We start from the raw sequence: 43,660 nt of genomic DNA on the forward strand, positions 1-43,660 counted from the left end.
ACCCACCAAATTACACATATCCCGGGTTGTTAGCTCAGTTGGGAGAGCATCGCCCTTACAAGGCGAGGGTCACTGGTTCAAGTCCAGTACAACCCACCATTCACTTTCTATTCTTTCTGTTATGTCAAAGTTGTCTCCAAACTTCTTATTTTAACTTCTATCTCAGACTGTTTTAAAAGTTTGAAGAAACGACTAGACTAAAATTATTGCTAGCAACACCTTAATATCGATATGGCCGTTCAACCATTTGTTAATTCAAAAATTTTAATTGTGGAAGAACAACCTCTGGCACTTAGCTATCTAAAACAGTCGCTAGAACGTTTAGCCTATCGGAATATTTTCATTGCTGAGTCCGCCGCGGTTGCCAAAGAAAGCTGTGAAGTCAATAAGTTCGATCTGATCATATGTTCTTTTGATTTGAGTAAACGGCAAAATGGCTATCAACTTTACGAAGAGCTATTAAAAAAGCGTTTAATAAAACGCTGTACCGGATTTATTTTTACTTCTGCAGAAACAAGCCCTGAACTAGTCCATAGTGTTGTTGAGCTTCAACCCGATGATTTTTTAGTTAAGCCTTTCACCATCAAAGATTTACAGTCCAGAATTGAGCGCGTGCTAAAAAGGAAGCAAAGCCTTAAAAAGTTATATACGCTCATTGATGATGAAAACTATTCTAAAGCGCTCAAGTTTATAAATGCCGAACTAGATAGCCAGCAAACTAGCTACTCAGTTATGCTACTTAAGCTCAAAGGTGAAATGTTGCTTAAACTAAAGCGCTATGAAGAGGCGAAGCAGTTTTATAAGTCGGCACTAGAGTTACAAAAATTCACTTGGGCCAAACTCGGTTTAGTTGAAGCGTTAATCGCAAATAATGAAGATCTCACTGCACAAAAGCTATTAAAAGGCTTAATTGAAAAAAGCGAAACCCGACTTGCCGCACTTGATCTGCTCGGTCGTTTAGAAATTAAATTAAATCAGTTTGAACATGCCCAAAAAGCACTCCATGAAGCCTCGCAAATAGCACCACGCAATCTATCACGGCAAAAATCGCTAAGTACCGTTGCAATGATTAATCACGACTACGAGTGCAGCTACAATGCCCAAAAAGAGATTGCCAGTTTCGCTCGATACTCTATTCATGATAGCCCAGAGGTGTACCTAAATGCCGCTCGAGCTGGTATCGACTTTGCATTGGCTACCGATCAGCACGAACAAATAAATAAGATCACTAGACAAACACAACAATATTTGAACGATCTTAAAAAGCAGTTTCCACATGCCATTAATCAAACTCAAATGGATGTGCTTCATGCGCGGTTACATTATCTGAAAGATGAGCATAAAAAAGCACGTCAGCTCATGGAACAATTAGATGATGAACCCCAGATCCGTTCAGTGGATGCAGCACTCGATAAAGCCAAAGCATTTCATGAGTTAGGCTTTCAACATAAAGCCCAAGCACTCTTTGGCCAGATCATTGAACATTGTGAACGTCATCAAAGCCATGAAGATCCTGTCATGATGCGCTATTTGCAGCAGCAACATGATGAACGAAAAGACATTACCATGGGTCCTAAGGAGTTAAATAACCACGCTGTTAAACAGTTCAATAAAGGCGAACTTGACGTTGCATTAGAGGCTTTTTCTCAGGCATTTAGAGTCATGCCTAAAAATGCCAGTATTGCGCTTAACTTGTTACAGTGCTTAGCGGATGCGACTGGGAAAAAAGGTATTACGTTCAACACCAACCTTGCCAAAAAATGCCTCAAAGTGCTACAAAGTGCTGATCTTGATTCAGAGCAACTAACCCGCTTCGATAAACTGTTAGCGCAAATGAAGGAGATGGGGCTTGCGCAATAGGCGTCTGATGTATCAGAGCACCTATTACATTTCAGGGTGTTTAACTCACCGTTTCATGTTTAACCATCGCAAGTGCATTGACGCAATAACGCAACCCACTCGGTTTAGGCCCATCGGGAAAAACATGTCCTAGGTGTGCATCACATACATTACAGACTATTTCTACTCGATCCATACCATGCGTACTATCTAAGTGATAGGCGACTGCATTGGGCTTTGCTGGCTGCGTAAACGAGGGCCATCCAGAACCACTTTCAAACTTTTCTTGTGCGTCAAACAGTAATTCGCCACAACAAGCACACTCGTATTGTCCTGGTTCAAATAGACTGCAAGATTCAGAACTGAACGGCCTCTCAGTCCCTTTATTGCGAGTAATATGGAATACCGAAGGTTCAAGTAAAGCCTGCCATTGCATGATGCTTTTCTCCACTTTTCGCGGTGGTGTTGGGTTACCTTCTTTCGCCCAAGTCAGTATATCTTGCCAAAGTAACATGTTGATCTTCCCAATATTCATTTGATTTTTATTATTTGCCGCCAATAATAACTATCTTATCTATCTCAGCGCAGTAGCTTTTGAGCATATATCCAATTCATGACACAACTAGGACAATGTGCGCCACAGCGCTAATAAAATGAACCTGGAGCTACGCACCTTGTTAGGCACAGTGCATGACAAATTAACCATTCATAAGGTTTGAGCAGATAGACAAAATACCTCAGTATCATTTAGGCTTTTGCGGGCATTCACGTCAAGCTATTTTGGGTCTGGTTCAGGCCAGTCACCAAAAAAACACGTTAAATAACGGCTATTAATTAGGTACAAAATTACCCATGAAACCAATACAATTTGCGCGGCAAGATAAAATGAAAACTGGAAATGGTTGCTCGCCGCCTGTGAGATCAGCCACGCCAAATCTAGGACCGCGGTAAGCAATAGAGGCCACCGCATGTAGCGCCACGCCCTACCCCATTTTTGTGCACTACTGGGCCGCCGCATTGAATATAAAACGGTCGGTACTAATGCGATAGCAGCAATAGAAATAGCAACCAAAAAGTCGTTTTTTGAAGGAAAAAACAAACTCATAATATCTAAATCAGGGCGCCAAGTAAGTGCTGACATCAGCCACACAAGAAAGGGGCGAAGCAATACAAATAAAGTTAAATTGAACCCTAGTGGCGTGCGATACACACCATATTTATCCCAATATTCAGGCCCAAACCGCCCTATCAATTTACTCACTTTGCCCCCAAATAAAAACTGCGTTTAGCTACCTCTTTGAGGCAGGCCAAACTATTATGCTTGGTACTGCTCAAAGAGTGCGATTAAGGCCGCTTCATCCATAATCTCGATGCCCAGATCCTGCGCTTTAGTTAGCTTTGAACCTGCTTTCTCACCCGCAACCAAAGCATGTGTATTTTTCGAGACACTACCTGCAACCTTTGCTCCGAGTGCTTGCAATCGCGCTTTTGCATCATTGCGATTGAGTTCATTCAAGGTCCCGGTCAAAACATAGGTCAATCCAGCTAACGGCTGAGCCTGTTCTGATGGCGCTTCAATATCTGACCAATACACCCCAACTTCTAATAGTTCGGATACAACTTGCTGGTTGTGTTGCTCACCAAAAAAGGCATGAATATGCTGCGCAACAATCACACCGACATCACTCACTTCTTGTAAACTCTCAATGGAGGCATTCATGACTTTTTCAAGGGTTAAGTAATGGTTTGCTAAATTTTGTGCGGTCGCTTCACCGACCTCTCTGATCCCTAACGCATATAAGAATTTAGCTAACGTAGTCTGTTTACCTGCTTCTAGTGCATTCACCAAGTTTTTGGCAGACTTAGGCCCCATACGCTCTAGGGATTCAAAGTGCCCTTGGCGTAATTTAAATAGCTCAGCGGGAGTTTTGATCAGCTCCCTATCCACCAGCTGCTCAACGATTTTGTCTCCTAACCCGTCAATATCGAGGGCTTTTCTGGATGAAAAGTGCTTTATCGCCTCTTTTCTTTGCGCTTGGCATACCAACCCACCAGTACAGCGCGCAACAGCCTCCCCTTCAACGCGATCTACATGCGAGTCACACACCGGACAAGTGTTTGGAAATTCGATATCAAACGCATCACTCGGACGCTTGTCTAACACCACTTGCGTAATTTGTGGAATGACGTCACCTGCGCGTCGGATAATCACGTGATCTTTTACTTTAATGCCTAAGCGGTCAATTTCATCTTGATTATGCAGTGTTGCATTCGATACTGTGACACCTCCAACAAATATAGGTTCTAGCCTTGCAACGGGTGTTATCGCGCCGGTACGCCCGACTTGGAATTCAACATCGAGCAATTGAGTGATCTCTTCTTGTGCTGGAAACTTAAATGCAATCGCCCAGCGAGGTGCCCGCGCCACAAAACCTAATTGAGATTGCTGTTGTTTGTTATCCACCTTAATAACAACGCCATCAATTTCATAACTTAGTGCATCGCGACGGTTAAGAATATCTTGATAATATGCCAGCGCCTGCGCAACGCCATTAACACGTTTGGTTTCAGGGCACATAGGCAGGCCCCAAAGCTTAAGCTGCTCTAGTTGGCCATAGTGCGTCTCTGCCAGTTGTGCCCCTTCAACCGTTCCCATTGAATAGGCATAAAACATCAAGGGTCGCTTGGCGGTAATTTTTGAATCAAGCTGACGCAAGCTACCCGCTGCCGCATTTCTTGGATTAGCAAAGGTTTTCTCGTCTTTGGCCAAAGCGGTTTCATTGAGGCGCTCAAAACCCGCTTTGTCCATAAACACTTCACCACGTACTTCAACTTCCGCAGGGATGTTGTCGCCCCTCAAACGCAATGGAATATTACGGATCGTTTTCACATTTTCAGTGATATTCTCGCCAACTTGTCCGTCTCCACGTGTAGCCGCTTGCACTAATACACCGTCACGATACAAAATTGACACCGCGAGACCATCTAATTTGGGTTCACAACAAAATGTTAGCTCACCAGATTCTAGCAGGCGCTCTTTGATACGACGGTTGAATGCATTAAATTCTGCGTCATCAAACGCGTTGTCCAACGACAGCATTGGGACCTTGTGAGTTACTTGATCAAACTTACTCAATGCTGCGCCACCCACTTTTTGTGAAGGGGAGTCAGCCGTAAGTAGCTCCGGGTGCCCTGTTTCTAAATCAATCAGCTCTCGCATTAACCTATCATATTCGGCATCTGGCACGGTGGGCATATCCTGCACATAATATTTGTAATTGTGCTCTTCCACTTGTGCTTTTAATTCATTGATTCTATTGCTGATAGATTCGGACATTTCAACCTCTTAATAAAACAAAAGCCACCGGCCTGTGCCAGTGGCTTACTCTATCTTTTACCATTTCATTCGAAATACGATGCAGTTTACACCATAGAACTAGGCTGCGAACTCACGTACTTTTTCAACGTACGTTCTAATGGTATCTACCGTCAGTGGCTCGCGCTTACTGTCTAGAACTTGTGCACCGAACTCATCCGATAATTTTTTCGCTGCTCCGTGCAACATATTGAATGCAGCCATACTGTCGCCTTCACAAGGCAATGTCATAAATAAACTGACGCCAGCTGTGCTAAATTGCTCCATATTATCGATATCGAACGTACCTGGGTTATACATATTCACAAGTCTAAATAACACAGGTCCATTACCTGATGACTCTAAGTGGCGATTAAAAAAGCCCTCTTCAGAGAATTTAAAGCCCAAACTGAGTACACTCGGCAATAATTTTGAGCCTTCCATTGCTAAGCCTTCCGGCATTTGTATGTGCAGAATTATAAAATCCTGAGGCTCCACAGCGGGCTCTGCGCTCTGAGCTGTTTGTGCTTGTTCTTCTTGCAGAGAAGGCTGTGGATCAGCTTGTACTTCAGATGCATCCGTGGAGTGCGAATGCTGCTCCTCTTCTACAGCCGTAAAGCTCATATCATTTAGTTCAGGTTCTGAGGGTTTGCTATGCTCATTTGCAGTTGGCAAATTTTGTCTACGATCCTCTTTATCTTCTTTTTTTCTTACAGACCATAGCCCATGTATCAGTAGTCCACCTATGATCAACGCGCTGATCACGATTAATGCCCATCTTAATTCTGTGGCCATTGTTCACCTTTACTTTTATTATGTATGTGCCATCTGCACTGCTTGTTCTATATCTACGGCAACTACGCGAGAAACACCCGGTTCTGCCATAGTTACCCCCGTCAGCCTTGCGGCCATTTCCATAGCCACTTTGTTGTGGCTAATATAAATAAATTGCACCGTTTGAGACATCTCTTCAACGAGACGACAAAAACGTCCAACATTGGCATCGTCTAACGGTGCATCTACTTCGTCCAGCATACAAAACGGTGCCGGATTTAACCTGAAGATAGAAAATACCAATGATAATGCGGTCAACGCTTTTTCTCCACCACTTAACAGATGAATTGTCGAGTTTTTCTTGCCTGGTGGCCTTGCCATTATAGTAACACCACTTTCTAACAAATCATCACTGGTGAGCTCTAAATACGCATTCCCGCCACCAAACACCTTTGGAAACAACTCTGCAAGATCTCGATTGACCTGATCAAAAGTGGCTCTAAAGCGCGTTTTCGTCTCTCTATCTATTTTTTTAATCGCATTCTCAAGGGTTTCAAGCGCCGCAGTTAAGTCGTTAAGCTGCTCATCCAAGTACGTTTTACGCGACTGGGCTTCATCAAACTCTTCAATTGCAGCTAAATTAACAGCGCCTAATACCGACAGTTTTTGTGCGGTTGCTGTCAATTGGCTTTGATATACTCCGGTACTCACTTTTTCATCCAGAGTCTCAAGCACTCCTTTTAAGGTTTGCTTTAGCTCAATTAACGGTTCCAGCGCAGCTTGTGCTTTTACCAGCAAACTTTGCTCTTGTAATTGTAGCTGCTGTTTTTGCTCTTTGAGTTTAAGACTGTGCGATTGCGCATCCTGCACGCTATTTTGCTTTTCAGCAAGCTGTTGTTTTGCTTCTGAAACTTGCTGCTCCAAATGGGCCAATTTTTGTTGCTGTTCGCGGTCAGTATTCAGCAATGTCGAAATTTGAGATTGCGTCTCTGATAACGGTGCTTCTAGTAAAACCTGTTGTTCGGTATTTGCCTCCAATGCAGCCACACACAGTTGCAAACTTTCGCTTAAATGTACTGATTTTGTTGCGCTTATTTGCTGGTCACTCTGCGCTTGCTGCAACGCCATTTTCGCAAGATGCACTTGCTCTTGCGCTTGGCTTTTTCCTGTCAGCGCATTTTGTATCTGATGCCTTTGCGCTTCAACCTGCTCACGCTTCTCTTCTAAATTGTGCTGGGTCACTTCTAACTGCTGAGTACAGTGCAAATGATTTAATTCACGCTGCTCAACCAACTCTTGTGTCGTTGTCATTTCTTGACGAGTTTTAGTTATCTCAGCGGCCAATTTATCCGCTTGACTCTGCCACCCTTGCTGCTGTAACTCTAGCACTTCAAGGCGACTTTTATTTGCTGCAACTTGCTGAGCAACCGTGTGAACAGTTTGTTTATTCTGCTCTATCACATTTTCAAGCTCAGCATATTTGGTCGCGTTTGTGCTTAACTGTCGCTGTGCTTCTTCTAGCGCTTTTTGCTGGGCTGGCAAACTCGTATTTAAGTTATCAAGCTTTTGATAATTCACCAGTTGATTCGAGCCGCCTTCTGACGTCGGCATTTTGAAATTTTCGCCATACAAACAGCCTTTATCATCAACGGCAAAAATATAATGGGAAGTCACAGTAAATTGTCGATGTTTTCCTAACCACTTAACATGGTTTAAAAAGCTTGGGAAAACACCAGACTCTATAAACTGTGCAACACTGTCAGAGTCACTTGTTTGTGTATGCGCCCATAAACCCGCTCCATTGGGGACTTCGCTAATCGACAGAGAGTTCAGCCCAAGTAGCGCGCACTCTACAATTTGTGCATAGCCTTCTCGGACTTTTAACTGAGCTAAAAACGACGGAGCCTGTGACTCTTCATGCACATCAAGCAGGGAAATTAAGGTATCTCGCTCGGCTGTGGATTGTAACAGCTGCTGCTGCGCGTCTTGCACCACCTCTTCACTTTGGTGCAACTGCGCCTCGCTCTTTAGTCGCTGCTCTACCAGCTTTTGAGCCTGACTTTGCAAACTCGCCATCTCTTTAAGCAGCTCGTGCTGTTTGGCCCGCTCCTCACTCAATAACTCACTGTTATTTTGTGTCGTGAGCGCCTGTTCATCTGCTACCAAACCTGTGAGGTTATCTTGTAAATGAAGGTGTGTTTGTTTTGCCTGCTGCAAAGTAATATTGCTTGATGCATGTTGCTCTTTTGCCATAGTAACGCGCTCGGTCAATTCTTTGAGAAGACCTTCAATTTCACTATTGGCTTGATGCTGCTGTTCGTAAAGCGTTTCCCGCTCTTCCAATAGCGCCTCTTGGAGTGTTAGGCGCTCAGCAGCCTCTTCACTCTTTTGTTTATGTAACTCGCAAGTGGCTTGCTGCTGTGTCAAGAGCAACTGTGCATTGGCATGTTCAGCCTGACACTTAACTTGAGCTTCGCTGAGTTCAATGCGCTTTTCAGTGAGGTGGATCTTTTGCTGCTCAGCACGAGTCAGTGCTGTATGGGTTTTATGTTTTTCCTGCTGCAATACACTCAGTGCATCGTTTAAATGCACTACTTTGTGTTCGAAGCTAGCAATCACATCTCTTTGTCCACCGTGAGCCTGCTCTAAAAACTGTAGCTGCTCATCAAGCTTTGCTATTTGTTGTACTTTTTGCTTCAGCTTGTCATTAAAGTCCTGCCATTTAATAACGGCAAGTTGTCCTTTGAGAGTTCGCTCCTTCGCTTTGAGATCTTTGTATTTTTTTGCTGCTTCGGCTTGTTGTGCCAGTCGGTCAAGCTGTGATTGCAACTCTTTACGCATGTCGAGCAAGCGTTCTAAATTATCCCGCGTGCTTTTAATACGTGTTTGAGTTTCACGCCTGCGCTCCTTATATTTAGAGACACCTGCGGCTTCTTCTAAAAAGACTCTTAATTCATGAGGCTTACTCTCTATTAGACGAGAAATCATGCCCTGTTCAATAATTGCATAACTGCGAGGCCCCAAGCCCGTCCCTAGAAAGATATCGGTAATATCGCGACGACGACATTTGCTACCATTTAAAAAGTATAGTGACTGTCCATCTCGAGTCACGAGACGTTTAATGGCGATTTGGTTGCGATCAGCCAGTGACCCTGGCAACGTGCCCTTCGTATTGTCAAACATTAGCTCAACGGATGCTTGAGAAATCGCTTTTCGCTGAGTCGAACCATTAAAAATGACATCCGTCATTGCGTCGCCACGCAAGTTTTTTGCAGAGCTTTCACCCAATACCCAGCGCACAGCATCAATGACATTAGATTTGCCACATCCATTAGGCCCAACCACACATGTCATTTGATCAGGAAAAGGGATTTTAGTGGGCTCAACAAAAGACTTGAAACCTGCTAGTTTTATGTGACTTAAGCGCATAGAGAAAGCTGTATATTTTGATTAATGCCGCAACAATCGTACATTAAATTGAGCGGCGAAAATTATCAAGAATGATGCCCGTCGCCATAGCCACATTGAGAGACTCTGCTTGACCATATGCCGGAATAGTTATGGGCTGATTGATGTACTGACTGGCTTTTTCGCGGATCCCATGAGACTCGCTGCCCATAACAAGTAGCCCACGCTCGGTAAATGGAGTTTGATGAACACTTTGCCCTTCAAGGTATGCACCATATATGGGTCCGTTGTAATGGCTTAATAGTTGCTCTAGATCCGTTCTGATCACATCTACCCGCACAAACGATCCCATTGTTGCACTGATCACTTTTGGATTTAAATGGTCTGCACAGTCTTCACTGACCACCACCTGCTTCAACCCATACCAATCTGCAAGTCGAATGATCGTGCCTAAGTTACCTGGATCAGATACACCGTCAAGCGCCAATACGAAGCCACTTTTATCTATTTCTTTCGGCTCGGCAATTGGCACAATCGCAATGGCCGCATTATTGCTCACTAACGTACTGACTTTACTGAGAGCCTGTTCATCACATTCCGTAACTTGGCAATGCTTCAAGGTGTTTTTATGGCTAAGAATAAATTGAGGTGTGGCGAAAACCTGCTGTACTTCCACTTTTGCTTGCAGTAACTCCAAGATATTCTTTTCGCCTTGAACTAAGTACAGACCGTGTTGTTTACGGTACTTTTTTTGAGCCAGAGCGCGAATAAGTTTTTGTTGATTTTTAGACAGCATACACACCTCATTTGGTTAGGAAGCGAAGTATATACACAATATAGGACAAAGGGCAGTGGAATTGCTGCTTTCGAAGCGAAGGCGAACGACAAATATTCACTCCCCCCTGATCAGTGCGCTTTGCACTCACTTTCAGTTGTGATTACAATAGCAACAAAATAAAAAGTGATACACATTGAAATCACTCCTAGTTAACCCCAATTTGAGACGCAGTTATGTCCGCAGAGCTCCACGTTATCCTGCTAAATATCGTTATTCTTGCAATAACCTATTTTGTTATCTCACCCAAATATGCCGGTAACGACTTTAAAAAGGTGTCTACACAAGATTTTATTGCATCAATGCTCTCGCTCGCAATCGTTGGTTCTGAGTACTTTGCCACAGGTGTCGAGTTTACCTTGTTCTTTTTTGAGGTAAATTGGGCTTGGTTTACATTGGTAAGTTTTACAATTATAGAGCTGCCTTTGTTTTACTGGTACGCAAAGCACCACAATGTAAAGCTGCCTTAATAAATTTAAGCGCTAAAAAAGGCATCATAAAGATGCCTTGGGTTTAATTTACATTAACTTTGGGGGAACTGTTACATTTCTTTATTGTGTAGTATTTGCGCGACTACATCTTTAAAATCATGACACGGTTTAAGCGCAGTGATCACGCCATTACTACTTTTTACTAAATCAATTACATCAAAATAACCGACTGCTTTTTGTTGGCTATTTTGTACAAATAAATAGGTTAAGCCATCCGCTTCGATGGTTGCTTTAATGTCTCCAACTTGAGCTTCAACAACCTGAGCAGTTGATATTTGACGTAGTGACGATATTGCAATCATCATATCCGCAACACTTAAGTCATTTCGACTTAAGCCCATAGTCTGTGCCTTTTCAAGGACATTTCGGCTACCTAATAAAGCTGAAGAAATTAATCCAATTGGTTCACCTGTTGTCGATATGACAAGTGCCGCTGCTTGATGTGTTTTGTTTAATACCAACGCAGCTTCATCTAGGGTCGCGTCTAGGTCGATGTATATCGTTGGTAAAGGACGAAGAAATTGCTCCGCAGGTAATTGTTCAAACGCTTTAGTGTTGGCCGTAGCCACATTAACGGTATTGTTTGTTACAGCGCCTGTATTAACAGCCGCAGTCTTAAGTGCATGATAATAGCTCATGATCCACCTCACGATGATTAAGTTAAATTAATTATGGTGTTTTATATGGGGATTATTGAGCAGGTGGTGCGCGAATTTGCGTCGCATTTTGTGAAGAACTTAGGAAAGACCAAGAAGTTGAGTTAACAAAATCTGTAGTACACAGCGAACTTTTAACACTTGCTAACGGCAAGGCTTCATCAAGATCTACATCTAAGTACTGTAAATCGAGATCTGCAATAAGCTCGATAACCTGCTGCCTTTCTTCAGCTGCGTGCACGCCTGCCGCCGTTACACAAAGTAACGTCGCTAAGCTGACTGCAAACAATAACTGAAAGACACGCATGCTGTTTTTCACTCCTAGATGATCTATCAATTAGTGTATGGACTCACCTAGGTGTTTACAAGGGGTAACCCCTGATCCCACACCTAAGTTAATTGTAAGAGAGTGTGACATTCCCTCTCTAGGCCATGAATTTAAAGACTTTCTTTTGCAATGATAGAGATCAAAAAATCACGCACTAAAATGCAATTAACGATTATAATAGACTTCAACTGTTCCCAATTTAGAGCTTAACGATGCAAATTACAAAAGGGATGGAGTACTTTATTGCGGGCTTTTCCATGCTTAGCCAAAAAGGACTCAAACGCTTTGTTTTTATCCCGTTATTTATCAATATTCTGTTATTTGGCGGATCGCTGTTTTTTCTATTTGACTGGTTAACACAGGGGTTTGAATATCTAAATAGCGCACTACCTACGTGGCTTAGTTGGCTAGAATGGCTACTATGGCCCCTGGCAATCTTAATTATTCTATTTAGTTACAGTATGGTATTTACTGTTATTACCAATTTTATTGCTGCGCCGTTTAATGGTTTGCTATCGGAAAAAGTGGAGCTCCACCTCACAGGCCAACCTATTAATGATGATGGTTTTACAGATCTACTAAAAGACGTTCCTCGGATGATGGGGCGGGAGTGGACTAAGCTATGCTATTACCTACCAAGGGCAATCATTTTCTTTTTAATGTTATGGATGCTGCCAATTATTGGACAAATCCTTTGGATCCTATTTACCTGCTGGATGTACAACGTACAGTATAATGACTATCCGTTTGACAATCATAAGATCAGCTTTAATCAGATGAAGCAAGATCTAAAAGGCAAGCAGGGCCTTTCATATGGATTTGGTTTTGCAGTATTTGTACTCACAGCCATCCCATTTGTTAACCTCATCGTCATGCCTGCTGCTGTCTGTGGCGCCACAAAACTATGGGTAGAGAATTACCGAAGCAATTACCGATAACGACTCGTAAAAACGTCACATTTCATACCGATAATAGTTAAAAAATCCATACTGGGACGTTATGAACATTTTAACTAAAGTCGTATTCACTATGGCACTGCTAGGCAGTGCCAGCGCCAGTGCTTCTGCACAACTTGGGCCAAGACCGTTTTATTTGCTCGACCAAATGGCACCAAGTGCACTTAAATCCAAGCTCTCTCGGTGTGTAAACAGACCCTTTTTTAAATCTCAGTTTTCTATCGGACACCGTGGCGCTCCCACTCAATTCCCTGAACATACAAAAGAGTCTTATATCGCAGCTGCACGAATGGGAGCTGGTGTATTAGAGTGTGATGTCACATTTACTAAGGATAAAGAGTTAGTTTGCCGCCATGCCCAATGCGATTTACATACCAGCACTGACATTTTACTACGCCCTGAATTGGCAGCTAAATGCAGTCAGCCTTTTACCCCAGCAGATCCCGACACTGGCACGCCAGCAAGCGCGAAATGCTGTACGTCGGATTTAACACTTGACGAGTTTATGCAGCTCAAAGGCAAAATGGATGGCGCAAACCCCAATGCAAGCACACCACAGGAGTATGTAAAAGGCACAGCTAACTGGCGCACTGACCTTTACTCAGCAACTGGCACACTGATGACCCATGCACAGAGTATCGAGTTATTTAAATCTCTCCGAGTAAAAATGACGCCTGAATTAAAGGCCCCAGCAGTTGCAATGCCTTATCAAGGTATGACACAACAAGATTACGCCCAAAAAATGGTTGATGAATATCGCGCTGCACGTGTCTCACCTCGTAAAGTTTTACCACAATCTTTCAATATTGAAGATGTTCAATTTTGGCGTCATAACACTCGCTACGGTAAGCGTGGCGTGTATTTGGATGGTCGCTACTCCGCCCCTAACTTCGACCCAAATAACGCACTAACTTGGCGCCCAAACATGGATGAAATCAAAGCCAGTGGAGTTAATGTTATCGCCCCGCCTTTATGGGTGCTATTGACACTAGATGAAGCCGGCAAGCTGGTACCTTCACAATACGCAATCGCAGCAAAAGCTGCCAACCTAGATATAATCACATGGACTCTTGAACGCTCAGGACTGATCTCTCAAGGTGGTGGATGGTACTATCAAGGGATCAGTGATGCTGTTAAAAACGAAGGCGATGTTTATACCGTGCTTGATGTATTAGCTAAACAAGTTGGCGTTAAAGGGGTATTTAGTGATTGGCCCGCTACAACGACATTTTACGCCAATTGTATGAACCTTTACTAATTTCACTCTTGTACGATGTGTTGTCAATACGACACATCGTACCTATTCAATACAGCTTAGATATAAATACTTGGGCCACTTGTACCTGGACCTGTAATTGTGCTCGGCCCTGTTAAAGTACCAGTAAATGGCCCCGTAGCAGGATCCGTTGGTCCCGTTTGAATAATTGTTGCCTTATCGGTCAGCTTGTATGCATCTGGGTGGGTTGTTGTATAAGTATCTGACGACACACTTACGTGTGCACCACCAATTTGCTTGGTCATTTTTGATGGGATAATCGCAGCATCTTGAGACAAGGTTTTTAGTTTACGTTTTTTAAGGTTTAACATCTCATACTCCTTATTAAAATCGTCTCACATACTACGAATCAATTTTAATCGAGCAACTTAAAAGCCAGCGTCAAAATAAAACATTAGAGAGAATAACAAATTCACCTACTTTTTAAACCGTTGATATTATTTTAAAAACCAAACAATTAGACTTTCCTATTAGAATCATAAGGTAAATACTACTCGGTTTTTACCTTAATCTTGATTTTAAAGCGCGCGGGCTATAGCTCTATCGACTGAGCATGGTTCAATCGATTTGTCGGATCCAACAAACGTTTGACCTGCTGCAACCTTGGGTAGTTATCCTTGTAATACAGGTATTGCCAATTGGGAATATCCGTATCTGCATAGTTCACGTAACAGCCGTCCATAATTCCATCTGGAGCAGGTCCCGTTTCACCGTACATTTTCAGGTATAGGCCATTCATCCAGCCAATATGATAAGGGTCTTGAGCAGGTTCAAACCAATAAGTTTGATATTGTAACTTCATTACAGAACTTCGGTGCGAGACTGCCGTATCTGAAGAAGATAATGCATTAATTTGACCACCGTAAGAGGAGATTTGTACCAAGCCTCCTGGGCTTAAATAGTCGCCATTTCTTAGCTCATTCCATAACGTGCGTATCTGTGACTCAGGAAACGGTTGATTCATATAAGCAGATTTGTTTTTCCCTCTAGCACCAATTAATGGACCTGCCGCATATTGTGTTCCGTACCACCATGGTAAGCTGAAATAACTGCCTGGCGGTGTAGGTCTTGGCGGCGCACCTTCTTGACTCTGTAGCCCCATATGGTCGGTCGTACGCAAGCCTATTTTTGCCTGCGCCAATTGAGATGCAGAGAACACGGCATCCAAAAACTCATCAATTAAGCCCGGATTGCCACTACTAAACAATTGCATACGTATATCGCCACCTCCTCCTACAGAGTTGGGTACAGACATAGATGAATGCAATGCATTAAAGCGGCTTTCTGGTCCATTGTTTTTAGTCCAGAATTCACCATAATTTTTTAGTAAAGCTGCAAATTGGGTATAATCCAAACTAGCCCATGGGATCGATATTTCTTGTGCATGTATAAAAGCTGGCACATCAGGTAAATCTTTAAAAAAGTATTTTGTAACGATGCCAAAATTACCACCGCCGCCACCTTGGTGCGCCCATACGATTTCATCTGCCTGCGCTGATTGCCCTTTGAAATATTTACGAGGGTAAGTCGCCTGACCGCCCCATTCGTTAAACGCGACTAATTCAACCCCGGCTAAATAATCGCTAGACAGTCCAAATTCTCTCGAGTGCACACCAAATCCACCACCACAAACATGGCCGCCAATACCCACACCAAAACACGAGCCAGCGGGAATTATTTTACCAAACTCCTTAAACAAGGTTTTGTAGGTATGGCCCAAGTTAGCTCCCGCTTCAACCACATAATAGTCGCCATCTTTGTAAATTCGATCCATATTACTGATATCAATTACCACGCCATTATCATTATCCACAAACCCCTCATAACAATGACCGCCCGCGCGCACTGTGATTCGCTTTCCTTGTGTGATCGCATCTCTTGCCGCCATATAAACTTCATGCGCTGAACTACAGGCGCCAATGTATGTTGGCTGACTTAAGAAGCGCATGTTGGAACCTAATAGCATTGAAACATAGCGCGGGTCATTGCCAAATACTTTGTGATACTGACCGTACTCCCCCCGCGCCTGAGCAGCCGAAGACTGCAAAACTAACGGTGCAGCACCGACGGCGCCCCCAACAGCCAGTGACTTTTTCAAGAAACTACGACGAGAGGTCTGCTCCGTTGATTGTGAAATCAAGTTTTTTTCTTTGTTATCCATAGTACTGTCCTTACATGTTATTGTTATTAGCCACACGGCGCTAAACCACTATCCTAACTCGGTGCGCTGGTTCGTATGACAGCTTCAATGTAGCAATAAAAAGGACAGCAACTGTATATAAATTAGACTAAAGGATAAGAGGAAGAATAAATCGAAATGTACAGTTTTCTTAATAGGAAAGACTTTTAAAGGTAGTAAGTACACACATGTAGTATGTATCAAAATATTTCGAATGTGAGCGTGTAGGCATTACATTGTCGCAAAGCCATAAACAGTACATTGCGCCTGCTTATATTTCTGACTTGTCAGGGCACATGAGTGACTCACTCACAATGCCCGTAAATTCGTCTTTAAAGTGTGTGTTAGATTAATGTCCAACTCCACCACTTTGATATCAACGCCTTTATCTAACGTTTAAATTGTATTGCATAAATTTCACAAGTAACACCAACACTGCCGCTCCACTTATGCGCCGCTCCCGTAAAGCCTGTCACTTTTATTTTTGATTGTGTATGAAATGCACTAAGTAAACTGCTCAATGTAGACTCATAGCCTTTGCTGTTTTTATTTACAAAGTAGCCGTGCTTACAATGATTACCATTAGTATCTAATTTGACGTAAACATCACCTTCTCCATAATTTGCATAAACATTTAGTTCGGTAATGTAATTGCCTATGGATGTTTCTTTAGAAGAAGCAAATGCTGGCTGAGTTGCAGCACCTAACAATAACAATGAAAATAATAACTTACTCACTTTAACTCCCTTATTTTATAAAATAAATACTATTATATATAACTTCAAAAAAAAACAAAACACCTTATGAATATAATAATACCCACAAGTGAAAAGCTACCTACACATAGAAATGTTAAATGAATTCAATAGGATGGGCGGAAAATGCAAAGCTGACTCATCATAAAAAACAGACAAGCCAACTTTATTACTAAAAAAATATTAAGGCGTGATTAAATTTTTATATCTATGTAATTAATCAACGGCTCCGTTGATGCGCAGCTTTTATTTTCTTGGAATTCAACTGCAACCTTTTTATTAGACGCCGCAGCCATCATAGCAACGGAAAACATAGATTTGTAATAATCATTCGACAAGTAAATCTTAGAATATCTACTACACCCCTCAAATAATACATACGCAACGGTAGGTCTAACTCTAATATTCTTAATTTCCACACTCGAATTGGCATTATAAGCTAGGGCCGCTTCACTACTTATAAGTGCAAAACCAAGTGCAATTACTTTTTTCATTTTTTGTCCTTAAAACTAAATAATTATTTATATTTTTTATCTATCAATATATGAAGAGAATACTCTAATATATAAAGCGTTCTCTATAAATCGTCACAATTAGCTGCATCTATTAATTGCTGAGAGTATTTTGCAATCTCTAACTGTGCAGACTGCGTCAACTCATGTTTACGTCCAATGGCTCTATTTAACTGGAAGCACGCATCCCCTATATTAGATTTTGGATTCAAATTTATATCAGCTCCATTCTCTAATAACTTCCACGCCATAAAAAACCGATAAGAACCAAGCGCTCTTACAATAGGCGTTCCTCCAGAGTTATCAACATTGTTGACATCAAACCCTTTGCTCAGTGCTAACAAAAATGCCTCGTTCGTATCTGAGCTAATAATTTTATATACCGGCGTTCTGCCAAATGCATCTTTTTGGTTAAAATCAGCGCCATGCTCAGCAGCGGGCCGTAAATATTCAATCCCTATCCAGCTTGCAAGAAACGTAACATTGTTACCCCTTCCGCCAAATGGAATATTGGGATCAGCCCCCGCTTCAAGTAACCTAGTGTAGGCACTGAGCTGCCTGCCTTTTATGGCAAAGTATAAAGGCGTAAACCCGGTTTTACCTTGGCAATTTACCTGGTGACTCGGCGTAGCAAGCAGCTTATTTAAGCGCTTTAAATTACCATTCAATGCCGCACGGGCAAGCTTTAAACACATTTGGTCCGTGTATTCCTGGCCCGGCAAAATGCTATAAATCCCGCCTGTTACTGCATGACCGAGTTGTAAACACCCGGTCTGCAGGAACATAAGCGCAACTATAATCAATCGGAATAGTCGCAAGGTTTACCCCCCATAGATGAACATGCCCCAACCACGCCGTGTGAACTCAAAGGCGTCAACGCAATTTGCTTGCCATTGGCAGACGGCAAGAAGGGTAATAATTGCCCAATATGCAGCAAATCGGTGGTGTTGTAGTAAGCTTTGATCTTGGACGGATCAACCGTCGACATATCCACATCCCGCCGAGTCATGGTTCGATCATGCACACCCGCCGCATTTATCGTGGTTGCTGGGTTGCCAGTAAACATTGACGCTGCGGCTGCAAGCCCGCCACCAAGTGAATGCCCGGCAAACTCAACATTATTGCCCAGTCTGTCCACCACCACCTGTGCCAAGTCCATCGCTTCAGTGTACTGTGTGGTTTCAATACCAAACGCTTGGGTAATGTCTGCGCCAACATCTGGTAGTAGCTCCGCAGTACCACGGTAAACCAAGAGGTATTTACCCTGATTATCTTTAAACAAAGCCGCATTCATACTGCTTTCTGTATTAAAATCCTTCGGATCTAAGTCCATTGCTTCAAGCTCTTGATCTGAAAGCCGCTTGTAGTGATCCGTCCCCTGACACTGAGCAAAATCCTCATACACACAGGATGCCGCTTCAATTTTTGGTAAATCAGCAATCGCACTCGGTGTAACCTTTAGAGAGAACTTCTTGTCAATCTCTTCAATTGCTTGCGTCATACCTGTGGCATCCATGACTTTGCCCTGTAACCACTGTTTTGCCAAACTCTTACTTAGCCCACCTAAGAAGTTGGCCATCGCCGTTCCACCTCCTTTAATGGCATTGTTAACACTGATCGCAAATTGCGCGTAGCCATAATAAGTATAAGCAGTCAACGCGTAGCTAATCGCAGTAGCAACCGCAGCGCTTACCGCCGAACTTGCTGCAATTGCCTTAAGAGCGGTAATTGCCAACGTCACCCAAATATACCCACTCGGATCTGTTTTATTGAGCGGGTTATTAACTACGTAAGAATAGCGGTTAAGACTTTGAATATTTTCAGGCGCCTGAACCATAGGATCGGCTTGTAAGAATCGACCAAGGATTGGGTCATAGATCCGCCCCCCCATATGAACAAGGCCTACCTCATCAATTTGCTCATGACCGGTGAAGCCGCGCAAAGTGATCATGCTGGTAAATTTGTTGGTGTCACTGAAATCACGTGCCCAAGTTTTAGCATCTCGACGCGCGCCAAATACATCAAAACTCATGACTTGAACTGAGCGCCCATTACTGTCAGCTATCACATGCGTCGACCCTAAGTGATCGTCCAAGATATAGCGTGTGGTTGCTTGGTTATTGACCGTCGTTACCAACACTTTGCCAGCAATATAGCGCTTGCTCACCCAGGTACTTGACCCTCCATATCGGATAAATTCAACTTTACCGACATACCGGGTTTCCTGAGCAATTGGAATGAAAGTAGTGATGTCTCCATTCAAAATGGGGATCAATGCGCCTTTTTCACCACCAAACTCGAGGCGTCTAAAACGTTTACCATTACCTGAGTACTCAAACTCAACCCAGTAATCCCCTTTTTCTATATAGGTTGGTTTATGGAAAGTGTTATAACTTAGTACTCTGTCATTGTCTTTGACCATATTGCCCGAGGCATCATATTGATACTTATTCGCACGGGCCCCGGTGACCTCAGTGACAGCATGGGGTCGACTTGATTGATAATGATAGTTACCCACACCAGTCTTGTAGGTTATGTTCCCCAGCTCATTGTAACGGATATCCGTTGTCGCAACGCCAGATATCGTGCTGCGTGTCACCCGGTTAAGTGCGTCATAAGCAAAAGTTTCTTTTTTACCAATCGCCAGATCTTGTCGATAATTCAAATTGCCCAGGTTATCCCAGTCATATCGCAAGTTTTGCAAAGTACCACTACCTGTCGTCGTCATACTGGTCAATAGACCTGTCTCTGCATCGAAACCTTTGTTTCGTACAATCCGACTACCAAGTTGCTCTTTAGTTAGATTGCCAAATGCATCCACGGTAACAGCTCGCCAAACCACAGAATTGGTTTGACTGTCTTTCAACGAGGCTAAGTGCTTATGAGCATTATATGTATAGATAACACTCTTACCAGACGCGTCAATTTCCTTAGTTAACTGGCCTGAGTTGTTGTATTCCCACTTCTCCTTATAGGTGTCCCCTTCTATCACTGTCTGCTTTTCACGACTGCGGCTAAATGCATCGTAGTAATAACGTTCAGTAAACCCTGATACCTTATCATTAACAGTAAAAGCTTGGCCTTTTGCATAGCTGCCACTGTCATAGTTAGTGACCGTATGATGCTCTACAACAGTGCCTTTTTTACGTACAGACTCAATAAGACGACCCAAAACATCATAGCTGTATGTCATCACATTGCCGTTGCTGTCCGTTTCTTTGGTCAACTGATGATATTTGTTGTAAGTATAGTTGATTGTGCCTTTATCAGGATCAACCACGCGAGTTTTGTTGCCGTATTTATCATACAGTATTTGAATTTGGTTCCCTTTCGGTCCCTTCAAGTTTCGAGATTTACCATTTTCATCATATTGATATTCTGCGGATTTATTATTTGCATCCGTGACTTTAACCAACAGTCCCATGGCATTTTTAACCTGAGTATTACGGCGTCCTAAGGGGTTAACGTTTATCACCGCTTCACCGTTGTATTCGGTTTTCCAGACAGAGCCATCAGCCTTGGTAATTTTAATCACACGGTTTTGCTTATCATATTGATAAACTGTCCAACGTATTGTGCCACCAGCAAAATAAGGTAGAGACTCTCTATATTTACGACCCTTAGTATCATAAGTAAAGTCTGTGTATACATAAGTGCCACTTAGAGACACACTGCCTTTGCGAATTTCACGCCCATATTTATCAAAATAGACTCTGGAGTCAGGTGTCCCTTCTACGGTAGTCTCTTCATAGTAAGTTGCATTTGACGGACAGTGGTTTATCGATTTACACCAATATTGCACTTTACTAGTACTCAGCGCTTGACTGCCTGAAATACTGGTATTATTTGCCGGTGTAGACACCTCCCCTGTCACTCGTCCAAGTTGGTTATAGGTGCTATAAGTACGCTGGCCATTGGCTGTTTGCACATAATACTTGCGACCCAAATTATCATAACCGATGGTACTTCTGTGACCCAAGCTATTTGACTCTCCGGTCAAGTGGCGACTCGTACTGTCATAGTATTTCGTCAGTACCTTAGTAGGTAGACCGGAGGACGATACCGTTTCTTTGGTGACCATACCATAGCTATTCAGCGTGTAGCTCGTGGCCACGCCATTATCTGCGGTAGTTTTGATCATTCGTCCTTTGCTGTCGTAGGCATAGTTTACCGTTTGTGTATTTTGATAATTGCCTCGGTTGCTGCCATTAAGACGATTTAAATAGCGCTTTGTTGTCTGCTTCTTAGTCAATCTACCGCCATATTTACTGTACGAGTAGGTATGTGCCTCAGACGTGTGTGCATAGCCATTTTTACTGTCAATAGTGCTTTTTTTCGATACTGGATTGCCAAAACTATCTATTGTTAATTGCTCAGTTTTTGTCGCAATGAGCGTCTGGCTACTGGTGTCCGTATTATAGGTCTTTGTCACTGAACGACTTGGATAAACCATATACGGATAAGTGCTACTACCAGCTTTAAAGCCTGTATCTCTCTTATTACCATGGGTATTGGTTACTTCTGACTTCAATCGCCAAACACTGCTTGATGAAGCACTTTGGATACTTAACTCTGAACGACTCATGGCTGTTAGCGGAGAAGCTATCAGCTCATCGACAGGAATAGCTCTTGGCAGCTCACAGCGTTTGCCTGGTTCCCAGTTACAATTACACATCTCTGGAATTTCATCGCACGGGTCAATTGGTGGTGGGGGGGGATTTCCGCCTCCGCCTGAGCTCGTATCGCTACCATACTTAACGTATGTCTGCACTTTAGACACCGAGCCTCGATAATCACCATCTTGGCGATAAGTGCTTACAACTTTAGTTCCGGCGTTTCTGCTCTCTATGACAACTTGTCTAAAGCCGAGCATACCACGACCTACTTGCGCTTTTGCGCCATAATACTTATAGGTAAATAAATCCTCACCTTTACGCAATAAGCTAACAACACGAGCGCCTTTTTTAATGTCTGTTACCCTGCCGTTACCCCAGTTTTTGTGCCTCGCATCATAGTCTGGTACATACACACTGCGATTATTAAGCGTAGAGTAGGAAACCGTTGTATTGACACCAAACCCATCTGTCACCGAAGAGATCAAAGTGGCTGGACTATCACTGTTTTGATACAAGCCCATACGTCCAGAAAAGACTAACTTATCAGGCGTACCGTCCCCTGTAACATCCATAAAAGTGGTGAAATCAAAATTTGACCCATGTGATGTCAGCTTTCTCGCTGTAAAGCCACTGCCATTAAAGAAATAGAAGTGATCTCCATGATCTTCTCTATAGACCTCAGCTGTGCCATCACCGTTGATATCAAATGTTTTTAAGGCTGCTTTGTTATACTTGAATAAGTAAATGGCACTGTTGAAACCGTGTCCATTGTTTATTCTGGCATACCAGTTATCGCTGTTATTACGGTAGAGAATATCAGCCAAACCATCGCCATTTAGTTCGACAGCTTGAATATCTTTAATATTATAGGTTGACGATACAGTGACAAATTCTGCAAATGTATCACTGCCCTGCGATACGAGAATTTTCCAGCTATAGCTGTGGCTGTACCCTTGTGGAGTAATAAGCCCGCTTTGTTGCTGCATCAACTGCTGGGTCTCAACCGCTGGCGATCGACTCATATCAACTGGGTTCAATTGCTTAGGTGACACAGGTATCAAAGCTTGATTTTCACTGGCTTGTTTTATTGAAGCGCCAGCCTGTATTTGGGGCGCTACTATTCTGGGATCTTCACAAGCCCACGGACGATCGCAAGGTGGAAAAGGATCATCATTGTAGGTAGATACTCTTACTTTTGCTAAAAAGTCCGCACGGCCATCGCCATTAAAGTCCATTGCTGGAAATGTATTGTCATCCTTGTCATAGGACATCATCGAAGCCGTTGAACCGCTTGGCGCATTTAAATTGAACTTAATTGGTTTGGCAGCACCACTAGCTAGGCCAGTTTTAGTGCCTTTTTGATAAGACAATTTGTTGCCGACAAAATGCAATAGTTCCGGGTAACCATCGGCATCAATATCCAAAAACCGCGTATTTTCATCATTTGTTGGCTTACTAATAGAGGTTAAAGACGTAAATGAAAAGTTCATCGCAGAAGTATGACGCATCAGCTTCCAATGCTGATTGCTGCCAGATAAATAAAGAATGTCATCTTTACCATCTTTATCATAATCGACTATTTTCCATGTTCTGCGGAATGTTTTATTAGCAAGATCATGAAATCGTCGCTCATCGCCAAATCCTCGACCATTATTTGGGATCATATATAAATGGTCCGATGAACTGCCTCTATCATTGCGCACATAGGCAATATCAGTTAATCCATCACCATTGAAGTCCATAAACTGATGCGCTTTATAGCGACTGTTTCTCGAGTAATCACGACCAATATCTCGACCTAGCCTCACAGATCCCCTCGAGTTCCAGTTGAAAACTGTTGGTGACAAACACTTATTATTACTTGAGCACGCTTGCACCTTTTTCAGCACACTTTCTGTCACACCTGTACCAGCATAGCCGTAAGTCAAATTATAGCGGCGTAGTAAACGGCCCGAATAATACGACTCAATATTTTTCAGGCGCTTGGTCAGCGTTATCTTATTGTTTTTTAAATAGGCGAGCCTGCGCTTATCAAGGCGATCTTCCCAGTTGAAGCGAACTTCATTGCGAGTGGCACCACTGCCGTGACCTGAGTACTTGATAGATGTAGGATAAAACTCAAGACTGCCGTTCACCTTGGTGTAATTGTAAACATAGTAATTACCCGACGCATCTTCGACACGCTTTAACGCCCAAGTATAACCTCGGCCATTGCTGGCCTTAACTAGCGCATCCTGTGCAGAGCCGTGTTTACCATAAGTCAGTTTATTTCCCTGTGTATCGTACACAGTAAACGCGTATGGGCCCGTAGCTGTGCTAGATGTATGAGCAATGATCTTTTGCCCAGTATTCTGCCTAGTTCGGTATTCTGAGTTGTTGCTGCCATAGGTGCGGCCTGATTTCACAATCAGACGCTGCCCATCTAGACAAAAGCGATCATTCTGATCAAGATTTACTGATCCAGCAACGCCATCGGTCTCCATATTTTTTTCACATCGAGTGATGGCACTGAGCCCATCGATGTTAAAACCGACCCCAACGTGGCCATTGCGCGGGTTAGATGCATAGCTCAGTGATACATTTGGTTTCAGTCCACCAGTCGCTTCGCCTAAGGTGATCGGAATATTGTAGGTAAATTCACCGCCTGGCGAAACATTACTTTGGGCAGGTAAAGAGCCAACATAATCATTGGTATTAATGGCATGACTCAACCCCGTTGATTGTGCGTAGTGCACTTTATTATTGCTCTTATCGACAATATCAGCACGAAAATCGTAGTTGAAATCACGTACTTCCATTTGCTGACCAAAGTCTCGGATATTAATTCCGATGCGATAAGGTTTAACCGTATTGCGTGACACCAACAATTCGTGGCCGAGATCCGTCTGGATCAGTGCATCTGCTTGGCCATCGCCATCGAAGTCACTACGCAGTCGTTTGCCCACAACATCCATTTCGCTATGTTGCGCTGCAAACTCAGACTTAGAAATACCTTCTAGTTCGAATCCGTTCGCAGTTTGAATAATACGAACATAAGGATGAGATTCAAAAACCCGGATGCTGACGGGCACTTCATCTGCGGTTGTAACTTGCTTAACTGGTTGTTGGTAATATAAATTTCCGGAATTGTCTTGCCATACATTATTAGTAGGAGTAACTGGACTGGCATGCACCCAGCAACTCAATAGCCCAAGAGGTAGGGCCAATAATCCTTGTTTCTTTAACATACAGAATTCACTTTTCTTGTTGTATATCGAAGCCATGAATAGGCATTGATCACAGAGCAAATAAAGTACTTCGTAACATAAAGAAGTAACTGCTAACTTAAGCTAATAAGCCTAAGTCATACCCAAAATAAATTACACTTGCTTGCTCGTTGCGAGTAGTTCGTTAAGAAAAGTTATTCTACGACTTTGACTTCTACCGATTGTACAGCGCAGCCTGAAGACGATTTGTCAAATTGTAGACCAACAGGTAAATTTGCCGCGATGGCAGTTAACAACATAGATTGCATATTGCGGTAATTAGGGTTCTTTTGATCCAATACAGCTGCATTATCAGCATCAAGGTTACAGCTTAACGTCGCGTTCGTGCCCTCATGAAACTTGATTTTCACTGCATCACTATCAGCAATAACTGAAGAAAAGACGACATTTGATACGCCTTCACAGCTATATTTATTACAGCTAGCAAGTGCAGAAGAAGAGCCTAAAAGAAGGGCGATAGAGAACATTGTACAAGCAGTTTTCATAATTTTATCCTTTATTATGTTTTTATATTGTTGAGTTTTCATTCAAACATTATCATAAAGACGTAATTTCGAGTATAAAAAATACAAAAATGCTTAAAAATTGTTGGTGAATGTTAAATTAAAGATTCTACACCACGTTTAGCATTGAAATGCTGATGGCTTCTATACAAGATCTCCGATTAGGACTGAAACGTCTTTGCTATATTCCTTTTAGTTCCTAAAGTGTAATGGGTCATACGTTTACACCGGAAAAGGTTGATAAGCCCATCCTTTTATTTGGTTTTTTATGTGGTGCACTTGCAGGTTAAATTGAGGGATGTATGTGAGAGCAACCCTTAATTGCACATAGTTAGTCATTTAACCGTGGCTGGTAGGTATTAAAATAAAAGATAACGAGGCAGTAAAAACTGCCCCGCTACACTTACTTAAATTGACATAAATGGTGCGTCCATATACGCCTTTTAAATTTATCTCACCTAACCAGGTTTATTTTAAATCAGCTGAAATACTTTCCTTGACAAATTGATACCATTTATCAGACGTATCATTAATAATCTCTGCTCCTTTAGCATTTGACTTAAACTTAGGAAATAATAAATAGCCATAGCCTAATCTGAAGCTAGCAACCGTCTCACAGTTGGTTAATATTTGACTTCGACCCACGCCACTCTTCCAAAATTTCTCATCATTATGAAGAGAGAAGTCGGTCATGAATCGATGTGAAGAATTTTTCTCATATTCAAAATCTGGAAAAGAGATGGTTATTTGCTTTCTATCACGTCCTTTTACAACGTCAAGTACATCAAATGTGGTAGTAATGATTTTATTTTCTCGCTTTTTACTTATCGCTTTTACAAGATAAATATCAGCCGACTGTTGAATCATTTTCTCATGATTTAACATATATTCATCAGGTGCTACTGTGCATGCCTCTGACTCTTGCGTCATCATCAAGCAAGTTGACAATACGATTGTCACTGCATAACTTTTTATTCTATTTAATATCATATCAACTTCCATCGTATTATTTATCACCATACCTTCCAATAGAAATCGCCCATTTAGGCTATAAGCTAGCACTTACAATTTAAGAACATAAAAGATTTTTAAATCGGCGAGATTTTATTTTTTAGTTATAAAGCAATTAAATAAAAAATAATTAGATATAGAAGGTTAGTATGTTGCATTAATTTCCTTATAAATACAACATATTAGCATTAACTATACAAGTTTTGCGGGACTTTTAAGACCTGAATATGAACTGTGACTTCTTCGCGATCATGGTATAGGTGCTTAGCTTGCAATTTGTAACCAACATTATAATGTGCAAGCTCATCATCAATCAGCTGCAAACATTCGTACACACTATCAAAACGCTTTTTCATTGGCAGCTTAAGGTTGAAAATGAGTTCCTTGGCAAAACCGTTAACTATCCAATCGATCATCAGCTGAGTTACTTTGCTTGGTTTTTCGACCATATCACACACCAGCCAATCTATATTGCGCTTTTCAGGGCGATATTTAAAACCATCCTCTCTGAAGTGCTTAACCTGGCCACTGTCCATCAGTTTATCGTTCATCGGGCCGTTATCAATGGCCGCCACAAACATACCGCGCCTGACTAATTGGTACGTCCAGCCGCCTGGGCATGCCCCTAAATCAACTCCTCTCATACCCGGACGGGCGCGCTCTTCTGCCTGCTCCTTGGTCAAGAATACGTTAAATGCTTCGTCTAATTTTAAGGTCGAACGACTTGGCCCGTCAGCCGGCATTTTCAGTCTTGGGATCCCCATAAAAAACGGTGAGTTATTGTCGCTAAATGAGTAACCTACGTATGCAGTATCATTGGCTAAAAATAAAATATGCAAAACAGGCTTTTGTGGCTTGATACTGCGCGTCAACTTATTTTGTTTCTCAAGTGATTTAGCCAGTGGCGTCGAGATTTTTTTACAAAATTTAGATAGCTCTTTGCCTTCATTGGTATCTGGTGTTTCGACACGTAAGTCACCACATAGCGGGAAATCTGCTACACACTGCTTTATTTCCCCAACGCGATCTTCCAGTGGCATATTTGTCAGTAGAGTACCTGTAAACCACTGTCTGGCAAACACCAGGCTTTTGAAGTCTATTTGTTTGACCAGCCGCTCAGCATCTTCTCTGGCGTAACATTCAAAGGTCACAAACCCGGTATTTGGTTTAGCCTTTACATAACCGGCAACACCTTGCTGCATGGCGTGATGATTAATTTCGGCAGCCGCATCACTTTCAAAACCACTGCGGCAATAAATTACTACACTCGACATTGTTTCAATATTTCCAAAGTTAAAGAGTTTCCAAAATTAAAGAGGTTGCTTCGCGGCTTTTACTATGAGTATCAGCCAACCAATTATAAAACACATTCCACCGATGGGAGTGATAGGGCCTAGCCACTTTGAGCCTGTCAGTGCCAATAAGTATAAACTGCCACTAAACAGTATAATTCCTGCGATAAATGCAAGACCAGCCCACTTAAGCTGCATACCCCACTTCATCAGCAGTGCCACCGCAATGAGCGCCAAACCATGTGTCATTTGATATTCGGCAGCCGTTTTAAATATATCGACTGCATACTCGCTCACGTGGTGCTTTAACCCATGAGCCGCAAATGCCCCTAGTGCGACTGATAGCATACAAAATACGCTGCCTGCCAATAAAAATAGTTTAGCCATGGTTAATGTCTCGCATAAATTGCACTGCTTTTTGCGCAGCAGCATCGCGATTCTGCATTTCGGTCAAGCCACTTGCTTTACGCGGTTTAAGGGAGTGATCACCATCTGGTAGCCAAAAATACTCTGGCGTTGCATCCAATTGTAGTGCGGTTACCTCCGCTTTGTTGCCAAATGTATCTCGCTCGCCTTGCAGTATTAAAAATGGACACAGAATATCACCAAAGTGCTCTACTCTCAGCTTTTCCGGCTTACCGGGTGGGTGAAATGGATAACCAAATGCAAGCACACCTTTTATAGATGAAGCCGATTCGCACACTAGCATAGAAGCCATACGCCCGCCCATTGATTTACCACCGATAAATATCGGCAGTGCGTCATCGAGCTGTGACAATACCTGTTCGTAACGCGCTAATAATTTGGGGGCTCTATCAGGTGGTCGTTTTTTATTTTGTGCTTTGGCTGTTTCCATATACTCAAAGTCAAACAGTGCAACGTCAATCCCTTGTCCGGCGAGCTTTGATGCCATGTCTTGCATAAATTCAGAGTCGCGCCCTGCACCGGCTCCATGGGCAAACACAAATTGCGCCACTGGATTTTGTGCGCGGTGCCATTCTATGGTTACTTTGTCATTCATATTCACTATCGCTTCTTAAATTTGTTCTTGCTCAACCATACTGAGCATCCAATCCTTAAATGAGACAATTTTTCCAAGCTCCGCTTGCGCCTCTCGACAGACCAAGTAATAAGCGTTTTTACTTTCTAAACTATGGCTAAATGGGATAACTAGTCGCCCAGCATCAAGATCTGGTTTGGCAAGCACACTGTTGCCCAAAGCAATTCCTTGACCGTGCACAGCAGCCTGTAGCACCATGGATGAATGGCTAAAAATAGGCCCTGTATTCGCAGGCACATTGCGCACGCCAGCTGTTTTTAACCATGCCTTCCAAGAGCGACGCGTCGTATCGTGCAATAAGTTATGATTGGCCAAATCACTTGGCTGGTCTAGAGGTTTAGGTCCATTTAAAAGCAGTGGGCTACACAATGGAACCAAATATTCAGTGTGCAATTTATGGGTTTGCACGCCACTCCAGTTACCTCGTCCATAATAAATTGCAACGTCAACGTCATCTGTTAAAGAGTTTTCATCTTGGTCTTGCGCTTTTATCCGAACGTCAATATCAGGAAAAAGCTCATTGAACTTACTCAGTCGAGGAACTAACCACTGGATCGCAAAACTCGGCGTTAAACTCACGGTCAACGACCCTTTTGCGCCCCGAGCAAGTAACTTTTCAGTCGCATCAATTAACTGCGAAAAAATATCTTTAATATCTAAAAAATAACCTTGTCCTTCTTCGGTCAGCAACAGTGAGCGGTTTTTTCTTAAAAATAGCTTTAAGCCTAAGTGCTCTTCGAGTGTTTTTATTTGGTGGCTGATGGCCGCTTGAGTCACAAATAACTCTTCGGCGGCTTTGGTAAAACTTAAGTGCCTGGCTGCTGCTTCAAAAGCCTTTAAAGCATTCAGTGGTGGTAACCTTCTTGCCATAGCAGGACGCCTTTACATGTTGTTATATTGAGATGTTGTATTGATGGGCAACCACCATCCTTTGGTCACTGCCCGGCCTTTAAAATAGGCTGCTTATACACTCGCGCTAGTATCTAACGAGTCAAAGCTTTTGATTAGATCGTCAACTGCTTTCATTTGCTTTAAGTAGCCTTCAAGCTTATCTAACGGTAAAGCACAAGGACCATCACATTTAGCAACATTTGGATCTGGGTGCGCCTCAATGAATAAACCAGCAAGCCCGAGTGCCATCCCACTTCTTGCTAATTCAGCCGCCTGTGCTCTGCGGCCATCTGCAGAATCAGTGCGACCACCAGGACGTTGTAGCGCGTGTGTCGCATCAAAAATCACCGGTGCCATATGTTTCATATCATCCATACCTAACATATCAACCACGAGGTTGTTGTAACCAAAGCTGCTTCCGCGTTCACATAAAATTACATGTTCATTGCCCGCTTCATTAATTTTTTTGATGATGTGACGCATTTCATGAGGTGCCAAGAATTGCGGCTTTTTAACATTGATCACAGCACCTGTTTTTGCCATAGACACAACTAAATCAGTTTGGCGCGCCAAAAAGGCAGGCAATTGAATCACATCTGCCACTTCCGCAACCGGGGCTGCTTGGAATGGTTCATGTACATCAGTGATCACCGGAACGTTAAAAGTACGTTTGATCTCCTCAAAAATTTTAAGTCCTTCTTCCATCCCCGGCCCGCGGTATGAATTAATTGAAGAGCGATTCGCCTTATCGAAAGAAGCTTTAAATACATATGGGATGTTGAGCTTTGAAGTGACTTCAACATAGTGCTCTGCAATTTGCATGGCAAGATCACGTGATTCAAGCACATTCATGCCACCGAACAAAACAAAGGGTTTGTCGTTAGCAACTTCGATGTTTCCAACTTTTATAATCTGTGTATTCATATTTCAATCCAATTTAAACAGGTGAAGAACAATCAATATGCCCTGCTACCTAGTACACTGTATTTTTTATTCTCTTTGAGGGCAAATCTGCGATTGATAAAATCAAGCATAGTGCCATTATGGCAAAAAAGCTGAGTGCGCTTCTTAGTTTGGCAATACGATTCCTAAGAGCACTCAGCTTAACCAAAAACTCTAATTAAAGTGTTTAGAGCATATAATCTTGCACTTGGTTTGACTACTCGCGGTTAGTCGATGATCGGTATTTTACTTGCGTATTTTCAACGGCTATAACATCCACTACTTGTTGTGCTGACATGGCCAGCACACATCAGTGCAATATGTTATTGTGGTCGGCAAGCTCTTCTATTTGGTTCTGTATGATCTCAATGGTAGGGTCATCAGGGCATTCATCTACAAAAAACTGTAAATCATCTTTGGCCATTTTGGGGCAGTTAAGTTGATTGAGTAAATACCCTCTGTCACGTCTCTCGTAAGGGTCATCGCCTAATAGTTCCATTAGTAACTCAACACAGCTCAACGCGTGGCTAAACTTTTCAGCAGCAATAAAAGACCATTTTTGTTGAGCAAGATAAAGTTTGAAAGCCTCATCCCCTATGATCAACTCCATTGGCTCTTGATCTTTTTCGCTATCATTTTCGGGGGTTACGTACCAAGATTGCTGGCCGGAAGCCGGATCTATGATATAGCCTTCTTCACTACTTAATGCCACATGTACCATGACTTCATTTTGCATCAGTGCAACAGTCGCATTAAAGTTTGCACGCTCCAGAAGGTGCGCAAGCAAAATAGCCAACGCAGTGCTAGTGCCACTGCGCATTTTAATCACATAAGCGATGTTATTGAGTAAGTACTCAGGAACTTTTTGCCCCGTCCCGCTAAACAACCACTTGGTATAAAATGTATCAAGCAACAAGTCTACACGCTTGTGTACATCTTTTTCCTTTACACACATTTCGTCAACAGCCAACTCTAGCTCAGCCAATAGGCACAGCGTTTGCTCGGTGTCGGCTTGCGCATCCCAACGCTGTTCAGCATAAATGCTACGAAGTAATGCAGGCACGGCGTAATCCATACCTAATTCTTGCTGTTCATCAAACCAAGTATCCGTCATAGACTGTACTGCTAACCCATGTGAAAGTAATAAGGCGGTAGTGTAACACTTTTTAGCCCATTCCCAAGGGGAAATTTATCGCTCAATTAACTCGCTGATTATTCGAACACGCCGGGCTGTAGTGGGTTTTCTGGCAATAGATTAAAGAATAAATGCACTCTTAGTCGAAGCCAAATAACCAATCGCTAATAAAGCGCCTGTCGCCCCAAGCAACGCAGGGATTTGTTTTGCCTTACTTTTTGACTTCGCTATCACAAAGCCCAGTGCAATATAGCCCACAACAAGGATAATTTTTTCCATTAACCAAGGTTGTGAGCTAGGTTTCATTCCTAATGTTATTGCCAAATACACAGCAGATATAAGCAACAAGGTATCAACGCCATGACTGGTAATAAACACTAATTTTTGTTTTGCCAATTTGCCAGTTGCTAAACGGGATACTGAGCGTGTATAGAACAGTATGATACTCAACAGGGCAAAAATCATATGGGTATGTTTTAGAGCAATATAATCCACATCAACCTCACTCTTTATCTGGGTAACGCACCAAGATATCTTCTAGATCATCTATGATCTCATTGAACACCTTAACCAATTTCGGGTCAAAGTGCTTTCCGCTTTGATTGTTAATTTCTTTAATGACGTCAGGAAGCTCCCATGCTTCTTTGTAACAGCGGCGATGGCGCAGTGCATCATATACATCAGCCAAGGCGACAATTCGTCCAAACACATGAATATCTTCACCTTTAGTGCCTTTAGGGTAACCACTACCATCCCACTTCTCATGGTGGTCTCTTGCAATGATCGCCCCTGCATTCACAATTTCCCGCTTCGAGTCACGCAATAATTGATAACCTTTTTTGGCATGGCTTTGCATCACTGTCCATTCTTCGTCATCAAGTTTTGCTGGCTTATTAAGTATTGCGTCAGGAATGCCCACTTTGCCAACATCATGTAAAGGTGACGCGATCCGAACGAGATCTGCTTCTCTATTTCCAAGTCCATAGCCCACAGCAAGCGCATGGCAAATATACGCTACACGCTTTACATGGTTGCCAGACTCAGTCGAGTGCATTTCCAATGCTTCACTAAGGCGATAAACAAGTTCTTGCTGTGTATCTTCAATTTCGGCTTGCAGCTGCACATTTTCGTACGCCAACTGCACATTTTGAGAAAATATTTCGATTAAGTGTTTTTGTGTATCGGTTAAAAACTCAGGGATCCCAGACACAAATAACATAGAAGCATGATTATATTCACTCGAGCAATATGAGAATAAATAGTTGTCTTTGTAAACTATGCTTTTCTCATTGAGGGCTTGTTTACAAGCTCGAATTTGCTCTTCGTTGAGGACGTCTTCTATCGGCTTACCTTCACATTTTGCAAACTCTCCTCGCCCAGTAAATACGACAAGTTCTTCACTGCATGTATCAGGTTCATTGCTGGCAACTAGGGAGGTTGCATACATGGCTTCATCAACTGTGCCTAGCAGTGAGGTCAGTTGCTGCATAACGCCTTCGATAAACTGCTCGATTGAATGTGTTGCAAAAATATCGCGTGAGGCGGTAATAATTTTCTCAAGGCCTTGCCGAGATTGATCGATAGATAAAATATCTCGATAGGAACGCAAACTAGACATCACAACTGTAAACAGTTTTTGCGCGGTCAATTCTGTTTTAGATTTATAATCATTAATATCATAGTTAACGATCACTTGTCGTTCGGGGGCTTGTCCAGGCTGTCCCGTTCTAAGAATAATTCGGATATTGTTATTCTTTGCCGTTTCACGAATAAACTGCGCGACCTTAAGACCCGCGTCGTCAGTTTCCATCACCACATCGAGTAACACAATGGCTGCATCTGGGTGCTCAATAACCACTTGCTTTGCTTCTTCACCAGAGTAAGCACTGAGGAATTCTAGTTTTTTCTTTTGAAACTCAAAATCACTCAATGCAAGCTTTGTGACTGCATGTACTTCAGGTTCGTCATCGACAATAATGACTTTCCAAGTGCCACTTTGTTCCGTTTCTATGACATCTGTTGGCTCATCTGAAAACAAAAAATCATCCATAGAGAGTCCTTAACGCTTGTTTGACGCGGGCTGTAACTAAAAATATTAATGCATTCAACGCATCACTGAGGCATTTGTGCCAAAGTTACTCTATCACAGCCTGCCATATCTTTTATTGTAAGTATATTGCGATAGTCCATTTGTGCAAAAATCTCTCTGACACCGCAACCTTGTTCAAAACCATGTTCGACTAAAATAAAGCCACTTGGGCGTAGGTATTTTCTAGCCTGCGAAGCAATATGGCGAATATCAGCGTAACCTTTTTCTGGTGCAACCAGCGCAGACAAAGGTTCAAAGCGAACATCTCCCTGCTTTAAATGAACGTCATCACTTTCGATATAAGGAGGGTTGCTGACAATTAGGTCATATAGCTGCTCAGGTACATTAGAGAACCAATCGCTTTGTGCAATAGTCACATTATTCAAGCCATGCCTTTGTTGATTCCGCACTGCTAGTGCGACGGCGTCGTGAGAATAATCAACCGCCCATACTTGCCAATTGGGCATTTCAGAGGCAAGAGATAAAGCAATTGCGCCTGTGCCAGTGCCCAAATCTAACACTTTTGCCTGCTCAGGTAATGCTAAGTCAAGGGCATACTCAACCAAAGTCTCTGTATCAGGTCTTGGGATTAGCGTGCTGTTGTTAACATAGAATGATAAACTCCAAAACTCTCGTTCACCTGTAATATGCGCAACAGGCTCGCCTTGCAATCGCCGCGCAATATACTCTTTGAATAATTGTTGGTGTTTTTCAGCAAGTTCAGCTTCGGGCCATGTAAATAGGTAACTTCTAGGCTTGTCGAGGATATGCAGCAGCAGTACCTCTGCGTCAAGTTTGGGAGAGTCCGAATGCTCAAGCAATTGATTCGTAGCCCAAGCAATCGCTTGGGCATTGGACTGCGGGATCACCTTAGTCATCACCCATTGCAGCAAGTAAATCTGCTTGATGTTCAATCAGAAGTGGGTCAATGATCGCGCCCAGTTCACCACTGACTACTTCATTTAAGCGATAAAGCGTTAAGTTAATACGGTGGTCTGTAATACGACCTTGTGGGTAATTATAGGTGCGAATACGTTCTGAGCGATCACCACTACCAACTAAGTTGCGGCGCTCACTGGCCTCTGCTGCTTGGCGCTTTTCATCTTCAGCTTGCTGTAGTCGCGCTCCTAATACCGAAAGTGCTTTCGCTCGGTTTTTATGCTGAGAACGCTCATCCTGACACTCAACAACAACGCCTGTTGGAATGTGCGTAATACGAATGGCAGAGTCTGTTTTGTTGACGTGCTGACCACCGGCACCTGACGCTCTAAATGTATCTACTTTAAGGTCTGAAGGATTAATTTCTATTGCTTCAGCTTCTGGAATTTCGGCCATAACAGCAACAGTACATGCTGAGGTATGAACACGTCCTTGAGACTCAGTTTCAGGAACACGTTGTACACGGTGCGCACCTGATTCAAACTTCAACTTGCCATACACACCATCACCTTTAATATTGGCAATGACTTCTTTATAACCACCATGTTCACCTTCGTTAGCGCTGACAACCTCTACTTGCCACTTTTGCGTTTCAGCGTAGCGGCTGTACATACGGAATAAGTCACCGGCGAAAATAGCCGCCTCATCACCACCCGTACCAGCACGCACTTCTAGGTAAACATTGTTATCGTCTTTTGGATCTTTTGGCAGCATCAATACTTGTAGCTGATCTTCTAATTCAACAATCGCCGCTTTTGCTTCTTTATATTCTTCTTGCGCCATTTCGCGCATATCAGGATCTGAATCCTTCAACATTTCTTCTGCTGTAGCGACATCTTCTTGTGCTTGCTGATAAGCAGTAAATGTTTTTACAACATCTTCAAGCTCTGAGTACTCTTTAGAAAGTGCGCGAAAGCGGTTCTGATCGCCAATCACTTCTGGATCGCCTAGCATTGCTTCTACTTCTTCATGACGCTCAACTAGGGTTTCTAACTTACGATAGACAGACTCTTTCATCTATATATTATTCCTGTTCAATACCTAATGCCTGCTTAAGCAATATTAACTGCTCTGTATCCCCATCTTTTGCTGCCTTTTGGATAGCGTGCGTAGGGGCGTGAGTAAGTCGATTTGTGAGCTTATTAGCCAACTCAAGCAAGACTTTTTCTGAATCTTTACCCGATTGTAGCTGATTTACAGCCTTTTCCACGAGCTCTAATTTTATTTCCTGTGCTGATGTCCTGTACTGACGGATCACATCAACCGATTTTAAAGAGCGCTGCCAATCTGCAAACTCTCTGGTTTTATCGTCAATGATCTCCTGGGCTTGTGTTGCTGCCTGTTCGCGACTTGCGATGTTTTCATTGACGATGGCTTGTAAGTCATCAACCGTATATAAATAAGCAGCATCGAGTTCATTGACTTGGCTTTCAATGTCCCTTGGCACTGCAATATCAACAAACAACATAGGACGATACTTTCTTTGCTTTAACGCTTGCTCTACCACCCCTTTACCAATTATCGGTAAAGTACTTGCTGTAGAGCTTATCACGATATCTGCATTGTGTAATTCATCGGGTAGCTGAGCAAGAGATATGACATCCCCGCCAATTTCCTCGGCGAGATTTTTAGCACGCTCAATCGTTCGGTTTGCAACGGTAATGTGCTGCGGGTGATGTTGAGAGAGGTGCTTGGCAACTAACTCTATGGTTTCACCTGCTCCGATCAACAAGACCTTTGTTTTATCGAGCTTACCATAGATGTGTTTTGCTAGATTCACCGCAGCATAAGCAACGGATACCGCACTGGCACCAATCTCAGTTTCAGTGCGTACCTGCTTTGCAACCGAGAAGGTTTTTTGAAATAAGCGCTCAAACATGGGCTGGATCACATGATGGTGCTTCGAGCTGTTATAAGCTTGCTTTATCTGGCCAAGAATTTGCGGTTCACCTAACACCAATGAATCCAAACCGCATGCAACTCGCATTAAATGATTCACCGCATCTTGATTTTGATGAATATACACATTGTCAGCCAGTTCTTGTTGCGAAATATCATGAAAATTTGCCAGCCAACCGAGAAGCGCTTGGGAATTATCATTGTCGAGGCTACAATAGATTTCGGTACGGTTACAGGTAGACACAATCACTGATTCATGAAACTCTGATAACCGATTGAGCTGCTCCAAAGCACGAGACAATTGCTCTGGTGAAAATGCGACTTTTTCACGTAATTCAACGGAAGCGGTTTTGTGATTAATACCAAGTGCGATGATGGTCATAAATGCCAGTGTTGCCCAAGCCCTGCTTTAAAGCGGCCAATTTTACCAAAAATCAATCGAATATGGAAAGTAAGGAACCTCATTTGAAACAATTTCATTTGATTTTGCTCATGTTTTTTTTGTTTCTAGGTGGCTGTGCGCAATCACCCAAGCACCCAGCACAGGGACAAACGGCTTTAAATACCCTTGTTGAGTACAACAAATGGCAGGCCCGTGGCAAAATTGCTTTTATCGCACCTGATGATCGCCAGTCTGTGAATTTTAATTGGCAGTACACGAATAACAAGCAAGCACTCACACTCACTAGCTTCATCGGCACACAAATATTAAAAATGACTGAGCTTGCACAGTATAGTGAGCTAGTCATCGATGGTAAATCATATACAGGACCAGAGAGCGGCCCTTTAATTCAGCGTGTTAGTGGCTGGCAGCTGCCAATCAAGCAAGCACCTAGCTGGTTTACAGCAACTCGCTTTGAAAATGACTTCCAATTAGATAGTACAGGCCGAGTAAAACAGGCCAGTTGGCAGGATGAGCAGGGGAAAATATGGACCATAAAGTATCAACGCTACCGTAATTTTAGTGGCTTAACCCTGCCCGCAAGGCTGACATTGTCCCATCAAGACATCACAATAAAAATTCAAATTAACGCATGGCAGTTCGACTCCTAATGAATAAACTCACTCTAACAGCCCCGGCCAAACTCAATCTTTTTTTACATATTAATGGTCGTAGAGCCGATGGCTACCACGAACTTGAAAGTCTCTTTACTATGCTCGACTTTGGTGATGAACTGAGCTTTGAGTTAATCGACCAAGATGAGATTTTGATCAGCGGTGATGTGGCAGGCATTAACAAAGAAGACAACCTCATTTTTAAAGCCGCAAACGAACTACTTCCATATAGAAAGATGAAAAAAGGGGTAAACGTACATTTAACGAAACACTTACCGATGGGCGGAGGTGTTGGTGGTGGCTCATCTGATGCGGCGACAACCTTGCTTGCCTTAAATGCTCTGTGGGGCTGCTCGCTCTCTATACAAACTTTGGCTGAAATAGGACTCAAACTAGGCGCAGATGTCCCCGTGTTTATACATGGTAAAACCGCGCTAGCCCAAGGTGTTGGAGAAGAATTAAGCCCATTTGAACACCCGGAAAAATGGTATTTAGTTATCGCTCCAGGCGTTCATGTCAGCACAGTTAAAGTGTTCACCGATCCGAACTTACCACGCAGCACACCGAAACTAAAAACCCCTTGGAAAATGGCCGAGACACGGAATGACTGCGAAGAGTTAGTTAAAAAGCTTTACCCTGAGGTTGAAAAGACCCTGACGTGGTTGCTAAAATATGCGCCGTCAAGAATGACTGGAACTGGAAGTTGTTGTTTTGCAGTTTTTGATGACGAGCAAACAGCACTGCGTGTACTCCAGGAAATGCCGTCATCTTGGCAAGGCTTTGTAGCCAAAAGTGCACGTGAGTCGATCACTCACAAGCAATTAGCTACGTGGCTAAACAAAGAGAAGTAAATTAGTTTAAGTTAGCCTGTATTGACTGTGCTATTTTAGTCTTTGCATGTTAGTCCAAAAATTCAGTGCCTGAGGAACCCTACCGTGCCCGACATGAAGCTCTTCGCTGGTAACGCAACACCCGAGCTAGCTCAAAAAGTTGCAAAACGTTTATTTATTGAGTTAGGTGATGCCGTTGTAGGCCGTTTTAGTGACGGTGAGATCAGCGTTCAAATCAATGAAAATGTACGTGGTTCAGACGTCTTTATTATTCAATCAACTTGTGCGCCAACAAACGATAACCTAATGGAACTTATCGTTATGGTTGATGCACTTCGTCGTGCCTCTGCGGGCCGTATTACCGCAGTGATCCCATATTTTGGTTATGCACGTCAAGACCGCCGCGTTCGTTCAGCACGTGTGCCCATCACTGCGAAAGTGGTAGCAGACTTCCTATCAAGTGTAGGTGTTGACCGCGTTTTAACTGTGGATCTACATGCAGAACAAATCCAAGGTTTCTTCGATGTTCCAGTAGATAACGTATTTGGTAGCCCAGTACTTATCGAAGACATGAAAGAGCGTGACTTTGATGATGTCGTCGTTGTATCACCTGACATTGGTGGCGTAGTACGTGCGCGTGCTATTGCAAAGCTACTTGACGACAAAGACCTTGCTATCATCGACAAGCGTCGTCCTCAAGCAAACGTATCACAAGTTATGCACATTATCGGTGACGTTGAAGGCCGTGACTGCATCATTGTTGATGATATGATCGATACAGGTGGTACTTTATGTAAGGCAGCTGCGGCATTAAAAGAGCATGGTGCTAAGCGCGTATTTGCTTATGCTACTCATCCAGTATTATCTGGTAATGCAGCAGAAAACTTGCGTAACTCAGTAATTGACGAAGTCATCGTTACAGATTCAATCCCACTGTCAGACGAACTTCGTGCAATTGACAAGGTTAAAGTACTAACCTTGGCTGATATGATGGCTGAAACAATTCGCCGTATCAGCAACGAAGAATCAATCTCTGCGATGTTTGAACATTAATTCATTGCAAGATTAAATAAAAAAGCACCTAACGGTGCTTTTTTATTGCTCTAATGGTTTTAATCTAGCCATGATAGTGCTATATTAGCGCGCCTTTTTTACCTACTGAGTAGACAAATTTGTCAGTTCGATAGGTATACGCCAGAAAATTTGGTCGCGAGTTTTCTGACATTATTAACTTTAAATATTTTGGAGACAGTTATGTCACAATACGTTTTAGACGCTGAAGTACGCGTAGAATTAGGTACTGGTGCGAGCCGCCGCCTACGTCGCGCTGAGAAAGTTCCTGCAATCCTTTACGGTGCAGGCAAAGAAGTTGTTTCTCTTACTCTAGATCACAACAAAGTGATCCACATGCAAGAAGACGAAGGTTTCTACACTCACATCCTTACGCTAAACATTGGCGGTGAGTCTGTTGAAGCTATCGTTAAAGACATCCAGCGTCACCCGTACAAGCCTAAGATCACTCACTTAGACTTCCAACGTGTTGATGCTTCTCAGAAGATCCACACTAAAGTACCAGTACACTTCATCAACGAAGAAGCTGCTACTAAAGGCGGTAACACTGTTGCTCACCACGTAACAGAAATCGAAATCACATGTCTACCAGCTCAACTTCCTGAGTTCGTAGAAGTTGATGTTGCTGCGTTAGAAGTAGGTGCAACTGTACACCTATCTGACGTTGCACTACCTGCAGGTGTTGTTTCAGTAGAACTAGCTAAAGGTGCGGACCACGACCAAGCTGTTGTTACTTTGAACGCTCCTAAAGGCGCTGCTTCTGAAGAAGAAGCTGAAGAAGCTGCTGAGTAATTTTTAAGGTGTTAACACCTTGAATAATATTCAAATGCTTGTGGGCCTGGCTAATCCAGGCCCCGAATATGCAAACACTCGTCACAATGCCGGTGCGTGGTTCGTAGAAGAACTGGCTAAGCGCTACAATTGCATTCTCAAACCTGACTCTAAGTATCATGGCCTTACGGGCAAAATACTTATCAATAACCAAGAATTTAAATTGCTTATTCCCACCACTTATATGAATTTAAGTGGCAAAGCAGTCTCAAGCCTTGCAAACTTTTTTAAAATTCCAGCCGAAAACATTCTCGTTGCACATGACGAAATGGATATGGAACCTGGTATCGCTAAAATTAAAAAGGGCGGTGGCCACGGTGGACATAATGGCTTGAAAGACATTATTTCTAAGCTTGGCAATAACAAAGAATTTATGCGCTTGCGAATAGGCATTGGTCACCCGGGTCACCGAGACAAAGTCACGGGCTGGGTATTAGGTAAAGCACCGAAAGCTGACCAAGAAAAAATTGATGCGGTCGTTGATGAAGCAGTTCGTTGCATGGAAATTTTAGCGAAAGACGGTGTGTTAAAAGCACAAAACAGACTACATTCATTTAAGCCGTAAAGTATTTTTATACGGCAACAATTTGATTAACTGAAGGTTCAAAATTATGGGTTTTAAATGTGGCATTGTGGGTTTACCAAACGTTGGTAAATCAACCCTATTTAATGCATTAACTAAAGCGGGGATCGAAGCCGCAAACTTTCCGTTTTGTACAATCGAACCAAACACAGGCGTTGTTGCCGTTCCGGATCCTCGTCTAGACCAATTGGCTGCGATTGTTAATCCACAAAAGACCATCGCAACAACGATGGAATTTGTTGATATTGCCGGTCTGGTTAAAGGCGCTTCAAAAGGTGAAGGTCTTGGTAACCAGTTCCTAGCAAACATTCGTGAAACTGATGCCATTGGCCACGTTGTTCGTTGCTTTGAAGATGAAAATATCGTACACGTTTCGGGTCAAGTAAACCCAGCGGATGATATTGACGTTATCAATACTGAGCTTGTTTTAGCAGATATGGAAGCGGCAGATCGTGCGGCTCAACGTAATGCTAAAAAAGCAAAAGGCGGCGATAAAGAAGCTAAATTCCAAAACGACGTACTAGAAAAAGTTAAAGCACACCTTGATGAAGGCCTAACATTACGTTCTTTGGAATTGACTAAAGAAGAACTAGTAGCAATCAAGCCGCTTAATTTCTTAACGATCAAACCGACGATGTATATCGCAAACGTACCTGAAGATGGCTTTGAAAATAACCCATTCTTGGACAAGGTTCGTGAAATCGCAGAAGCAGAAGATGCAGTTGTGATCCCAGTATGTGCGGCGATTGAATCTGAACTATCAGAACTTGAAGAAGAAGACAAACTTGAGTTTATGGCTGATCTTGGCTTAGAAGAGCCAGGTCTTAACCTCGTTATTCGTGGTGGATATGAGCTTCTAAAACTTCAAACTTACTTCACCGCTGGTGTAAAAGAAGTCCGTGCATGGACTATTCCTGTTGGTGCAACTGCACCACAAGCCGCAGGCAAGATCCACACAGACTTTGAGCGTGGCTTTATTCGTGCACAAACCATTGGTTTTGATGATTACGTTGAATACCAAGGCGAAGGTGGAGCAAAAGACGCAGGTAAAATGCGTCAAGAAGGTAAAGATTACATCGTAAAAGATGGCGACGTGATGAACTTCTTGTTCAACGTTTAATTACCCTTCTTAATGAACAGCTAAAAAAGCCCTTATGCAGGGCTTTTTTTGTTTCAACTGAACCACTCTATCTATTCATAAGCTCACTTTTATAGGCTTCCACCCTAAAAGGTACAAACTACCTTTATATTTTTTAAACCCGACTACTATCAATATTTGTACTTTTCTATTTGATTTGGTATAAAAACAGGCCGTTTCGCTTAATTTATCTGCAAACAATCTGTGATACGAAATTTTTTCGAAAAAAGGTGTTGACGGCATGGGGGCATATACGCATAATACGCCCCGCACCAGCGATGGTGATAAACGAAAAAGACATGGCTATGTAGCTCAGCTGGTTAGAGCACATCACTCATAATGATGGGGTCCCCTGTTCAAATCAGGGCATAGCCACCATGCTTTTTCAAGTTGATTAGCAACTTTAAAACTAACTACCCTAATGTGCGGAAGTGGCGGAATTGGTAGACGCGCTGGATTTAGGTTCCAGTATCTTCGGATGTGAGAGTTCAAGTCTCTCTTTCCGCACCAAGTTCTCGATAAGTTCGTTGGAGTATCGCCAAGCGGTAAGGCAGCGGGTTTTGATCCCGCCATTCCCAGGTTCAAATCCTGGTACTCCAGCCAATGGCTATGTAGCTCAGCTGGTTAGAGCACATCACTCATAATGATGGGGTCCCCTGTTCAAATCAGGGCATAGCCACCATTTTCTTAAAAAAGAAAATACATGCGGAAGTGGCGGAATTGGTAGACGCGCTGGATTTAGGTTCCAGTATCTTCGGATGTGAGAGTTCAAGTCTCTCTTTCCGCACCATATTCTCGATAAGAATCAAAATAATCAACTACCATTGTTGGAGTATCGTCTCGACACGAAGTGGAAGCGGTAAGGACAGAAGAGAGAGGTTTTTATCCCTCACTCATCCACCCCCAGATTCAAATCCTGGGACCAACGTAATAAGATTTGAAATAATCGTTGGAGTATCGCCAAGCGGTAAGGCAGCGGGTTTTGATCCCGCCATTCCCAGGTTCAAATCCTGGTACTCCAGCCATCTCTTTATGAGATAAAATATGCGGAAGTGGCGGAATTGGTAGACGCGCTGGATTTAGGTTCCAGTATCTTCGGATGTGAGAGTTCAAGTCTCTCTTTCCGCACCAAGTTCTCGATAAG

At 42.8% G+C, this 43,660-nt stretch carries 37 protein-coding genes and 8 tRNA genes; 18 read left to right on the top strand and 27 right to left on the bottom strand.

Annotated features, from left to right (window positions below):
* Positions 1-23: 23 nt before the first annotated feature.
* Together MHN81_RS26260 and MHN81_RS26265 are read left to right on the top strand one after the other, a co-directional pair.
* Positions 24-99: transfer RNA gene (locus MHN81_RS26260), tRNA-Val, on the top strand.
* 132 nt (positions 100-231) lie between these two features.
* The gene (locus tag MHN81_RS26265) at positions 232-1,860 is read left to right on the top strand and encodes a response regulator (RefSeq protein ID WP_023397291.1); all 1,629 of its coding nucleotides are present in this window, start codon (positions 232-234) and stop codon (positions 1,858-1,860) included.
* A gap of 40 nt (positions 1,861-1,900) precedes the next feature.
* Here the strand turns inward: MHN81_RS26265 and msrB are convergent, their stop codons facing one another.
* The 6 genes from msrB to MHN81_RS26295 all read right to left on the bottom strand — a co-directional run bounded on the left by msrB (position 1,901) and on the right by MHN81_RS26295 (position 10,172).
* The gene (msrB, locus tag MHN81_RS26270; RefSeq protein WP_023397292.1) at positions 1,901-2,353 is read right to left on the bottom strand and encodes a peptide-methionine (R)-S-oxide reductase MsrB; all 453 of its coding nucleotides are present in this window, start codon (positions 2,351-2,353) and stop codon (positions 1,901-1,903) included.
* 261 nt (positions 2,354-2,614) lie between these two features.
* Positions 2,615-3,088 carry a DUF2919 domain-containing protein gene (locus MHN81_RS26275; RefSeq protein ID WP_036974947.1) on the bottom strand — a complete coding sequence of 158 codons (474 nt, stop codon included), beginning with the start codon at positions 3,086-3,088 and terminating at the stop codon, positions 2,615-2,617.
* A 66-nt stretch (positions 3,089-3,154) separates the two neighbouring features.
* Positions 3,155-5,176, bottom strand: coding sequence for an NAD-dependent DNA ligase LigA (gene ligA, locus MHN81_RS26280; RefSeq protein WP_023397294.1), 2,022 nt, complete (start codon positions 5,174-5,176; stop codon positions 3,155-3,157).
* Positions 5,177-5,275: 99 nt separating this feature from the next.
* Positions 5,276-5,989 carry a cell division protein ZipA gene (gene zipA / locus MHN81_RS26285; RefSeq protein ID WP_023397295.1) on the bottom strand — a complete coding sequence of 238 codons (714 nt, stop codon included), beginning with the start codon at positions 5,987-5,989 and terminating at the stop codon, positions 5,276-5,278.
* Positions 5,990-6,007: 18 nt separating this feature from the next.
* Positions 6,008-9,397, bottom strand: coding sequence for an AAA family ATPase (locus MHN81_RS26290; RefSeq protein WP_239427173.1), 3,390 nt, complete (start codon positions 9,395-9,397; stop codon positions 6,008-6,010).
* A gap of 43 nt (positions 9,398-9,440) precedes the next feature.
* On the bottom strand, positions 9,441-10,172 hold the full coding sequence (locus MHN81_RS26295; RefSeq protein WP_239427174.1) for an RNA methyltransferase: 732 nt from the start codon (positions 10,170-10,172) through the stop codon (positions 9,441-9,443).
* A gap of 215 nt (positions 10,173-10,387) precedes the next feature.
* On the opposite strand from MHN81_RS26295, the gene MHN81_RS26300 reads away from it, so the two are divergent.
* Entirely contained in the window at positions 10,388-10,681 is a 294-nt protein-coding gene (locus tag MHN81_RS26300; protein ID WP_023397298.1) for a hypothetical protein, read from the top strand.
* Between the two features lie 71 nt (positions 10,682-10,752).
* On the opposite strand, the gene MHN81_RS26305 is transcribed toward MHN81_RS26300, so the two are convergent.
* Both MHN81_RS26305 and MHN81_RS26310 read right to left on the bottom strand, forming a co-directional pair.
* Entirely contained in the window at positions 10,753-11,340 is a 588-nt protein-coding gene (locus tag MHN81_RS26305) for a hypothetical protein (protein WP_023397299.1), read from the bottom strand.
* Between the two features lie 52 nt (positions 11,341-11,392).
* Positions 11,393-11,665, bottom strand: a complete 273-nt coding sequence (locus MHN81_RS26310) for a hypothetical protein (protein ID WP_023397300.1) — start codon at positions 11,663-11,665, stop codon at positions 11,393-11,395.
* 233 nt (positions 11,666-11,898) lie between these two features.
* On the opposite strand from MHN81_RS26310, the gene cysZ reads away from it, so the two are divergent.
* A complete protein-coding gene (gene cysZ, locus MHN81_RS26315) occupies positions 11,899-12,624 on the top strand; it encodes a sulfate transporter CysZ (RefSeq protein ID WP_023397301.1) in 726 nt (241 codons plus the stop codon).
* Between the two features lie 91 nt (positions 12,625-12,715).
* On the top strand, positions 12,716-13,900 hold the full coding sequence (locus tag MHN81_RS26320) for a glycerophosphodiester phosphodiesterase family protein (RefSeq protein WP_239427185.1): 1,185 nt from the start codon (positions 12,716-12,718) through the stop codon (positions 13,898-13,900).
* Positions 13,901-13,956: 56 nt separating this feature from the next.
* On the opposite strand, the gene MHN81_RS26325 is transcribed toward MHN81_RS26320, so the two are convergent.
* The 19 genes from MHN81_RS26325 to hemA all read right to left on the bottom strand — a co-directional run bounded on the left by MHN81_RS26325 (position 13,957) and on the right by hemA (position 37,389).
* On the bottom strand, positions 13,957-14,229 hold the full coding sequence (locus MHN81_RS26325) for a hypothetical protein (protein ID WP_023397303.1): 273 nt from the start codon (positions 14,227-14,229) through the stop codon (positions 13,957-13,959).
* 221 nt (positions 14,230-14,450) lie between these two features.
* Positions 14,451-16,079, bottom strand: a complete 1,629-nt coding sequence (locus MHN81_RS26330; RefSeq protein ID WP_239427175.1) for a BBE domain-containing protein — start codon at positions 16,077-16,079, stop codon at positions 14,451-14,453.
* 407 nt (positions 16,080-16,486) lie between these two features.
* Positions 16,487-16,834 (bottom strand): hypothetical protein, encoded by a 348-nt coding sequence (locus MHN81_RS26335; protein WP_239427176.1) that lies wholly within the window; start codon positions 16,832-16,834, stop codon positions 16,487-16,489.
* A 212-nt stretch (positions 16,835-17,046) separates the two neighbouring features.
* Positions 17,047-17,346 (bottom strand): hypothetical protein, encoded by a 300-nt coding sequence (locus tag MHN81_RS26340; RefSeq protein WP_239427177.1) that lies wholly within the window; start codon positions 17,344-17,346, stop codon positions 17,047-17,049.
* An 83-nt stretch (positions 17,347-17,429) separates the two neighbouring features.
* On the bottom strand, positions 17,430-18,149 hold the full coding sequence (locus MHN81_RS26345; RefSeq protein ID WP_239427178.1) for an ankyrin repeat domain-containing protein: 720 nt from the start codon (positions 18,147-18,149) through the stop codon (positions 17,430-17,432).
* 14 nt (positions 18,150-18,163) lie between these two features.
* A complete protein-coding gene (locus MHN81_RS26350) occupies positions 18,164-25,207 on the bottom strand; it encodes an FG-GAP-like repeat-containing protein (protein ID WP_239427179.1) in 7,044 nt (2,347 codons plus the stop codon).
* 173 nt (positions 25,208-25,380) lie between these two features.
* On the bottom strand, positions 25,381-25,731 hold the full coding sequence (locus tag MHN81_RS26355; RefSeq protein ID WP_239427180.1) for a hypothetical protein: 351 nt from the start codon (positions 25,729-25,731) through the stop codon (positions 25,381-25,383).
* 486 nt (positions 25,732-26,217) lie between these two features.
* On the bottom strand, positions 26,218-26,778 hold the full coding sequence (locus tag MHN81_RS26360) for a hypothetical protein (RefSeq protein ID WP_239427181.1): 561 nt from the start codon (positions 26,776-26,778) through the stop codon (positions 26,218-26,220).
* 170 nt (positions 26,779-26,948) lie between these two features.
* Positions 26,949-28,034: a 23S rRNA (cytidine(2498)-2'-O)-methyltransferase RlmM gene (gene rlmM, locus MHN81_RS26365; protein ID WP_023397311.1), complete on the bottom strand. Its 1,086-nt coding sequence runs from the start codon at positions 28,032-28,034 to the stop codon at positions 26,949-26,951.
* A gap of 36 nt (positions 28,035-28,070) precedes the next feature.
* A complete protein-coding gene (locus MHN81_RS26370) occupies positions 28,071-28,439 on the bottom strand; it encodes a DUF423 domain-containing protein (protein ID WP_023397312.1) in 369 nt (122 codons plus the stop codon).
* Complete coding sequence (locus MHN81_RS26375) at positions 28,432-29,073, bottom strand: alpha/beta family hydrolase (RefSeq protein WP_239427182.1); 642 nt, start codon at positions 29,071-29,073, stop codon at positions 28,432-28,434. Before MHN81_RS26375 ends, MHN81_RS26370 begins: the two co-directional genes overlap by 8 nt.
* Positions 29,074-29,088: 15 nt before the next feature.
* Positions 29,089-29,982, bottom strand: coding sequence for a transcriptional regulator GcvA (locus MHN81_RS26380; RefSeq protein WP_023397314.1), 894 nt, complete (start codon positions 29,980-29,982; stop codon positions 29,089-29,091).
* A gap of 93 nt (positions 29,983-30,075) precedes the next feature.
* A complete protein-coding gene (gene kdsA / locus MHN81_RS26385; RefSeq protein WP_023397315.1) occupies positions 30,076-30,927 on the bottom strand; it encodes a 3-deoxy-8-phosphooctulonate synthase in 852 nt (283 codons plus the stop codon).
* Positions 30,928-31,255: 328 nt separating this feature from the next.
* The gene (locus tag MHN81_RS26390) at positions 31,256-32,059 is read right to left on the bottom strand and encodes a tetratricopeptide repeat protein (protein WP_023397316.1); all 804 of its coding nucleotides are present in this window, start codon (positions 32,057-32,059) and stop codon (positions 31,256-31,258) included.
* A gap of 141 nt (positions 32,060-32,200) precedes the next feature.
* On the bottom strand, positions 32,201-32,575 hold the full coding sequence (locus tag MHN81_RS26395) for a SirB2 family protein (protein ID WP_023397317.1): 375 nt from the start codon (positions 32,573-32,575) through the stop codon (positions 32,201-32,203).
* 7 nt (positions 32,576-32,582) lie between these two features.
* Positions 32,583-34,130 carry a DUF3369 domain-containing protein gene (locus tag MHN81_RS26400; protein WP_023397318.1) on the bottom strand — a complete coding sequence of 516 codons (1,548 nt, stop codon included), beginning with the start codon at positions 34,128-34,130 and terminating at the stop codon, positions 32,583-32,585.
* Between the two features lie 62 nt (positions 34,131-34,192).
* Complete coding sequence (prmC, locus tag MHN81_RS26405) at positions 34,193-35,035, bottom strand: peptide chain release factor N(5)-glutamine methyltransferase (protein ID WP_036974954.1); 843 nt, start codon at positions 35,033-35,035, stop codon at positions 34,193-34,195.
* 4 nt (positions 35,036-35,039) lie between these two features.
* On the bottom strand, positions 35,040-36,125 hold the full coding sequence (prfA, locus tag MHN81_RS26410) for a peptide chain release factor 1 (RefSeq protein WP_023397320.1): 1,086 nt from the start codon (positions 36,123-36,125) through the stop codon (positions 35,040-35,042).
* Positions 36,126-36,132: 7 nt separating this feature from the next.
* Positions 36,133-37,389 carry a glutamyl-tRNA reductase gene (gene hemA, locus MHN81_RS26415; RefSeq protein WP_023397321.1) on the bottom strand — a complete coding sequence of 419 codons (1,257 nt, stop codon included), beginning with the start codon at positions 37,387-37,389 and terminating at the stop codon, positions 36,133-36,135.
* An 83-nt stretch (positions 37,390-37,472) separates the two neighbouring features.
* On the opposite strand from hemA, the gene lolB reads away from it, so the two are divergent.
* From lolB to MHN81_RS26480, 13 genes are all read left to right on the top strand, one after another.
* Positions 37,473-38,060, top strand: coding sequence for a lipoprotein insertase outer membrane protein LolB (lolB, locus tag MHN81_RS26420; protein ID WP_023397322.1), 588 nt, complete (start codon positions 37,473-37,475; stop codon positions 38,058-38,060).
* Positions 38,060-38,914, top strand: coding sequence for a 4-(cytidine 5'-diphospho)-2-C-methyl-D-erythritol kinase (gene ispE / locus MHN81_RS26425; protein ID WP_239427183.1), 855 nt, complete (start codon positions 38,060-38,062; stop codon positions 38,912-38,914). The genes lolB and ispE overlap by 1 nt, the downstream gene beginning before the upstream one ends.
* Positions 38,915-38,998: 84 nt before the next feature.
* Entirely contained in the window at positions 38,999-39,946 is a 948-nt protein-coding gene (locus MHN81_RS26430) for a ribose-phosphate pyrophosphokinase (protein ID WP_023397324.1), read from the top strand.
* A gap of 201 nt (positions 39,947-40,147) precedes the next feature.
* Positions 40,148-40,756 carry a 50S ribosomal protein L25/general stress protein Ctc gene (locus MHN81_RS26435; RefSeq protein WP_023397325.1) on the top strand — a complete coding sequence of 203 codons (609 nt, stop codon included), beginning with the start codon at positions 40,148-40,150 and terminating at the stop codon, positions 40,754-40,756.
* Between the two features lie 19 nt (positions 40,757-40,775).
* Positions 40,776-41,360 carry an aminoacyl-tRNA hydrolase gene (gene pth, locus MHN81_RS26440; RefSeq protein ID WP_343224747.1) on the top strand — a complete coding sequence of 195 codons (585 nt, stop codon included), beginning with the start codon at positions 40,776-40,778 and terminating at the stop codon, positions 41,358-41,360.
* A 46-nt stretch (positions 41,361-41,406) separates the two neighbouring features.
* Positions 41,407-42,498: a redox-regulated ATPase YchF gene (ychF, locus tag MHN81_RS26445; RefSeq protein ID WP_239427184.1), complete on the top strand. Its 1,092-nt coding sequence runs from the start codon at positions 41,407-41,409 to the stop codon at positions 42,496-42,498.
* 319 nt (positions 42,499-42,817) lie between these two features.
* A tRNA-Met gene (locus MHN81_RS26450) sits at positions 42,818-42,894 on the top strand.
* A gap of 47 nt (positions 42,895-42,941) precedes the next feature.
* Positions 42,942-43,026 (top strand) — tRNA-Leu (locus tag MHN81_RS26455).
* 18 nt (positions 43,027-43,044) lie between these two features.
* Positions 43,045-43,119, top strand: a tRNA-Gln gene (locus MHN81_RS26460).
* Positions 43,120-43,121: 2 nt separating this feature from the next.
* Positions 43,122-43,198 (top strand) — tRNA-Met (locus tag MHN81_RS26465).
* A gap of 23 nt (positions 43,199-43,221) precedes the next feature.
* Positions 43,222-43,306 (top strand) — tRNA-Leu (locus tag MHN81_RS26470).
* Positions 43,307-43,466: 160 nt separating this feature from the next.
* Positions 43,467-43,541: transfer RNA gene (locus MHN81_RS26475), tRNA-Gln, on the top strand.
* A gap of 21 nt (positions 43,542-43,562) precedes the next feature.
* Positions 43,563-43,647, top strand: a tRNA-Leu gene (locus tag MHN81_RS26480).
* Positions 43,648-43,660: the final 13 nt, after the last annotated feature.

Source organism: Pseudoalteromonas sp. Of7M-16 (assembly GCF_022347805.1).
GTDB classification, from domain to species: domain Bacteria; phylum Pseudomonadota; class Gammaproteobacteria; order Enterobacterales; family Alteromonadaceae; genus Pseudoalteromonas; species Pseudoalteromonas luteoviolacea_F.

What these genes read in the sequence shown, in the direction of transcription:
- MHN81_RS26265 (WP_023397291.1), top strand. Translation starts at nt 232, where the DNA reads ATGGCCGTTCAACCATTTGTTAATTCAAAAATTTTAATTGTGGAAGAA.
- msrB (WP_023397292.1), bottom strand. Translation starts at nt 2,353, where the DNA reads ATGTTACTTTGGCAAGATATACTGACTTGGGCGAAAGAAGGTAACCCA.
- ligA (WP_023397294.1), bottom strand. Translation starts at nt 5,176, where the DNA reads ATGTCCGAATCTATCAGCAATAGAATCAATGAATTAAAAGCACAAGTG.
- zipA (WP_023397295.1), bottom strand. Translation starts at nt 5,989, where the DNA reads ATGGCCACAGAATTAAGATGGGCATTAATCGTGATCAGCGCGTTGATC.
- MHN81_RS26290 (WP_239427173.1), bottom strand. Translation starts at nt 9,397, where the DNA reads ATGCGCTTAAGTCACATAAAACTAGCAGGTTTCAAGTCTTTTGTTGAG.
- MHN81_RS26295 (WP_239427174.1), bottom strand. Translation starts at nt 10,172, where the DNA reads ATGCTGTCTAAAAATCAACAAAAACTTATTCGCGCTCTGGCTCAAAAA.
- MHN81_RS26300 (WP_023397298.1), top strand. Translation starts at nt 10,388, where the DNA reads ATGTCCGCAGAGCTCCACGTTATCCTGCTAAATATCGTTATTCTTGCA.
- MHN81_RS26305 (WP_023397299.1), bottom strand. Translation starts at nt 11,340, where the DNA reads ATGAGCTATTATCATGCACTTAAGACTGCGGCTGTTAATACAGGCGCT.
- MHN81_RS26310 (WP_023397300.1), bottom strand. Translation starts at nt 11,665, where the DNA reads ATGCGTGTCTTTCAGTTATTGTTTGCAGTCAGCTTAGCGACGTTACTT.
- cysZ (WP_023397301.1), top strand. Translation starts at nt 11,899, where the DNA reads ATGCAAATTACAAAAGGGATGGAGTACTTTATTGCGGGCTTTTCCATG.
- MHN81_RS26320 (WP_239427185.1), top strand. Translation starts at nt 12,716, where the DNA reads ATGGCACTGCTAGGCAGTGCCAGCGCCAGTGCTTCTGCACAACTTGGG.
- MHN81_RS26325 (WP_023397303.1), bottom strand. Translation starts at nt 14,229, where the DNA reads ATGTTAAACCTTAAAAAACGTAAACTAAAAACCTTGTCTCAAGATGCT.
- MHN81_RS26330 (WP_239427175.1), bottom strand. Translation starts at nt 16,079, where the DNA reads ATGGATAACAAAGAAAAAAACTTGATTTCACAATCAACGGAGCAGACC.
- MHN81_RS26340 (WP_239427177.1), bottom strand. Translation starts at nt 17,346, where the DNA reads ATGAAAAAAGTAATTGCACTTGGTTTTGCACTTATAAGTAGTGAAGCG.
- MHN81_RS26345 (WP_239427178.1), bottom strand. Translation starts at nt 18,149, where the DNA reads ATGTTCCTGCAGACCGGGTGTTTACAACTCGGTCATGCAGTAACAGGC.
- MHN81_RS26350 (WP_239427179.1), bottom strand. Translation starts at nt 25,207, where the DNA reads ATGTTAAAGAAACAAGGATTATTGGCCCTACCTCTTGGGCTATTGAGT.
- MHN81_RS26355 (WP_239427180.1), bottom strand. Translation starts at nt 25,731, where the DNA reads ATGAAAACTGCTTGTACAATGTTCTCTATCGCCCTTCTTTTAGGCTCT.
- rlmM (WP_023397311.1), bottom strand. Translation starts at nt 28,034, where the DNA reads ATGTCGAGTGTAGTAATTTATTGCCGCAGTGGTTTTGAAAGTGATGCG.
- MHN81_RS26370 (WP_023397312.1), bottom strand. Translation starts at nt 28,439, where the DNA reads ATGGCTAAACTATTTTTATTGGCAGGCAGCGTATTTTGTATGCTATCA.
- MHN81_RS26375 (WP_239427182.1), bottom strand. Translation starts at nt 29,073, where the DNA reads ATGAATGACAAAGTAACCATAGAATGGCACCGCGCACAAAATCCAGTG.
- MHN81_RS26380 (WP_023397314.1), bottom strand. Translation starts at nt 29,982, where the DNA reads ATGGCAAGAAGGTTACCACCACTGAATGCTTTAAAGGCTTTTGAAGCA.
- kdsA (WP_023397315.1), bottom strand. Translation starts at nt 30,927, where the DNA reads ATGAATACACAGATTATAAAAGTTGGAAACATCGAAGTTGCTAACGAC.
- MHN81_RS26390 (WP_023397316.1), bottom strand. Translation starts at nt 32,059, where the DNA reads ATGACGGATACTTGGTTTGATGAACAGCAAGAATTAGGTATGGATTAC.
- MHN81_RS26400 (WP_023397318.1), bottom strand. Translation starts at nt 34,130, where the DNA reads ATGGATGATTTTTTGTTTTCAGATGAGCCAACAGATGTCATAGAAACG.
- prfA (WP_023397320.1), bottom strand. Translation starts at nt 36,125, where the DNA reads ATGAAAGAGTCTGTCTATCGTAAGTTAGAAACCCTAGTTGAGCGTCAT.
- hemA (WP_023397321.1), bottom strand. Translation starts at nt 37,389, where the DNA reads ATGACCATCATCGCACTTGGTATTAATCACAAAACCGCTTCCGTTGAA.
- ispE (WP_239427183.1), top strand. Translation starts at nt 38,060, where the DNA reads ATGAATAAACTCACTCTAACAGCCCCGGCCAAACTCAATCTTTTTTTA.
- MHN81_RS26435 (WP_023397325.1), top strand. Translation starts at nt 40,148, where the DNA reads ATGTCACAATACGTTTTAGACGCTGAAGTACGCGTAGAATTAGGTACT.
- ychF (WP_239427184.1), top strand. Translation starts at nt 41,407, where the DNA reads ATGGGTTTTAAATGTGGCATTGTGGGTTTACCAAACGTTGGTAAATCA.